The sequence below is a fragment of the Halorubrum hochsteinianum genome, from assembly GCF_023702125.1.
Taxonomy (GTDB): domain Archaea; phylum Halobacteriota; class Halobacteria; order Halobacteriales; family Haloferacaceae; genus Halorubrum; species Halorubrum hochsteinianum.
The window spans coordinates 1-52,957 of record NZ_CP098415.1; the positions used below are offsets into that span (position 1 = coordinate 1).

General features: G+C 70.7%; 60 protein-coding genes. 33 read left to right on the forward strand and 27 right to left on the reverse strand.

Going from position 1 to position 52,957, the window contains the following annotated elements; all coding sequences use genetic code 11:
• Positions 1–81: 81 nt before the first annotated feature.
• Positions 82–1,482: an ATP-binding protein gene (locus NAF06_RS00005; protein WP_008586306.1), complete on the forward strand. Its 1,401-nt coding sequence runs from the start codon at positions 82–84 to the stop codon at positions 1,480–1,482.
• 60 nt (positions 1,483–1,542) lie between these two features.
• Here NAF06_RS00005 and NAF06_RS00010 read toward each other — a convergent pair whose 3' ends face one another.
• Entirely contained in the window at positions 1,543–2,118 is a 576-nt protein-coding gene (locus tag NAF06_RS00010; RefSeq protein WP_008586304.1) for a class I SAM-dependent methyltransferase, read from the reverse strand.
• Between the two features lie 72 nt (positions 2,119–2,190).
• Between NAF06_RS00010 and NAF06_RS00015 the strand changes: the two genes are divergently transcribed.
• Positions 2,191–2,793 (forward strand): GNAT family N-acetyltransferase, encoded by a 603-nt coding sequence (locus tag NAF06_RS00015; RefSeq protein WP_008586302.1) that lies wholly within the window; start codon positions 2,191–2,193, stop codon positions 2,791–2,793.
• A gap of 20 nt (positions 2,794–2,813) precedes the next feature.
• Here the strand turns inward: NAF06_RS00015 and NAF06_RS00020 are convergent, their stop codons facing one another.
• Both NAF06_RS00020 and NAF06_RS00025 read right to left on the reverse strand, forming a co-directional pair.
• A complete protein-coding gene (locus NAF06_RS00020) occupies positions 2,814–3,830 on the reverse strand; it encodes an AI-2E family transporter (RefSeq protein ID WP_006628533.1) in 1,017 nt (338 codons plus the stop codon).
• A gap of 105 nt (positions 3,831–3,935) precedes the next feature.
• Positions 3,936–4,532, reverse strand: a complete 597-nt coding sequence (locus NAF06_RS00025; protein WP_008586300.1) for a DUF6149 family protein — start codon at positions 4,530–4,532, stop codon at positions 3,936–3,938.
• A gap of 204 nt (positions 4,533–4,736) precedes the next feature.
• On the opposite strand from NAF06_RS00025, the gene NAF06_RS00030 reads away from it, so the two are divergent.
• From NAF06_RS00030 to NAF06_RS00050, 5 genes are all read left to right on the forward strand, one after another.
• The gene (locus NAF06_RS00030; RefSeq protein ID WP_008586299.1) at positions 4,737–5,315 is read left to right on the forward strand and encodes a DUF1684 domain-containing protein; all 579 of its coding nucleotides are present in this window, start codon (positions 4,737–4,739) and stop codon (positions 5,313–5,315) included.
• A gap of 164 nt (positions 5,316–5,479) precedes the next feature.
• Positions 5,480–6,718: an NAD(P)/FAD-dependent oxidoreductase gene (locus tag NAF06_RS00035; protein WP_008586296.1), complete on the forward strand. Its 1,239-nt coding sequence runs from the start codon at positions 5,480–5,482 to the stop codon at positions 6,716–6,718.
• A gap of 111 nt (positions 6,719–6,829) precedes the next feature.
• A complete protein-coding gene (locus NAF06_RS00040) occupies positions 6,830–7,045 on the forward strand; it encodes a DUF7979 domain-containing protein (protein ID WP_049908854.1) in 216 nt (71 codons plus the stop codon).
• Positions 7,046–7,142: 97 nt separating this feature from the next.
• Positions 7,143–7,559, forward strand: coding sequence for a DUF7124 domain-containing protein (locus NAF06_RS00045; RefSeq protein WP_008586292.1), 417 nt, complete (start codon positions 7,143–7,145; stop codon positions 7,557–7,559).
• A 92-nt stretch (positions 7,560–7,651) separates the two neighbouring features.
• The gene (locus tag NAF06_RS00050; RefSeq protein WP_008586290.1) at positions 7,652–8,374 is read left to right on the forward strand and encodes a MogA/MoaB family molybdenum cofactor biosynthesis protein; all 723 of its coding nucleotides are present in this window, start codon (positions 7,652–7,654) and stop codon (positions 8,372–8,374) included.
• 12 nt (positions 8,375–8,386) lie between these two features.
• Here the strand turns inward: NAF06_RS00050 and trpG are convergent, their stop codons facing one another.
• The 6 genes from trpG to NAF06_RS00080 all read right to left on the reverse strand — a co-directional run bounded on the left by trpG (position 8,387) and on the right by NAF06_RS00080 (position 14,633).
• Positions 8,387–8,980, reverse strand: a complete 594-nt coding sequence (gene trpG, locus NAF06_RS00055; RefSeq protein ID WP_008586288.1) for an anthranilate synthase component II — start codon at positions 8,978–8,980, stop codon at positions 8,387–8,389.
• Positions 8,977–10,680 (reverse strand): anthranilate synthase component I, encoded by a 1,704-nt coding sequence (gene trpE, locus NAF06_RS00060; RefSeq protein ID WP_008586286.1) that lies wholly within the window; start codon positions 10,678–10,680, stop codon positions 8,977–8,979. The genes trpG and trpE overlap by 4 nt, the downstream gene beginning before the upstream one ends.
• A complete protein-coding gene (locus NAF06_RS00065; RefSeq protein WP_008586282.1) occupies positions 10,677–11,321 on the reverse strand; it encodes a phosphoribosylanthranilate isomerase in 645 nt (214 codons plus the stop codon). The genes trpE and NAF06_RS00065 overlap by 4 nt, the downstream gene beginning before the upstream one ends.
• The gene (trpD, locus tag NAF06_RS00070) at positions 11,321–12,370 is read right to left on the reverse strand and encodes an anthranilate phosphoribosyltransferase (RefSeq protein ID WP_008586280.1); all 1,050 of its coding nucleotides are present in this window, start codon (positions 12,368–12,370) and stop codon (positions 11,321–11,323) included. Before trpD ends, NAF06_RS00065 begins: the two co-directional genes overlap by 1 nt.
• A 168-nt stretch (positions 12,371–12,538) precedes the next feature.
• Positions 12,539–13,243, reverse strand: a complete 705-nt coding sequence (locus NAF06_RS00075) for a universal stress protein (RefSeq protein WP_008586278.1) — start codon at positions 13,241–13,243, stop codon at positions 12,539–12,541.
• Between the two features lie 100 nt (positions 13,244–13,343).
• Positions 13,344–14,633 carry a tRNA pseudouridine(54/55) synthase Pus10 gene (locus NAF06_RS00080; RefSeq protein WP_008586276.1) on the reverse strand — a complete coding sequence of 430 codons (1,290 nt, stop codon included), beginning with the start codon at positions 14,631–14,633 and terminating at the stop codon, positions 13,344–13,346.
• Positions 14,634–14,779: 146 nt separating this feature from the next.
• Here NAF06_RS00080 and nth point away from each other — a divergent pair, with 146 nt between their 5' ends.
• Both nth and NAF06_RS00090 read left to right on the forward strand, forming a co-directional pair.
• A complete protein-coding gene (nth, locus tag NAF06_RS00085; RefSeq protein ID WP_008586273.1) occupies positions 14,780–15,463 on the forward strand; it encodes an endonuclease III in 684 nt (227 codons plus the stop codon).
• A 141-nt stretch (positions 15,464–15,604) separates the two neighbouring features.
• Positions 15,605–16,159, forward strand: a complete 555-nt coding sequence (locus NAF06_RS00090) for a DoxX family protein (RefSeq protein ID WP_008586271.1) — start codon at positions 15,605–15,607, stop codon at positions 16,157–16,159.
• Between the two features lie 141 nt (positions 16,160–16,300).
• On the opposite strand, the gene NAF06_RS00095 is transcribed toward NAF06_RS00090, so the two are convergent.
• Positions 16,301–16,738: a universal stress protein gene (locus tag NAF06_RS00095; protein ID WP_008586269.1), complete on the reverse strand. Its 438-nt coding sequence runs from the start codon at positions 16,736–16,738 to the stop codon at positions 16,301–16,303.
• A gap of 26 nt (positions 16,739–16,764) precedes the next feature.
• Positions 16,765–17,868, reverse strand: coding sequence for a sulfite exporter TauE/SafE family protein (locus NAF06_RS00100; protein WP_008586267.1), 1,104 nt, complete (start codon positions 17,866–17,868; stop codon positions 16,765–16,767).
• A gap of 398 nt (positions 17,869–18,266) precedes the next feature.
• On the opposite strand from NAF06_RS00100, the gene NAF06_RS00105 reads away from it, so the two are divergent.
• The 4 genes from NAF06_RS00105 to NAF06_RS00120 all read left to right on the forward strand — a co-directional run bounded on the left by NAF06_RS00105 (position 18,267) and on the right by NAF06_RS00120 (position 21,042).
• Positions 18,267–19,346, forward strand: a complete 1,080-nt coding sequence (locus NAF06_RS00105) for a glutamate--cysteine ligase (protein WP_008586265.1) — start codon at positions 18,267–18,269, stop codon at positions 19,344–19,346.
• Positions 19,347–19,414: 68 nt separating this feature from the next.
• Positions 19,415–19,984 (forward strand): winged helix-turn-helix domain-containing protein, encoded by a 570-nt coding sequence (locus NAF06_RS00110; protein WP_008586263.1) that lies wholly within the window; start codon positions 19,415–19,417, stop codon positions 19,982–19,984.
• An 81-nt stretch (positions 19,985–20,065) separates the two neighbouring features.
• The gene (locus NAF06_RS00115; protein ID WP_008586261.1) at positions 20,066–20,560 is read left to right on the forward strand and encodes a phosphopantetheine adenylyltransferase; all 495 of its coding nucleotides are present in this window, start codon (positions 20,066–20,068) and stop codon (positions 20,558–20,560) included.
• Positions 20,557–21,042 (forward strand): hypothetical protein, encoded by a 486-nt coding sequence (locus NAF06_RS00120; RefSeq protein WP_008586259.1) that lies wholly within the window; start codon positions 20,557–20,559, stop codon positions 21,040–21,042. Before NAF06_RS00115 ends, NAF06_RS00120 begins: the two co-directional genes overlap by 4 nt.
• Before the next feature lie 25 nt (positions 21,043–21,067).
• Here NAF06_RS00120 and NAF06_RS00125 read toward each other — a convergent pair whose 3' ends face one another.
• From NAF06_RS00125 to NAF06_RS00145, 5 genes are all read right to left on the reverse strand, one after another.
• Entirely contained in the window at positions 21,068–22,519 is a 1,452-nt protein-coding gene (locus NAF06_RS00125; protein ID WP_008586256.1) for an FAD-dependent oxidoreductase, read from the reverse strand.
• A gap of 70 nt (positions 22,520–22,589) precedes the next feature.
• Positions 22,590–23,033 carry an RNA-binding protein gene (locus NAF06_RS00130; RefSeq protein WP_008586254.1) on the reverse strand — a complete coding sequence of 148 codons (444 nt, stop codon included), beginning with the start codon at positions 23,031–23,033 and terminating at the stop codon, positions 22,590–22,592.
• Positions 23,034–23,054: 21 nt separating this feature from the next.
• On the reverse strand, positions 23,055–23,243 hold the full coding sequence (locus NAF06_RS00135; RefSeq protein WP_006113388.1) for a hypothetical protein: 189 nt from the start codon (positions 23,241–23,243) through the stop codon (positions 23,055–23,057).
• Between the two features lie 80 nt (positions 23,244–23,323).
• A complete protein-coding gene (locus NAF06_RS00140) occupies positions 23,324–23,905 on the reverse strand; it encodes a DUF7524 family protein (RefSeq protein ID WP_192813816.1) in 582 nt (193 codons plus the stop codon).
• A 105-nt stretch (positions 23,906–24,010) separates the two neighbouring features.
• The gene (locus tag NAF06_RS00145) at positions 24,011–24,205 is read right to left on the reverse strand and encodes a methytransferase partner Trm112 (RefSeq protein ID WP_008586250.1); all 195 of its coding nucleotides are present in this window, start codon (positions 24,203–24,205) and stop codon (positions 24,011–24,013) included.
• Positions 24,206–24,328: 123 nt separating this feature from the next.
• Here NAF06_RS00145 and NAF06_RS00150 point away from each other — a divergent pair, with 123 nt between their 5' ends.
• Positions 24,329–24,613 (forward strand): ribonuclease P protein component 4, encoded by a 285-nt coding sequence (locus tag NAF06_RS00150; RefSeq protein WP_008586248.1) that lies wholly within the window; start codon positions 24,329–24,331, stop codon positions 24,611–24,613.
• Positions 24,614–24,631: 18 nt separating this feature from the next.
• Here NAF06_RS00150 and NAF06_RS00155 read toward each other — a convergent pair whose 3' ends face one another.
• The 4 genes from NAF06_RS00155 to glpK all read right to left on the reverse strand — a co-directional run bounded on the left by NAF06_RS00155 (position 24,632) and on the right by glpK (position 29,465).
• Complete coding sequence (locus NAF06_RS00155; RefSeq protein ID WP_008586246.1) at positions 24,632–25,315, reverse strand: HAD-IIB family hydrolase; 684 nt, start codon at positions 25,313–25,315, stop codon at positions 24,632–24,634.
• A gap of 106 nt (positions 25,316–25,421) precedes the next feature.
• On the reverse strand, positions 25,422–26,594 hold the full coding sequence (locus tag NAF06_RS00160; protein ID WP_008586244.1) for a Cdc6/Cdc18 family protein: 1,173 nt from the start codon (positions 26,592–26,594) through the stop codon (positions 25,422–25,424).
• Between the two features lie 243 nt (positions 26,595–26,837).
• Positions 26,838–27,926, reverse strand: coding sequence for a DUF7973 family transport facilitator (locus NAF06_RS00165; protein ID WP_008586242.1), 1,089 nt, complete (start codon positions 27,924–27,926; stop codon positions 26,838–26,840).
• Entirely contained in the window at positions 27,927–29,465 is a 1,539-nt protein-coding gene (gene glpK / locus NAF06_RS00170) for a glycerol kinase GlpK (RefSeq protein WP_008586239.1), read from the reverse strand.
• A 380-nt stretch (positions 29,466–29,845) separates the two neighbouring features.
• Here glpK and glpA point away from each other — a divergent pair, with 380 nt between their 5' ends.
• The 14 genes from glpA to NAF06_RS00240 all read left to right on the forward strand — a co-directional run bounded on the left by glpA (position 29,846) and on the right by NAF06_RS00240 (position 43,389).
• Positions 29,846–31,642, forward strand: a complete 1,797-nt coding sequence (glpA, locus tag NAF06_RS00175; RefSeq protein ID WP_049908852.1) for an anaerobic glycerol-3-phosphate dehydrogenase subunit GlpA — start codon at positions 29,846–29,848, stop codon at positions 31,640–31,642.
• On the forward strand, positions 31,642–33,021 hold the full coding sequence (gene glpB / locus NAF06_RS00180) for a glycerol-3-phosphate dehydrogenase subunit GlpB (RefSeq protein ID WP_008586234.1): 1,380 nt from the start codon (positions 31,642–31,644) through the stop codon (positions 33,019–33,021). Before glpA ends, glpB begins: the two co-directional genes overlap by 1 nt.
• Positions 33,018–34,565 carry an anaerobic glycerol-3-phosphate dehydrogenase subunit C gene (locus NAF06_RS00185; protein WP_008586232.1) on the forward strand — a complete coding sequence of 516 codons (1,548 nt, stop codon included), beginning with the start codon at positions 33,018–33,020 and terminating at the stop codon, positions 34,563–34,565. The genes glpB and NAF06_RS00185 overlap by 4 nt, the downstream gene beginning before the upstream one ends.
• A gap of 108 nt (positions 34,566–34,673) precedes the next feature.
• The gene (locus tag NAF06_RS00190) at positions 34,674–35,657 is read left to right on the forward strand and encodes a hypothetical protein (protein WP_008586230.1); all 984 of its coding nucleotides are present in this window, start codon (positions 34,674–34,676) and stop codon (positions 35,655–35,657) included.
• Positions 35,658–35,738: 81 nt separating this feature from the next.
• The gene (locus NAF06_RS00195) at positions 35,739–37,145 is read left to right on the forward strand and encodes a CRTAC1 family protein (protein WP_008586228.1); all 1,407 of its coding nucleotides are present in this window, start codon (positions 35,739–35,741) and stop codon (positions 37,143–37,145) included.
• A 114-nt stretch (positions 37,146–37,259) separates the two neighbouring features.
• The gene (locus NAF06_RS00200; protein ID WP_008586225.1) at positions 37,260–37,460 is read left to right on the forward strand and encodes a DUF7576 family protein; all 201 of its coding nucleotides are present in this window, start codon (positions 37,260–37,262) and stop codon (positions 37,458–37,460) included.
• Positions 37,461–37,555: 95 nt separating this feature from the next.
• Positions 37,556–38,281 (forward strand): ribosome assembly factor SBDS, encoded by a 726-nt coding sequence (locus NAF06_RS00205; RefSeq protein WP_008586223.1) that lies wholly within the window; start codon positions 37,556–37,558, stop codon positions 38,279–38,281.
• A 101-nt stretch (positions 38,282–38,382) separates the two neighbouring features.
• Positions 38,383–38,874 (forward strand): YbaK/EbsC family protein, encoded by a 492-nt coding sequence (locus NAF06_RS00210; protein ID WP_008586221.1) that lies wholly within the window; start codon positions 38,383–38,385, stop codon positions 38,872–38,874.
• 122 nt (positions 38,875–38,996) lie between these two features.
• Positions 38,997–40,028: a metal ABC transporter substrate-binding protein gene (locus NAF06_RS00215; protein WP_049908851.1), complete on the forward strand. Its 1,032-nt coding sequence runs from the start codon at positions 38,997–38,999 to the stop codon at positions 40,026–40,028.
• 100 nt (positions 40,029–40,128) lie between these two features.
• Entirely contained in the window at positions 40,129–40,869 is a 741-nt protein-coding gene (locus NAF06_RS00220) for a metal ABC transporter ATP-binding protein (protein ID WP_008586217.1), read from the forward strand.
• Complete coding sequence (locus NAF06_RS00225) at positions 40,869–41,927, forward strand: metal ABC transporter permease (RefSeq protein ID WP_008586215.1); 1,059 nt, start codon at positions 40,869–40,871, stop codon at positions 41,925–41,927. Before NAF06_RS00220 ends, NAF06_RS00225 begins: the two co-directional genes overlap by 1 nt.
• A 92-nt stretch (positions 41,928–42,019) precedes the next feature.
• Positions 42,020–42,304 (forward strand): DUF7545 family protein, encoded by a 285-nt coding sequence (locus NAF06_RS00230; RefSeq protein WP_008586213.1) that lies wholly within the window; start codon positions 42,020–42,022, stop codon positions 42,302–42,304.
• Positions 42,305–42,383: 79 nt separating this feature from the next.
• Positions 42,384–42,827, forward strand: coding sequence for a thiol-disulfide oxidoreductase DCC family protein (locus NAF06_RS00235; RefSeq protein WP_008586210.1), 444 nt, complete (start codon positions 42,384–42,386; stop codon positions 42,825–42,827).
• A 52-nt stretch (positions 42,828–42,879) separates the two neighbouring features.
• On the forward strand, positions 42,880–43,389 hold the full coding sequence (locus NAF06_RS00240) for a GIY-YIG nuclease family protein (protein ID WP_008586208.1): 510 nt from the start codon (positions 42,880–42,882) through the stop codon (positions 43,387–43,389).
• Positions 43,390–43,408: 19 nt separating this feature from the next.
• Here NAF06_RS00240 and NAF06_RS00245 read toward each other — a convergent pair whose 3' ends face one another.
• From NAF06_RS00245 to NAF06_RS00255, 3 genes are all read right to left on the reverse strand, one after another.
• Positions 43,409–43,891 (reverse strand): acyl-CoA thioesterase, encoded by a 483-nt coding sequence (locus tag NAF06_RS00245; protein ID WP_008586206.1) that lies wholly within the window; start codon positions 43,889–43,891, stop codon positions 43,409–43,411.
• A gap of 86 nt (positions 43,892–43,977) precedes the next feature.
• Positions 43,978–44,436, reverse strand: a complete 459-nt coding sequence (locus NAF06_RS00250) for a bifunctional nuclease family protein (protein WP_006628578.1) — start codon at positions 44,434–44,436, stop codon at positions 43,978–43,980.
• 62 nt (positions 44,437–44,498) lie between these two features.
• Entirely contained in the window at positions 44,499–45,203 is a 705-nt protein-coding gene (locus NAF06_RS00255) for an ArsR/SmtB family transcription factor (protein WP_008586203.1), read from the reverse strand.
• 195 nt (positions 45,204–45,398) lie between these two features.
• Between NAF06_RS00255 and NAF06_RS00260 the strand changes: the two genes are divergently transcribed.
• The 3 genes from NAF06_RS00260 (at position 45,399) to purM (ending at position 49,028) form a co-directional block, all read left to right on the forward strand.
• Positions 45,399–47,177 (forward strand): TraB/GumN family protein, encoded by a 1,779-nt coding sequence (locus tag NAF06_RS00260; RefSeq protein ID WP_008586201.1) that lies wholly within the window; start codon positions 45,399–45,401, stop codon positions 47,175–47,177.
• On the forward strand, positions 47,174–47,848 hold the full coding sequence (locus NAF06_RS00265; RefSeq protein WP_008586199.1) for a metalloprotease: 675 nt from the start codon (positions 47,174–47,176) through the stop codon (positions 47,846–47,848). The genes NAF06_RS00260 and NAF06_RS00265 overlap by 4 nt, the downstream gene beginning before the upstream one ends.
• Before the next feature lie 133 nt (positions 47,849–47,981).
• Positions 47,982–49,028: a phosphoribosylformylglycinamidine cyclo-ligase gene (purM, locus tag NAF06_RS00270; RefSeq protein WP_008586197.1), complete on the forward strand. Its 1,047-nt coding sequence runs from the start codon at positions 47,982–47,984 to the stop codon at positions 49,026–49,028.
• 35 nt (positions 49,029–49,063) lie between these two features.
• Here the strand turns inward: purM and NAF06_RS00275 are convergent, their stop codons facing one another.
• The 4 genes from NAF06_RS00275 to NAF06_RS00290 form a co-directional block, all read right to left on the reverse strand.
• Positions 49,064–49,648 (reverse strand): response regulator, encoded by a 585-nt coding sequence (locus tag NAF06_RS00275; RefSeq protein WP_049908850.1) that lies wholly within the window; start codon positions 49,646–49,648, stop codon positions 49,064–49,066.
• A 126-nt stretch (positions 49,649–49,774) separates the two neighbouring features.
• The gene (locus NAF06_RS00280; RefSeq protein ID WP_008586193.1) at positions 49,775–50,080 is read right to left on the reverse strand and encodes a DUF6360 family protein; all 306 of its coding nucleotides are present in this window, start codon (positions 50,078–50,080) and stop codon (positions 49,775–49,777) included.
• 28 nt (positions 50,081–50,108) lie between these two features.
• Positions 50,109–51,887, reverse strand: a complete 1,779-nt coding sequence (locus tag NAF06_RS00285; RefSeq protein ID WP_008586191.1) for a nitrite/sulfite reductase — start codon at positions 51,885–51,887, stop codon at positions 50,109–50,111.
• An 80-nt stretch (positions 51,888–51,967) separates the two neighbouring features.
• Complete coding sequence (locus NAF06_RS00290) at positions 51,968–52,285, reverse strand: DUF8134 family protein (protein ID WP_008586188.1); 318 nt, start codon at positions 52,283–52,285, stop codon at positions 51,968–51,970.
• A gap of 216 nt (positions 52,286–52,501) precedes the next feature.
• Here NAF06_RS00290 and NAF06_RS15440 point away from each other — a divergent pair, with 216 nt between their 5' ends.
• Positions 52,502–52,630: a hypothetical protein gene (locus NAF06_RS15440; RefSeq protein WP_256470646.1), complete on the forward strand. Its 129-nt coding sequence runs from the start codon at positions 52,502–52,504 to the stop codon at positions 52,628–52,630.
• Positions 52,627–52,836 carry a hypothetical protein gene (locus NAF06_RS00295; RefSeq protein WP_008586184.1) on the forward strand — a complete coding sequence of 70 codons (210 nt, stop codon included), beginning with the start codon at positions 52,627–52,629 and terminating at the stop codon, positions 52,834–52,836. The genes NAF06_RS15440 and NAF06_RS00295 overlap by 4 nt, the downstream gene beginning before the upstream one ends.
• The last annotated feature ends 121 nt before the right edge of the window (positions 52,837–52,957 follow it).

The following is a 52,957-nucleotide window of genomic DNA, read 5'->3' on the forward strand; positions in this document are numbered from 1 at the left end:
CCCGCGCGCGGCTCGCTCTCACGCCGCCGAACCGACGGCGCTTCGACGCTCTTAACCGCGTCCCGGCGCTACTTCGCGCGGATGAGTAACCCGGCGCTCGACGTCGTCGAGTTCGTGTTGACGACGCACTTCTACACGCAGGACCGCGACCTCGACGAGAACGACCTGCCGCCCCGCTTCCGGCAGGTGTTCTGGTCGGCCGACGCCGCAGAGGACGCCCCCGGCGGCGTGGAGCGGCCGCTGAAGGCGACCGACGAGACCACCCGCACCGCGACGGGGGTCGACCGACCGTGGGAGGCGGTCTCAGACCTCCTCTTCACCCAACGCACGGAGTTCTCCGGCGAGATCTCGCTGACGCAGCCGAAGATGGGGCTGGAGTGGTACCGCGACCGCGCGGACGACGACCGGATCGCCGGGAACCCGACGATCGTCGCCGCGCTGGAGGCCGCCGAGGACCTCGACGCGCCGGTGGGCCACGAGGAGGCTCGGGCCGACGTGCGGCCGATCCAGGCCGACCGCGTCTGGATCGACGCGCTCCTCGGCGAGTACTTCGACGAGGACGAGGACGCGGAGATGCTCGATCTCGTCAACGTCCGCGCGCCGGAGGAGATCGAGACGACGCTGGCCGACCTCGTCCTGACCGGCGATCAGGAGGGCGAGATCCAGAAGATCGTCAAGGCGATCGAACACCGCGAGTACCTCGCGGAGATCGGCCTCCGCGAGATCGGGAAGCTGCTGTTCGTCGGCCCGCCGGGAACCGGGAAGACGACCGTCTCTCGCGCGCTCGCCCACGAGCTCGGGCTCCCGTTCGTCGAAGTGAAGCTCTCGATGATCACGAGCCAGTACCTCGGCGAGACGTCGAAGAACGTCGAGAAGAGCTTCGAGGTCGCCAAGCGGCTCTCGCCGTGTATCCTCTTCATCGACGAGTTCGACTCGGTGGCGAAGACCCGCCGCTCGGACGAACACGCCGCCCTCAAGCGCGCGGTCAACACCCTGCTGAAGTCGATCGACGAGGTGTCCTTGGTCCGCGACGAGGTGCTCCTCATCGGCGCGACGAACCACCCGGACCAGCTCGACGCGGCCGCGTGGCGGCGCTTCGACGAGATCGTCAACTTCCCCAAGCCGGACCGCGACATGCGCGCGGACATCCTCCGCGTGGTGACCAAGGAGATGAAGATCGCCGACTTCGACCCCGAGGAGGTCGCCGACCGGACCAGCGGCCTCACCGGCTCCGACCTCCGGATGGTGCTCCGGGAGGCCGTCCTCGGCGCGCTCACCGAAGACCGGATGACGATCACACAGGACGACGTGATGGAGGCCGTCGAGGACTTCGAGGAGCGCGACAACCTCAAGAACATGGACATGATCGACGGGGAGGGCGCGGAGGTGCTCGGCGAGACGGGGTCGAACGACGCCCACGATCACGGCGAGCACGATCACGACCACGACCACGGCGATCAGCAGAAAACGCAGCCGCGCTGACGAGCGCTCGGACTGACGCGTGGATCTTCTCAACCGCCCTCGCTCTCCAGAGAGCGTGGGTCAGCGCCGAACGCCGACGACCGTGTAGCCGAAGCCGCGGTCGACGATCCGCGGATCGAGGTCGACGTCGTCCATCGCGGCGGCGAGGTCGTCCGGGGTCAGGAACCGCGAGTCCATGCCGATGGCGTGTTCGCCGGCGACGAGGAGCCGCCCCAGCGGGTGGTCCGGATCGAACTCGCGGACGACGAGCGCGCCGCCGGGCGCGAGGACGCGGGCCGCCTCCGCGAGCGCGGCGTCGTGGTCCGGGAGGTGGTGGAACGCGTCGACGACCGTCACCGCGTCGGCGCTCGCGTCCCGGAACGGCAGTCGCCCCGCGTCGGCGGCGAGCCCCGCAAGGCCGCGGGCGCGGCGGCCGCGCGAGAGCATCTCGACCGACGCGTCGACGACCGTGATCTCCGGGCCGGTCAGCGCGGCCGCCGCGCGCCCCGATCCCCCGCCGACGTCGAGCAGGCGTTCTATCGGGCGCGTCGCGTGATCGAGGCCGGCGGCCAGCGCCGCGCCGTCCGCGGGCGGCATCGCGAGGTCGTACAGCGGGGCCGCGTGGTCGAAGAACCCCACGTCGCCGAGTCCGTACATGGACGGGTGAACTCCCGCGACGGACAAAGAGCCACCGACCCCGTTTAGGGGATCGCACCCGTACGACGCCGCATGGAGTACGCGCTCGTGTGTCGACCGGGCGAGGGAGCGACCCTGCGGCTCGACTACCGGGCGTTCGCGTACGCCGGGAAGTTCGTCGTCGGCGCGCCGGGCAAGTCGGTGATCCGGACGCCGGACGGTGGCCCGGCCGCGCCCGACTGGACGCCGGACGAGCCGCTGCCGGAGACGGTCGACCCCGACGCGTTCGACGAGGACGTGATCGCGGCCGTCTCCTTCTCGCCAGACCGGACCGACCCGGACTGCTGCCGGCTGCGGTACGTCACCGTCCACGCCGCGCGCCGCGGCGAGGGGATCGGACCGCGGCTGATCGACGGGACCGTCGCGGACCTGGCCGACGCCGGCTTCGACCGGGTGAAGATCGCCGTGAACAACCCGTTCGCCTACGAGGCGTGCCACAAGTGCGGCTTCGCGTACACCGGGGAGCGCACGGGACTGGCGGAGTTGGAACTCGAACGCCCTGCCGCGACGCCCGCCCGCGCGGACCCCGAGCGGTACCGCGAGGGAATGACTGCGTTCCGCGAGACCGACGGCGAACTGAGCCGCGCCGAGCGCCGGTTCGTCGCCGAGCGAGCGGAGCGCGGGCCGCCGGGCTGACGCTCGCGGGGCGTCGGCCCTTAGATCGCGTCGTAGTCCTCGCGGAACGTCTCCAGCGTCGCGGCGAGGACGCCGATCACGATGGGACCGACGAACAGCCCGGTGAACCCGACCGAGTAGATGCCCCCGAACACGCCGAGCAGGATGATCGCGGGGTTGAGATGCGCCTGCTGGTCGATGACGAGCGGGCGGGCGTAGTTGTCGACCATCGCGATCACCGCGACGCCGTACACCGCGAGGAACACGCCGGCCGTCACCTGGTCGACGACCACGAGGTACGCGGCCGCCGGTCCCCAGACGAAGAACGCACCGATGAGCGGGAGCAGCGCCAGCACGGCCATCACGAACGTCCAGAACACCACGTTCGGGATCCCGGCGACCCACAGGCCGAGCCCGGCGACCAGCGCCTGAAGCAGCGCGACGACGATGTGTCCGATGACGACGCCCCGGGTCATCACGTTGACGCGGTCGACGAGGTCGGCGGTGACCGCCGACGGCAGCGGGCTCGTCGCGCGGATCCACTTGACGAACGCCGGGCCGTCGATGAGCGTGTAGTACACCAAAAAGAGCGCGAGCGACAGTCCGACCGAGGCGCGGATCGCCGTCGTGAGGACGCCGCTGAAGCCGCCGAACAGCGTCTGGACGAGCTGCTGTCCGATCGTCTGGAGGATGTCGCCGATCTCCGGGTTCTGTCCCGTCAGCGCGGCGATCTCCGCTTCGATCGCCGCCACGTCGATGGCGGTGTCGCCGGCGGCGATGGCCGTGAGGTCGCGGACGAACACCCACGAGATGTACGCGAACGGGAGGATGACGGCGACGATGGACGAGAGGATGAGGGTCAGCGCCGAGAGCATCTCGCCGAACCGCTCCGAGACGCGGCGTCGGAGCCGGCGGGTGAGCCGCCGGTGGAACGGGTAGAGGACGAACGCGAGTATCGCCGAGGCGATGACGTACTCGGCGAACGGAAGGATGACGAAGAGGGTCAGGAGCGCGACCACGCCCATGAGGAGCAGGAGGAACGATTGCCCGCGGTTCATGGGCGTCCGTGTCCCCGGCGGGTTATAAACGTCACCGGGAGAGACTCGATCGGTCCCGGACGGTGAGCGCCGAGAAAGGAGGGAAACGGCCGGCAGTCGGCCGGGTCAGGCGCTCGCCTCGTCCTCGTCGAGTCCGGGCGCGGCGGCGGCGTCGACCTCGTCCGGCTCGTCGGTGTCGCCGCCGACGACCGTCTCGCCCTCGTCGGTCTGGACGTACACGTCGTCCGCGAAGCCGGCCAGCGCGTTCTCGTACTCGGGTTCCTCGAGTCGAGCGGGCGTCTCGGGTGCCTCGACGACGCCCCCGGCCGGGCGGAACTCGCCCAGCGGGTCGTCGATCGTGATCCCGTGGTCGGAGAAGAACCCCTCGTACCGGCGGTAGTGGGTCTCCAGCTCGTCGCCCGGGATCTCCATCATCTCCGTCCAGCCGTGGTTGAAGAAGTCGAAGTTCGCCTGGACGTGGGTGATCTCGCGGGCCTCGGCCTCCGGGAACCCGGCCTCCAGCGCGGCGACGTACGTGTCCATCGTCGCGTCGAAGAAGCTGTCGAGGTGGTCGCGGCGCTCCTCGCGGCGCTGCTCGTCCGCCTTGTTGAGGAAGATGCTCGTGTGGAGGTCGACGAGCTTGTCGTTCGCGACGTCGCCGACGACCGGCGTGGTCAACGCCTTCTTCGCGGCCCAGTGACGGATGTTCTGCCGGATTTTCATACGCTCGATTGGGACGGGACGCTCTTGAATCTGTGGCGTCGGAACCGATCCCCCCGACCCGCTCCCGCCGCGAGCGGGCGGCGGGCGGATTCGTGTGTCGACTGCGTGCGCGGAGTCGCGCCTCGGTCCGCGCGGGGGATCGTGTGTGCGATCGGCCCCGCCGCGGAACTGTTATTGCGCTCAGCGAACAATATTGCGGTAGACATGGCAACGAGCGAGGGCGGCGACGACTGGGCGGCGCAGGTGGAGGCACAGCGACGAGCGAAGATCCAACAGTTCCGCGACTCGGCGCGGTCGCCGCTGCCGGTCTCGATGCGCGGCGACGCGTTCCCCGGGCTCGACTACTTCGAGCCGGACCCGGCGTACCGGTTCGAACTTCCGCTCCACGAGCACGACGAGACGGAGACGGTGACCGTCGAGACGACGGCGGACGGCGAGCAGACGTACCGCCGCTGGGGCGAGTTCCGCTTCGAGGTCGACGGCGAGCCGGTGACGCTTCAGGCGTACCGCCCGGCGGGCGGCGAGGACCGGCTCTGGGTGCCGTTCCGCGACGCGACCAGCGGCGACGAGACGTACGGGGCGGGCCGGTACCTCGACCTGGAGCCCGACCGCGACCGCGTCGACGGCGAGTGGGTGGTGGACTTCAACGTCGCGTACAACCCCACGTGCGCGTACAACCACGCCTACGAGTGCCCGCTCGTGCCGGGCGAGAACTGGCTCGACGTCCCGATCCGGGCCGGCGAGAGGGACTTCCCCGGGGAGCCGGCCGGCGCGGACCACTGATCGGCGGCGACGGCGACTGACCGCCGGCGGGAGTCATCGACGGCTGACTCGGGTCCGGCGGGAGAGCGGTGCCAGTACGCGTTTCTCGGCTGTCGTGCGCCTCGTTCGCACGGGGGCGGACGCGGATGACAACCCACATTAGGCACGAATCCGAACGCCGAGACATGAGCGATTCGTACGTGATCATCGGTGACGGTATCGCGGGCGCGTCCGCGGCCGAGACGCTCCGCGAGGAAGCGCCGGACGCCGATATCACGGTTCTCACGGACGAGGGTGAGTCCCTCTACAACCGGATTCTGATCAAGGAGTACGCGAAGGGGAAACTCCCCGAGGCCCCGATCTCGATCCACCAGGAGGACTGGTACGACGACCACGACGTCGACCTCCGGCTCAACACGGTCGTCGTCGACATCGACGTCGACGCGGACGCGGTCCACACCCACGAGGGCGAGACGTTCGAGTACGACAGCCTCCTGCTCGCGATCGGCGGCACGCCCCAGCAGCTCCCGGTCGAGAACGCCGACGCCGACGGGATCCACCACTTCTGGACGTTCCAGGACGCCCGGCGGATCAAAGAGAGCGTCGAGGACGCCGAGAAGGCCGTCATCGTCGGCGCGGGCCTGCTCGGCATCGACTTCGCGGCCATCTGCGGCGCGCAGGACGTGGAGGCGAAGTACCTCATGCGCGGCGACAACTGGTGGCGCTACGCGCTCTCCGAGGAGGGCGCGGAGATCATGCACGAGGCGATGCGCGAGCGCGGCGTCGAGCCCGTCTTCGGCTCGGGCGTCGACCGCTTCGAGGTCAACGACGACGGCCACGTCGAGGCCGCGGTCGACCCGAACGGCGAGCGCTACGAGTGCGACTTCGCGGGCGTCGCCATCGGGCTGAATTTCAACACCGAACTGGTCGAGGACACGCCGCTGGAGACGGACGACGGCATCGTCGTCGACGAGTTCATGCGGACCAACGTCGACAACGTGTACGCCGCGGGCGACATCACCACGTTCAACGACCTCATCCTCGGCGAGCGGGCGAAGAACGGCTCGTGGGGGTCGGCCAAAGAGCAGGGGACCGTCGCCGCGCGCAACATGATCGACTACGGCAGCGAGGAGTTCAAGTGGGTCTCCTCGTACTCGATCACGCACTTCGACTTCCCGTTCCTCTCCTTTGGTCACCCGACGCTCGGCGACGACTCGGTGGAGGCGACCACCGCCGACGGCGAGTGGCGGCGCGTCGCGCTGAAGGACGGCAAGGTGGTCGGCGGCGTGCTCATCGGCGACCTCTCGCCGCAGTCCGCGTTCAAACAGCTGATGCGCGAGGGCCGCGACGTCAGCGACCACACGGACCTCCTCATGGAACCCGGCTTCGCCGTCGACGACCTTCCGGCCTCGGCCGAGCAGTAACGACCGCCGCGGGAGCGCGGTAGGACCGCCGTTTTCTCCTCGCTCACGGACTGACCGTCATAATTACAGCGCAACGAAACATTTATGATCGATGATGACATACGTTACCACATGTCAATTCGCGAGTCGAACCGACGGCTCCGACTGCGACGCACCGGCCGCATGCCGTCCGACGCGCGCGTCCGGCACTTCGACGAGCTGAGCGACGACGAGAAACAGCTCGTCGCCGAGCTCGCCGGGGAGCCGCGGACAGCCCCCGAGACGAGCAATCTGGAGGACGGCGACGTGGTGAAGTTCACGGACTACTACCTCGTCCGCTCGCGGTGAGCGCGGGTGCCGGCGAGCGTTCGGATTCCGGGAGGAGCCGGCCGGTCGTCCGCGCGGAAGCGAAGTTGTTTTCGCCGCCGGGGAGAAACTGGAAGGCATGGACAGCGGCGGATCCACCGACATGACGCTGGCGTTCGAGCTGGAAGCGCTGAAGGCGCTCGCGGACCCCAACGCGGTGTTCAGCAACGCCCGACAGTGGACCGAGTACGTCGGCGTCGTCAGCGAGAAGCCCACCTACGTCGTCACGAACTTCACGCGGAAACACCGCGTGCGACAGGACTTCTTCTCCGGGCCGCGCGGCGTCGAGGAGAGCTTGGAGAACATCAGCGGCCAGTTCGACACGGACCGGCACGTCTTCGTCGGCGTCGACGAGGAGGATGAGGCCGTCGCCGAGGCGACCGGCTGGGAGTTCCTCCACGTCGAGGACGCCGCCGAGGCGGCCGGCTGGACGCTCACGACCGGCGAACCCGAGGACGAGGCGGCCGAGGAGCAGACCCGCGACGACTGGCCCTGAGCGGCGGCGGCGCGGTCGCGTGAGGGGTTCGGGGCCCGGACGCCGCGCCGGCGACCGGGAGGTGTTTTGCGGAGGGCGACGAACGCGGAGTCATGACTGACCGCGGCGAGCAGCACGACCACGGCGGCGACGACGGACAGGGGAACGACCACAGCGACGGCCACGACCACGGCGACCACGGCGACCACGGCGACGGTCACGACCACGGCGACCACGGCGACGGTCACGACCACCACCACCACGACGTCGACTCCGTCGCGGTGGCGGTCGTCACCGTGTCGTCGTCGCGGAGCGCGGACGAGGACCCGGCGGGCGACTACGTCGCGGCCGCCTTCGAGGAGGCGGGCCACGAGGTCGCCGTCCGCGAGCTGATACCGGACGACTACGACAGCGTCCAGGGGACGGTCGACAGGCTGGCCCGACGCAAGGACACGGACGCGGTGGTCACCACCGGCGGCACGGGCGTCACGCCCGACGACGTGACGCCGGAGGCGGTCCGCGGGCTGTTCGCGAAGCGGCTCCCCGGGTTCGGCGAGCTGTTCCGCCGGCTCTCTCACGAGGAGATCGGGACGCGGACGATCGGGTCGCGCGCGACCGCCGGGGTCGTCACCACGACTCCGGTGTTCTGTCTCCCCGGCTCCGAGAACGCGGCCCGACTCGGCGTCGACGAGGTGATCCTGCCCGAGATCGGCCACCTCGTCGGCCTCGCCGGTCGAGGGGTCGACGAACCCGGCGAGGAAGAAGTGGAAGCCGAGGGAGAGAGGGAGGCTGGAGAGGGGAAAGCGGAAGCGGACGAGACCGGCGACGCCGCCTGACGCGTCCGCCCGTCAGACCCCGGTGAGGAAGTTCCGGATGAGGTCGTGGCCGGAGCCGGTCAGGACGCTCTCCGGGTGGAACTGGACTGCCTCGATCGGGTGCTCGCGGTGGCGGATCCCCATCACGATCGGCTCGCCGTCGTGGTCGGTCGTGGCCGAGACCGCGAACGCGTCGGGGACCTCGGTCGCCGCCAGCGAGTGGTAGCGGCCGGCGCGGAACCCCTGATCTAACCCGCGGAACACGCCCTCGCCGTCGTGGTCGACGGCGAACGCCTTCCCGTGGACCGGCTCGGGGGCGTGGCCGACGGTCCCGCCGTACTCGTGGACCGCGGCCTCCAGCCCGAGACAGACGCCGAGCGTCGGGACCCGGGGCGAGAGGTCGCGCAGCACCGGCATCGTCACGCCCACGTCGCGGTCGTTCTTCGGGTGGCCTGGTCCCGGGCTGATGATCACCGCGTCGGGGTCGGCCGCCTCGATCGCGTCGAGCGACGCGGTGTTTTTGAACACCTCGACGCCCACCGGCTCGCCGTCGATCCGCTGGTCGGAGACGTACTCCACGAGGTTGTAGGTGAACGAGTCGAAGTTGTCGACGACGACGACCCTCATCGCTCGCCCTCCGGGCCGGTGGCGAGCGGGTCGGCCGCGTCGCCGTCGGTGGTGTCGCTGGCGGTGTCGCCCGCGTCCTCGCGGATCCGGTCGATCGCGGTCAACACGCCGTCCATCTTCTGTTCGGTCTCCTCGTACTCGGCGGCCGGGTCGGAGTCGGCGACGAGCCCGGCACCGGCCCGCACGCCGACGACCGACTCCTCGCCCGACTCGTCGAGCGTCGCGGTCCGGATCACGATCGCGAAGTCGGCGTCGCCGGTCCACGCGTAGTAGCCGACGCCGCCGCCGTACGCCTCCCGCGGGGCGGTTTCGAGGTCGTCGATGATCTCCATCGCCCGCACCTTCGGCGCGCCGGTGAGCGTCCCCGCGGGGAACGTCGCGCGCGTCGCGTCGAACGCGTCGGCGTCGCCCGCGAGCGTCCCCGTGACGGTCGACTCGATGTGCTGGACGTGGCTGTATTTCAGGACGTTCATGAACTCCTCGACGCGGACCGACCCCGGCTCGGAGACCCGCCGCACGTCGTTGCGCGCGAGGTCGACGAGCATCGTGTGCTCGGCGCGCTCCTTGCCGTCGGCGAGCATCTCGCCCGCGAGCCGGCGGTCCTCGACGGGGCTCGTCCCGCGCGGACAGGTCCCCGCGATGGGGTTCGAGACGATCCGGTCGCCCTTCACCGACACGAGCGTCTCCGGGCTGGCACCGACGACGGTCCGGTCGTCGTGGCGCAGGACGTACATGTACGGCGAGGGGTTCACGTCGCGGAGCGCCGCGTACAGCCCGAGCGGGTCCGCCTCGCCGCGCAGTTCGCGGCTCCGCGAGATCACGCCCTGATAGATCTCGCCGTCGAGGACGTGCCGCTTCGCGGTCCGGACGGCCTCCTCGTACTCCTCGCGGGGGTCCGCGGTCTCCTCGCGCACCCGGACGCCGTCCGGGTCCGGTGACGCGGCCTCGCGCAGTTCGGTCGCGACGCGCTCGGCCTCGTCGACTAGGTCGTCGTACACCGCCGCCGGGTCGTCGTCGACGCCGATCACCGGCGTGAACACGAGTTCGGCGCTGTCCTCCTTCTCGTCGAAGACGACGGTCCGGGTGGTCAGGGCGAACTCCGCGTCCGGGAACTCGGTCTCCGGGCGGTCGACGCCCACCTCCTCCAGCCAGATGTCGTAGACGGCCTCGTACGCGAGGAACCCGACGAAGCCGCCCGAGAGGATCTGGCGGTCGGTGTCGGGGAACCCGCGCAGGCTCACGTCCGGGAAGGCGGCCCGGATCCGGTCGACCGCGTCGCCGGCGTCGGGACCGAGGCCCGGTGCCGACGCCGCGTCGTCCCCGGCGTCCGGGTCGCCGACGAACTCGGCGGCCGGACCGAGTTCCGTCACCTCCGTGCGGTCCGGGTGGACCGAGACGACCGCCTCCGGGTCGTAGCCGACGAACGAGTAGCGGGCGTGTCGGTCCGCTTTCCCGCCGGAAGTGAACGCGCCGTCGGGGTCGCTGGAGGCGACCTTCTCGCCGGACTCCAAGAGGAACCCGTACGGGCCGTCGCCGACGAGGGTCGCGTACGCCGCGAGCGGCGTCACGTCGGCGTCGATCGAGACCGAGGCGCGGACCACGACCGGCTTCTCGGCGTCCGCGGCGAGGTCGACGAACTCGGCCTTCGAGCGGTCCAGCGAGGGGGCGGAACCGTCGGGATCCGCGTCGGGGTCGCTCATGCCAGCTCCATCTCCCGGCCCGCGTTGGCGACGAAGCGGGCCACCGCGTTGTGGTCCTTCCGACCCCCCTCTATCTCGACGCCCGAGGCGACGTCGACCGCGAAGGGGTCGGCGACGCGCACCGCCTCCGCGACCGTGTCGGCCGTGAGGCCGCCCGCCAGCACGACGGGCGTGGTGAGCCGGGCGGCGAGCTCGCCGGTCGCGCGCCAGTCGTGCGTCTCGCCCGTGCCGCCCGCGCCCGAGTCGTCGGTGGAGTCGACCACCAGCGCGTCGACCGCGCCGTCGAACTCCTCCGCGCGGGCCGGGTCGTCGGCGTCGACCGTGAGCAGCACCTTTCGCTCCGTCTCGGCGCGGACGTACCGCAGTTCGTCGACGGTCCACTCGCCGTGGAGCTGGATCGCGTCCGGCGCGACCGTCCGGGCCAGCTCGACCGCGCGCTCGGCCGATTCGGGCATCGTCACGAGCGTCGCCGTGACGAACGCCGGGACGTCGGCGAGCAGCTCGGCGGCCGTCGCCGGGTCGACCTCGCGCGGCGAGTCGACCGGGGTCTCCGTTATCACGCCGACCGCGTCCGCCCCGGCCTCGACCGCGGCGCGGAGGTCTGCCTCGTTGGTTATCCCGCAGATCTTCACCCGCGCCATCAGTCGTCGTCCTCCGCGGTCACGCCGGATCCCCCCTCGACCGGTTCGCCGTCGCCGCACAGCGCCGCGAACTTCTCGCCGGCCGCGCCGGAGTCGATCGCCTCGGCGGCGCGCTCGACCCCCGCCGCGAGCGACTCGGCCTCGCCGGCGACGTAGATGGCCGCGCCCGCGTTCGCCAAGATCAGGTCCCGCTTCGGTCCCGTGACGGAGCCGTCGACGATCCCGCGCAGGTCGTCGGCGTTCTCCTCGGGAGTCCCGCCCGCGACCGCCTCGATGGGCGCGCGGTCGAGTCCGAGGTCCTCCGGCGCGATCGTGAACTCGGTGACCTCCTCGCCGTCGACCTCGGCGGCGACCGTGTCGTCGTGGATCCCGATCTCGTCCATCCCCGCGCCGTGGACGACCAGCGCGCGCTCGACCGGCATGTGCGCGAGCGACCGCGCGATCACCGGCACGAGGTCCGGGTCGTACACGCCGAGCACCTGCGCGTCGGCCCCGGCGGGGTTGGTGAGCGGCCCGAGGACGTTGAAGATCGTTCGTATCCCCAGTTCCTTTCGCGGGCCGATGACGGCCTTCATCGCCGGGTGGAACACGGGCGCGAGCATGAACCCGATCCCGTCCGACTCGATCGCCGCCTCGACGGCCGGGGGCTCGGCCTCGACGTCGGCCCCCGCGACCTCCAGCACGTCGGCGCTCCCGGAGGAGGAGGAGACCGAGTAATTGCCGTGTTTGGCGATCGGCACGCCCGCGCCCGCCGCGACGATCGCGGCGGTCGTCGACACGTTGATCGTGTCGTAGTCGTCGCCGCCGGTCCCGCAGGTGTCGACGAGCGGCTCTCGGTCCGGCTCGATCGTTCGGGCGGCGTCCCGCATCCCCTGCGCGAACCCGGCGATCTCCGCCTCGGTCTCGCCCTTCGTGCGGAGCGCGGCGAGCAGCGCGCCGATCTGCGCCTCCGTGGCGTCCTCGAAGACGAGCCGCGCGGCCTCGCGCGCCTCCTCGACAGTCAGATCCGCCCCGTCCGTCACGCGCTCGACCGTGTCGTTGAGATTCATTGTGTCCACCGATGTAGTATTCCGCGTTGTGATGTACAAGTATGTACACCAATTTAACGCTGTCGTCGACGCGGGAACAGATGTCACGGGGCGGGGAGCGGGGGAGAAGCGAGCGCGATCGAGCGGGGAGACCGAACGCGTGAACTGCCGGAAAGCGCCGTCGCGCCGCTACTCAGCGTCGAGCGCGGTCGACCCGTCGGCCTCGACGACGACGACCGGGACCTCGGCGTCGCCGACGACCGTGTCGGTCGTGGAGCCGAAGACGAACCGGCCGACCGTCCCGGTCGTGGGCGCGCCGACGACGACCAGGTCGTAGTAGGGGGACTGCTCGACGATCGCGCCCGCCGCGGTCCGGTCCTCGACGAGCCACCGGTCGGCGCGGTCGAAGCCGCCGAGGCGCGACTCGGCCGCGTCGAGGAGTCGCTCGCCGGCCGCGGCGTAGTCGGTGTCGCTCGCGTCGTCCGGGGCGACGGCGGTTCCGGTCGCGTCGTCGCTCGGGCCGGCGTCGGCGAGCGCCGCGTCGGAGGGGACGACGTGAAACAGTTCGAGCCACGCGCCCGTCGCGGCCGCGATCTTTCTCGCGGCGTCGACGGTGGCTCCGGAGTGGGGCCCGGGACCGACGGCGACGAGGACCGAGGAGACGCGGTCGGGCCGCTCCGCCCGCTCCGCGCCGTTCAGCGTCACGTCGGCCGCGGCCGGGACGTCGCTCGCGTCGTCGACCGCGGGTCCGATCACTGAGTCGCCGACCGCGAGCGGATCGGCGGCAGCGGCGGACCCGCCGCTCGCCGTCGAGTCGCTCGATCCGCCGCGAGCACCGCCGTTCGGGGTTCCGCCCTTCCGGGCGCTCCCGCCGTCGGCGTCGCTCCCGTTCATACGCGAACGTCTGACGCTCGTCAGATAAATCCCGTTGGTTCCGCGCGCGTCCCGGGCGAGCGTCGGCTCCTCGCGGCCCGGATCCGAGGGGGTTCGAGCGTTACTCCCGGAAGAACTCCTCGCGCTCGAACGGCTCCGCTTCCCCTTCGACCGCGAGCACGTCGAGCGCGGTCACCTCGGCACCGACGCCGAGCAGGCCCGCGAGGCTCGGCTCCGTCCGGCCCTCGTCGCCCGAGATCAGCTCCTTGATGTAGAGGCCGCCCTCCCCGCGGATCTCGACAGTGGCGCGGCGAGGGTCGCCGTCCTCCGGCTCCGCGGTCGCCTCGTACACGTCGCGCTCGCGCGTCATGCTCGCGCGCCGGTGGTCCACCCGGTTCGGCGTGTACTGCTCGACGGTCGCCCCCTCCAGTTCGGCGACCGTGTCGGCGAGGGCGTCCGGGTCGACGTCGGCGTCGAAGCTCACCTGCGCGCGGTAGCGCTTGCCGGCGTCGTGCTCTTTCACGCGCTCGACCATGTCGTAGGTCGCGAGCCGGAGGCCCTCGACCTCGACCGCGCCGTCGGCGAACGCGTTGATGTCGGCCTGGAGGCGGTCGGTGTCGACGCGCCGCCGGCGCGGCTCCTCGATCTCGACCACGAACGGTCGTCCGGTGCCGAGCATGAGCGCGTCCACGTCCTCGCGGCCCGCGCCGTGGAACGTCGCCTCCGTCCCGTCCATCACGTCCTCGACGACCGGCGCGGTGTACTCCTCGACGCTGTCGTCGTAGAGGTAGCCGGAGCCGCCGCAGTGGTCGCAGGGGTCCGCGCCCTGTCGCCCCGACCCCTTACACTCCCGGCAGGGCCACTCCGTCTGCGGGATGTCGCGCTCCATCTTCCGGTACCGGCCGTAGACGAACGTCGAGTTCACCTTCGCGTCGACCTCGTCTTCCGCGAGGTCGATCGTGAACTGGACATCCGGGCGGTCGAACGAGACCTCGGCGTCGGTGAGCCGACCGACCCGCTTGCCGACCTCGCGGTTGAACTCCGACTTGAACGGCTCGCCCGCGTCCTCGTCGAGGCCGGCGTCGGCACGGAGCAGCGCCTCGTTCTCCTCGATCAGCGGCGGCGGCCGCGTGCCGACGTTGTACGTGGCGAACTCGACGCCCTCGACCGCCTCGGCGGCGCGTTCGGCCCACTCGTCGAACTCTGTACAGCGGCCCTCGCACACCCAGCAGTCCGCCGTCTCGACCGGCTCGTGGTCCTCGTCGTCGCGCAGCGCGAGCGACACGCGGAGCGCCGAGCCGCGCTCGGCGTTCGACAGCCCGAAGCTCCGGTCCGCGACGAGTCGGCCGAGGCAGGCGTCGCACACCGGGCCGGTGTCGGTCGCGCGCGCCGCGACGTCGAGTACGTCCATACGCCCACCAGCGCGGCGCGTGGTAACTGTCTTACTACTCGGCGGGGGCGCGGCTTTCGATCCGGGAAGCGGACGCGCGGCTTTCGATCCGGGAAGCGGACGCGCGCAGTCGGATCGTTCAATGTCGCCCGGACGGAGGTGTTCGTATGGGAACGCCGCTCGATCCGAGAGAGGAGCAGGTCGCCGAGGTCTTGGACCGGCTCTACGAGGAGTACCCCGACTCGACCATCTCGCTCAACTACTCGAACCGGCTGGAGCTGCTGATCGCCGTGATCCTCTCCGCGCAGTGCACCGACGAGCGCGTGAACGCGGTGTGCGCCGACCTGTTCGAGACGTACGAGACGCCCGAGGAGTACGCGAACGCGCCTCAAGAGGAGCTGGCGGAGGCGATCAACTCGATCACCTACTACAACAACAAGGCGAAGTACATCCGCTCGGCGTGCGCGGACATCGCGGAGGAACACGACGGCGAGGTGCCGGACACGATGTCGGAGCTGACGGATCTGGCGGGCGTGGGCCGCAAGACCGCAAACGTCGTCCTCCAGCACGGCCACGACGTCGTCGAGGGCATCGTCGTCGACACCCACGTCCAGCGGCTCACGCGTCGGCTGGGAATCACCGAGGAGGAGCGACCGGAGGCGATCGAACGGGACCTGCTTGATATCGTCCCCGAGAGCGACTGGCAGCAGTTCACGCACCTCATGATCGACCACGGCCGCGCGACGTGCACCGCGATCAACCCCGACTGCGCGGACTGCGTCCTCGCCGACCTGTGCCCCTCCGAGAAGGGCGACGGCGACGTGGACTTAGCGAGCGGCGAGGCGTGGTAGGCGAGGGGGACCGATAGCGTTCGGCGGCAGTACTTAAAGGGCCCTCGGATGGTGGGAACCGGTCGAATCCGTCTCGCGGAGGGGAACCCGCTTCTCGGTTTATATACTGAACCGGCGTATCCGTAAGTGAGGAGAGACACTATGTCCACCAAAAACACAAACGAGTTCGGCGGGGAGTTCGGCGGCGTCACGCTGTTGGGGAAGGCGCACTCGCTGTCGGCGCTGTTCATCGTCCTGCTCCGGGCGACAATCGGCGGGATGATCCTGTTCGCCGGCCTCGGGAAGGTCTCCGAGTGGCCGTTCGACGCCGCGGGCTACCTCGCGAACATCGACCCCGCGAGCCCGGTCAGCGGGCTGTACGCCGCGATGGCGTCGAACGCGGCGCTGATGGAGATAGTCAACGTCGTGGTCCCGGTCACGCAGCTGCTCATCGGGGCCGCGCTCATCGCCGGGGCGTTCGTCCGGCTGGCCGCGCTCGGCGGCGCGATGCAGATGCTGCTGTTCTACCTCGGCGGGTGGAGCGGCGAGGCGCTCGCGCTGTTCGACTCGACGCTCGTCTACGCGGTCGTGTTCCTCACGGTCGCCGCGTTCGGCGCGGGCCGCGTCCTCGGACTGGACGCCTACATCGAGCGGATCGAGGTCGGCGGGCAGGCGCTCGTCGAGAAGTTCCCCCGGCTCCGCTACGTCCTCGGCTGAACGAGGGGAAGGCGGCGTGAAAAGCGTCGGTGCGACGACGTGCGGCCGCGTGCCGCCGGCTCGTTTTCCTACCGGATCAAGTGGGATCGTGTCCGCGTGTCTCGTCTGAGCTACCGAAGGTTGCGACCGCGGCGGCGGGTCTCACTCGTCGGCGATGCGGACCGTCAGAACGGGGATCGGTGACTGCCGGACGACCCGCTCCGCGATGGAGCCGATCAGGTAGCGGTCGATCCCCGTTCTGCCGTGGGTCCCCATCACGATGACGTCGACGGCGGCCGCGTCCGCGTAGTCGAGGATCTCGGCGTGAGGGACGCCCGACTCGACGTGGCGCTCGACGGCGACGTCGTCCGGCAGGGCGTCGGCGGCGGCGTCGACCGCCCGCTCGGCGCGCTCGCGCTCGGCGTCCTCCCAGGTCTCGGTTCCTAGGCCCATGGTCGGGCCCTCGAATCGGTTCCGCGTGTCGACGACCGACAGCGCGTGGACCGTCGCGTCGTACCGCCGGGCGAGCGAGCCGACGTGCTCGGCGACCGTCGACGTGCCGTCGCTTCCGTCGGTCGGCAAGAGCAGGTGGTCGTACATGTGTGTGGATTGTGTGTCCGCCCGTATCAGATCCCGGCCCCGCCCGCCATCAGGAACAGCGCGACCGAGATGGTGGCGAAGAGGGCGGCGACGCCCTTCTGGATGGTTCCGGCGTCGAGCGCGTTCGAAACGTACGGAGCGATCTGTCCGCCGGTGACCGTCGCGGGGACCGTGAACACCACCATGTTCCACGGCGTCGAGGCGAGGCTCAGCGAGTGGACCCCGCCGACGCCGAACGCGCCGAGTATCGTCCCGCCGAAGACGTGGACGAGCGAGGCGAGAATCGCCGTCGTCGCGACGATGATGTGGTTGGTTCCGATCGCGACTCGGGTGGGGACCCCGGTCCGGAGCTGGGAGATGATCCCGAGTTCGCCGCTTCCGAAGCCGGCCAACCCCTGAAACGTCCCGCCGACGCTGTAGTTGGCGAACCGTTCGAGGTATCCCGACCAGGAGTACTCGTACGTGTCGCCCTCGCGGTCGACCCGGGTGACTTTACCTCCCTCGGTCGCGTCAACGCCCGCGGGACCGAGCTTCCCATCGTCGTCCGGGAGCTCCGCCGCCGGACCGCCGTCGGTCGCGACGGCGTCGTCGGTCTCGTCCGGCTCACCGTGACCGATGTCGGCCTTGAGCATCAGGTAGCCCGCGACGAGCAGCGCCGCGCCGAGCGCCGCGTGGAACAGCGGCTCCGGAATAAAAAAGGAGAGCAGGGCCCCGGCAATGACGAACGGGACGCTTCCGGCGACGATCGTCAGGGCGAGCCGTCGGTCGACCAGTCCGTACTGGATGAACGCGATCGACGACGCCGAGAGACCGAACGACTCGCTGATCAGTCCCACCTTCACGAGCGTCTCCGGAGTGAGCGTCTCCCCCGCCAGAAGCGGGAAGATGAAGATCAGGAACGGCACGAAAAGCGCCGATCCGCTGATCCCGACCGTGTTGACGGTCGTCGCTCCCAGCAGAAAGAAGGGGAACAGCCACCAGTACTCCAGCCAGTAGCCCGTCCCGCTGCCCCCACCGGTGGGCGCGGCGAACAGGACCAAGGCCACGAACACCGCCGGCGCCGCGAAGACGAATATGTGCTGATACTTCAGGAACGACTTCTGGAGTCGTTGCGATCGGGTTGCGCTCATCGGGAAGTGTGTGTCAAATGGGTGTTGTGCGGGCGAAGGCGGTCAACGGCGAGCGGTGGAAGGTCGCGAGCAACCGGCGAGCGAGTCGGGATCCGAGCGAACCGCTGCGTCCGGAGTGAATCCCCGGGAGTCCGTCGCGGAACTGGTCCGATCGTAGGTCACGTGTCGACCCGCCTGTCACGGGTCCGCGCGTAAAGCATCTCCGCTTCGGAGAATTCATAAGTAATGATCCAAATATTCCGAAGAATACGCTGCAGTTCTTTCGATCCCCGCGTTTCGGACGGAATCCGTCCCTGTTTTCCGGACCCGCCTCGCCGCGTGCCCGGCGGACTCGCAACACCGGCGCTCCGTTTCGGGTTCCAATCCTTATAAGACCGCGCGACCGGTACGGGGCGGTAATGGAACTGGGCTCGCGAGAGGCGTTCACCCGGATGGGGACGCTCGGCATCGAGGAGGAGTTCTACATCGTCGATGCCGAGGGCCGCCCGACCTCCGGGACCGACGACCTCGTCTACGGTCGCGACCCGCCCGCGGCGGTGCCGGAGGGGTTCGACCACGAGCTGTTCGAGTGTACCATCGAGGCGCAGACGGAACTGATCGAGGACCCGGCGAACGCCGAGGACGCGCTCGCGGCGGTCCGCGAGGCGCTCGTCGACCACGCCGCGGCCGACGGGTATCAGATCGCGGCCGCGGGCCTCCACCCGGCCGCGAAGTGGCGCGAACTCGACCACGTACAAAAGCCCCGGTATCAGGCCCAGTTGGACCGGATCCAGTACCCCCAACACCGGAACACGACCGCCGGGCTCCACGTCCACGTCGGCGTCGACGACGCGGACAAGGCGGTGTGGATCGCGAACCGCCTCCGGTGGCACTCTCCGATTCTGCTCGCCTTGTCTGCCAACTCCCCGTTCTGGAACGGGTTCGACACCGGGCTCGCCTCGGCCCGCGCGAAGGTGTTCGAGAACCTCCCGAACACCGGAATTCCGTCGTCTTTCGACGATTTCGACGCGTTCCAGCGGTACGAGCGCCGAATGGTCGAGACGGACTCGATCGCGGACCGCGGCGAACTGTGGTTCGACGTGCGCCCGCACACCGGCCACGGCACCGTGGAGGTGCGCGCGCCCGACGCGCAGCGCGACCCCGAGGTGACCCTCGCCTTGGTCGAGTACGTCCGCGCCCTCGTCGTCGACTACGCCGAGCGGTACGAGGACGGTGAGTCGCCGCCGGCGCTGCGCCGCGAACTCCTCGACGAGAACAAGTGGCGCGCGATCCGCCGCGGCCACGACGCCTCGTTCGTCGACCGCGACGGGGAGGGGACCACCCCGCTCGGCGAGGTCGTCGACGCGGAGTGCGACCGCCTCGGGATCGACGGGATCCGCGAGGTGTACGAGTCGGAGAGCGGGGCCGCGCGCCAGCGCCGGATCCGGGAGGCGTCGAGCGTCGACGCGCTGTGTGCGGACCTCCTAGTTCGGCCCTGACGGCGGCGTGTTTCGTCGGAACGAAAGCGACGAGAAACCCTTTTGCCCGCGTGGCCCCACCTTCCGCCATGACCACGGACGATTCGCCCATCGATTCGGAGGACGACGTCGAGGAGTCGCCGACGGAACGGACCCGTGAGGAGCTGCGGAAGACGAAAGAGCGGCTCGGCGAGGGGGCCGACAGGGCGGTGAAGGGGTTCGACGACAACGTCGTCGACCTGCTCGCGTGGGTCCTCGACACGGAGACCCGAGCGCGCATCTACGTCTACCTGCGGGACAACCCGAAGAGCACGAGCGACGAGGTCGCGGACGGGACCGGGCTCTACCCCAGCACCGTCCGCGAGGCGCTCGCAGAACTCCACGACGAAGGCACCGTCGAGCGCGGCAAGCGGAAGGCCGAGGGCGCGGGCAACAACCCCTACGAGTACGAGGCCATCGCGCCGAGCGACCTCGTCCGCGGCGTCGTCGGCGACGTTCAGGCGGAGCTGAACGCCGTCTTCAACCTCGACCGGCGACTCGGCGGCGAGTCGCCCGACGGCGACGCCGAGCCGGTCCAGATCTCCATCGACGGCGAGGGCGGCGATAACGGCACGGACGCCGACGAGGGCGACAAACCGGGCGACGACGACGAGAACTGAGACGGATCCCGTCGGCTCGGTCTCGCGTCCTCCCGGCGGCGGTTCGGGACGTTTTAAGTTCGACCCCCGCAACGGAGAGACATGAACGTCGCGCTGGGTGGTACGTTCGACCCCGTTCACGACGGCCACCGCAAGCTGTTCGAACGGGCGTTCGAGCTGGGTGACGTCACCGTCGGACTCACCGCCGACGACCTCGCGCCGGACACCCGACACGTCGAGCGGTACGTGCGGCCCTACGAGCAGCGCGAGCGCGACTTGGAGGCGGAGCTGGCCCCGCGTGCGGAGGAGCACGGGCGGGAGTACGAGATCCGGAAGCTGACCGAGCCGACCGGCATCGCGGTCGAGCCGGAGTTCGACGCGCTCGTCGTCTCGCCCGAGACGCGCGAGGGCGGCAAGCGGATCAACGAGATCCGCGGCGAGCGCGGGCACGACCCCCTCGAACTGGTGATCGTCGACCACGTCGCGGCCGAGGACGGCGAGCGCATCTCCTCTACCCGGATCGTCGCGGGCGAGATCGACGAACACGGCAACCTCACCCCCGACCGCGAGGGGCGGGCCGCGACGCGACCGGAATGACGGGCGGCGAGACGGCGAACGGCGAGGGCGCGGACGGCACGACCGGGAACCGGAGCGGCGCGACCGGGTCCGGATCCGGGTCGCTGCGGCCGATCCTCCTCGGCGAGACCGGGTTCGAGCGCGCGACTGTGTGGAGCGCGGTCGGATTGGCGCTGTCGTACGTCGCCTTCGACGCGACCGCCGCGGCGGGCGTCGGCGCGCCCGCGACCGCCGGCGTCCTCGCCGCGGTGACGGCGCTCGGCGCGCTCGCGTTCGCCGCGACCGGCGGCGGCGTCCTCCCGACGGTCCTGCTCGCCTACGGTCCCCTGGCGGGCACCCTGCTCCGGGCGGCCGGACCGACGCCGTACGCCTCGCCGCTCGGGGCCGACGGCCCCACCCTCCTCGCGGTCGCCGAACCGCTCGGCGTCGCGGTCGCCGCCGCGCTCGCGATCGGCGTCGCGGCCGCGGTGGTCGGCTACGCGGTCGGTCGGTCGTCCGACTGACCCGGCCGCGCCGGACCCGCTTCGCTCAGTCGTCGAGCGCTCCGTTCAACACCTTCGCGGCGACGAGTATCGGGTCCCACACCGGGCTGAACGGCGGCGCGTACGCGAGGTCCAACCGCTCGACCTCGGCGACGGTCATGTCCGCCTCGATCGCGGTCGCCAGCGTGTCGATCCGGATCGCCGCCCGGTCGGTCCCGACGATGCTCCCGCCCAGCAGCCGCCCCGTGTCGCGGTCGGCGACGAGCGTCACGTCGGTCTCGGCCGCGCCGGGATAGTAGCCGGAGCGCGAGCCGGCGGTCACCGTCTCGGTGACCGGGTCGAACCCGGCCTCCGCCGCCGCCTCGGGGTCGAGCAGGCCGACGCGGGCGGCCTCCGTGTCGAACGCCTTCACCGCCGCGGTGCCGGCGATGTCGCCGACGGGCGTCGGGTCGCCCGCGACCGTCGCGCCGATGGCGCGGCCGGCGCGGTTCGCGGTGAGTCCGAGCGGGGTCCAGTCGGGTTCGCCCGTCACCGCGTGGCGCGCGGTCGCGCAGTCGCCGGCGGCGTACACGTCCGGGAGGCTCGTCCGGCCGCGGTCGTCGACCCGGATCGCCTCGCCCGGCCCGAGGTCGACGCCGGTGCCGTCGAGGAGGTCCGTGTTCGGCCGGATGCCGACGCCGACGACGGCCATGTCGACCGGAACCGTCTCGCCGCCGACCGCCGCGTCGGTCGACTCAGCGATCTCGATCGCCTCGATCCGGTCGTCGCCGACGAGCGACTCGACCGGGGCGTCGGTGTGGACCGCGACGCCCTCCGCTTCGAGCGCCGCCTCGACGCGGGTCCCGACCGCCTCACCGAACGGGGAGAGGAGGTGCCCGGAGCGATGGAAGACGTGAACGTCGAGGCCGCGCTCCGCGAGCGCCTCCGCGACCTCGACGCCGACGTACCCGCCGCCTACGACCGCCGCGGTCTCCGGCGCGGGCATCGCCGCGTTGCGGTCGACGCGCTCGCGGTCGACCGCGCTCACGTCGGCGCGGTCGGGGTCGTACCCGTCGGGCTCGGCCACGTACGCGTCGATGGCGGCCGCCGCGTCCATGTCGTGGAGGGTGAACGCGCCGTCGACGCCGCGCACGTCGAAGGGGCCGGGGTCCGCCCGCGCGCCGGTGGCGACGAGCAGGTCGTCGTACGCCTGCTCGCGGCGGTCGCCCGCGGCGGTCTCGACGGTGACGCGCTTCGCGTCGGGGTCGACGGCGACGACCTCGGTCTCCCGGCGGAGGTCGACGCCGCGCTCGTCGACCTCGCCCGGCGACAGCGACAGGAGATCCGACATGCGGTCGACGTAGCCGGCGACGAAGTACGGCATCCCGCAGTAGGCGTACGAGATCCACCGCCCCTTCTCGAAGACGACGACCTCGCGGTCGGGGGCCTCGCGGCGGAACTTGCTTGCCGCGCTCAACCCCGCCGCGTCGGCACCGACGACCACGAACGGATCGGTCATGACTGGACATCGGCGGGCCGGGTGAAAAAGTCACGCCGCGGGTGCGGTCCGAGCGCGCCGCCGTCGGCGGTCAGTCGCCGTCGCCGTCGGCCAGCCGCGAGAGCGTCTCGCGGGCGTTCGCGACGGCCTTCTCCTTTTTCGCCGGGTACGCCTCGACCTTCGTGCGGACGGTGAGCCCGGGGCCGAGCCGGACGTCCCCGCGGAACGCCGCCTGCTTGTCGAGGCGGAGGAAGAGCGCGCAGTTGTCGTCGACCCGCTCGTCGAGCTCGTCGAGGACGCGGTCGAGGTCCTCCAGCTCGGAGAGCCGGTCGAGCACGTGTCGCATCTCGTCGGCCCGCTCGACGCGCGCCGAGAGCACGACGATCCGGTCCCCGTGATGGCCCACGTTCTCGGCGCGTTCGAGCTCGATGTCCTCAGGGAGGAGGGTGTACAGCGCCTGCTCGACGCGCTTCACGTCCTCGGTGGCGTACGAGAACGCCCGGAGGTCGACGTAGTGGAAGGGGACTTTCGGCATGCGAAAACGAGTGGGGCGGCGTTACTCCTCGCTCTCGACGGCGTCGAGTGCGTCCTCGGGGACGCCCGTCTCCTGGCCGTCCTCGAAGCTGACCGTGTACGTCGCGTCGCCGAACATCGTCTCCATCACCTGCGTGATCGTGCCCGACTCGCCGTCGTACTCGCTGTGTTTGTCGTGGAGCACGACCTCGTCTTCCTTCTCGAAGCTCATGGCGTCTCGTTCCGCCGGGACGGTTAAAAGCGCCCGGATCCGCGCCGACGATCCCGGAGCGCGGCGGTGGGGAGACCGGCTCACGCCACCGCGAGCAGCGCCGCGCCGAACGCCACCATCAGCGCCAGCCCCACCGCGAGCCAGACGACGACGCTGTCGACGGCGAGCGCGAGCGCGACGCCCGCGGCGACCGCGAGGAACCCGAGGACCGCGCCGGCGACGCCGCCGCGTCGGACGAGGCGGTCGAGCGCGTTCACGGCGCGCTGCGCAGGCGGGGGATCCGGGCTGCGCTCCGGGGGCGCGGAGAGGGTCTCGTCGACGGCGACCGGCTCGTCGGGAGTTTCGTCCGACGGCTCGATCCTGACGTCGACGTAGCGCGTGTTCGACCCGTAGCCGGTGACGATCTTCAGTTTCCCGCGGACCGGCTCGTCGACGTCGGCGATCGAGACGTGAACGTGGCGGGTCCCCTCGTCGGCGACGAAGTGGTTGACCTCGTCGACCGCGGTCACCCGGTCGAGTTCGTCGTCGAAGTGGAGGTGGACGTGCGTCGAGCGCCCGGCGTTGTCGAGCACGACCGGAAACGGCCCGTCCGTCGCGAACGCGTCCGGCGCGTCGATGTCGTGGACCGCCTCCCCGTTCAGTTCGACGTCGAGTGTCGGCACGGTGGAGACCACGACCCCGTATTAGAAAAAGATTCACACGGGCGAGGGGTTCGCCGCCGGCGTCTCGACCGGGGGCGTCCCGGCGGCGACCGCCCGAACCGGACGCTACGCCGCCGCCTCCTCGCGCATGTCCGGCGGGAGGAGGTTCGGGATCCCGTCTTCGATCGGATAGGTCTCGCCGCACTCCGTACAGGTGAGCGTGCCGGCGAGGACCTCGTCGTCGTCCTCGTCGTCGACGTCGAGGTCGAGGGCCGCCTTGTCGAGCGGGCAGCAGATCACGTCCATCAGGGATTCCTTCATACCGCTCGATTGGATCGGACCGATAAAAAAGCGTGCGGGTCGCGGTCGCGGAAGGGAACGGGAGCGGCGCGCGACGGACCGCGGATAGCAACGTCTTTTGGGGCGCGCCTCGGCTCACGTCACATGGGAATCCCCGCGGAGCGGATCGAGCGGCTGTTCGCGCTCGCCCGCGAGGCGGTCGTCGACGACGAGTACGACCGCGCCCGCCGGTACGTCGCCCGCGCCCGCCGGATCGCCGAGCGGAACCGCTGCGGCGTGCCGTCGGAGCTCTCTCGACGCGCCTGCGACGACTGCGCCGTCTACCTCCGACCCGGGAAGACGAGCCGCGTACGGACGCGGTCCGGCCGCGTGGTCGTCCGGTGTCTGGAGTGCGGGTCGACGGCGCGGTATCCGTACGACGGGGAGTGAGCGGGCCCGGCGACGAAGTTACTCGCCGCGCTCTCGCAGTTCCGTGAGGACGGAGACCGTCCCGTCCATGAACCCCTCGTCGAGGACCGTCCCGGCCGCCTCGCGGGCCGCGGCGTCCGCGTTGGCGACCGCGTACGACTCGCCGGCGACGCCGAACGTCGAGACGTCGTTCTCGCTGTCGCCGACCGCGACGAAGGCGGCGGGGTCGAGCCCGAGGGCGTCGGCGACGACTTCGAGCGCCCGGCCCTTGCTCACGCCGACCGACTTGACGTGGTAGGCGTAGCCGGTGTCGACGACCTCCACGTCGCCGCCCGCGGCCGCCGCGACCTCGCGTAAGAGCGACTCGTCGGCGTCCGGCGACAGCGCGACCTCCGTCTCGCGCCACCGGTTCACCGTGTCGCCGTCGCCCCAGCCGACCTCGCCGCCGCGCTCGCGGAACGCCTCGACGACGGCCCGCGCCGCGTCCGGGTCGCCCACCGTCGTCGTCTCGCCGTCGACGTACGCGACGCCGCCGTTCTCCGCGATCACCGTCTCCTCGCGGCCGAGGAAGTGCGCCAGCGCGACCGGGTACGGGAACGCCTTCCCGGTGGCGAACACGACCGGGGCCTCCCACCCGGGCAACAGCTCGAAGACTCGCGGGTCGATCCGACCGGTCGGCGTCGTCAGCGTGCCGTCGATGTCGAGCGCGAGGGGCGGAACCATACCGGGAGTCGGCGCTTCGTCGGCAACTGTCTTCCGTTCGATAGAAGGGTGAGCCGCTCCGCCGCGAGTCCCGACGAGCGCGTCTGGTCGGCCGGTCCGGACCGACCTATCCGGTCCGGGTGCGCCGGTCGAACAGCTCCCGGAAGACGACGGTCGGGAACAGCGGCACGAGCCGGCTCGGGGGGCGTCCCTTGCCGTCGCTCCGGTGGACGGTGACGCGTTCGAGCAGGCCGGCGTCGGCCAGCTCGTAGAGGACGCGGCGCACCGTCGACGCCGAGAGGTCGACGCCGGGACGCGCGGCGATCGCCTCCGTGGCCACGCCGACCGTCGACCGCTCCTCCTGCGAGAGGCCGGCGAGCTCGTAGAGGAGCCGCTGGCGGCTCTCGGGGAGCGCGAGGACGCGGCCAAGCGCGACGCAGGGGCGCGGCACGCCCTCGATCCCGGCGTCGACGTCGGCCGATCGGACCGTCGACGCGCCCGCTCGCTCCGCGCTGACCGCCGCCCCCATCACGGCCGCGAGCGCGTCGTGGGCGTCCCCCGCGGCCCACTCGACGATGTCGCGTATCTGGTCGTGCGAGAGCGCGTCGCGGCCGAGACCGGTCGAACACCGGCTCGTCAACAGCTCGACGAGGACGTGCCGGCGGTACTTCCCGAACTCGACCGTCGTCTCCGGCTCCCAGTCGATCGCGTCCGGCGGGTCGCGACCGATACACGCCGGCACGAGCCGCTCACCGACCGCTTCGAGCCAGTCGATGAGCGTCGTCGCCGGCGGCGTCTCGACCTCGTCGGTGTGGTCGACGGCGACGACGAGGTCCGGCCCGGTTCGCATCGCGTCGCGCAGCGACTCGGCCAGTTCCTCGGTGCCGATCCCGTGGTCCGGGACCGGCTCGTCGCTCATCGCGGCCAGCATCGCGTGGTAGAGTCGGAACTGAGTCGAGGCGCGGCGGGCGTCGACGTAGACGAATCCGGGGATCGTCGGCTCGACCGCCCGCGTCGTCGTCTGGATGGCCTGCCGAGGGCCGCTGTGGGTCGCGAGGCGGTCGAACAGCGCCGAGACGACCGCCGACTTCCCGCTCCCCTTCGGCCCGTACACGTAGACGCTCGGCGGGAGCGACCCGGAGAACGCGGGTTCGAACACGTCGAGCAGGCGCTCTATCGCCGGCCCGCGGCCGACCGGAGACTCGGTGTGCGCGACGGGCGAGACGGCCTCGAAGTCCGCGAGGACGCTCAGGCCCGTGTCGTAGCCGAGCCGTCGCTCGATCCGGTCGTCGATGTTCACGGCTGATCCTCCGGGATAGCCGAACAAAACTGGCACGGAGCGGAGCCGGTTCGGTGCGGGTCGCCGTCGGTGACGCGCGCGGCGGCACCCCGGCGACGGCTGTCGCTCGAAGCGCGAGCGCGGCGTCGGTCGCGTGTCCGGTCTGGTCTCATTGGATCCGGCGGCTTGGTCGGAGGGTGGTTTCGCGTGAGAAGCGCCTCGAACGCGACGGGGCCGACGCGGCGTCGGCTCCCGCGCGCGGGCTTAGAGGTACCCGGCGTTCGGCAGGACGCCGAGGATGGCGAGGACGCCCACGCCGAGCATCATGATCGCGATGGCCATCGCCGGCGGGTCCACGTGGGTCCCGGAGTGCGAGTAGAACAGGCGCTGGGTGACCTCACCGATGAGGCCGCTGAGCGCGCCGAACGCGCCGGCCGCGAGCAGCGCGACGACGCTGCCCGCGACGGGCGCGACGACGACCGCGCCCGTCGCGCCGAGCAGCGTGATGTGGTGGGTCACCGGGATCTTCTCGACGCCGAGGTTCAAGAACAGCAGGCTCATCGCCGAGATGCCGTACCCGAGGAAGATGCTCCCCGTCTGGAGCCAGATGTACCCCCCGAGGATCCCGCCAACGAGACCGATCGTCGTCACGCCCGCCCACTCGTACTGGTGCGGGAGCCACGGCTCGGTCGCCGGCCGGCCGGCGTGTTCGCCGTCCGCGTCGGCCTGTGGGTGGTCCTCGCCGCGCTCGAACGGCGACATGTCGAGGAAGCCGTCGCCCGCGGGCTTCCCGACGATCGGGTAGCCGAAGACGGGCCGCGCGAGGAACGCCGTCGCGAACACGGACACCGCGATGAAGTCGGTTGGCGGCGTTATCTCCAGCACGTTGAGGAAGAGCCCGTTGGCGAGTTGGGTGAACAGCATCCCGATGACGCCGAATATCGCGCCGACCGCGAGGATGTCCGTCTTCGTCCCGAACGCGTACGTGATGTCCTTCCCGAAGTGGTACCCGCCGTCCGCGGGGTTCATTTCGGGGTACTTCTTGCCGGCGTACGCCGAGGCGGCCACGCCGCCCGCGAACGCGATGTGCGGGCCGGTGATCGCCCCGAAGCCGATGACGCCGGTGATCCCGACGGCGAGTTCGCCGGCGGGCACCGCGTCGAGCTGGCCGATCTGGCTCTGGAGGATGTTCAGTCCCTCGCCGAGGAACACGACGAAGCCGGTGAAGATGAACGACGGCAGCGCGCCGAGCGCGGCACCGAACGCCCCGCCCGCCAGCGCGGTGATCAGGAGCAGCAGGAACTGCTCGACCTCCATCCCGATCACCGGGACCTGCAGCAGGAGGCCGCTCATCTACTCGTCCTCCTCGTCGACCGCCCAGTCTTTCGACCGCTCGACGGCGTCGTCCCAGCGGCTGTACAGCTTGTCGACCTCGGCCTGGTCCTTCTCGGGGGTGAACTCGCGGTCGACCTGCCAGTTGTCGCGGAGCTCGTCGACGTTGTCCCAGTAGCCGACGGCGAGGCCGGCGGCGTAGGCACTACCGAGCGCGGTGGTCTCGTCGACCTCCGGCCGCGCGATGTCCGTCTGGATGATGTCGGACTGGAGCTGACAGAGGAAGTTGTTCTTGACCGCGCCGCCGTCGACGCGGAGCGTCGTCGTCTCCACGCCGGAGTCGGCCTCCATGGCCTCGGCGATGTCGCGGGTCTGGTACGCAATCGATTCGAGCGTCGCGCGGACGATGTGCTCCTTGCTCGTGCCCCGGGTCATCCCGACGATGGTCCCGCGGGCGCGGCCGTCCCAGTGCGGCGCGCCGAGCCCGGTGAACGCCGGGACCATGTAGACGCCGTCGGTCGAGTCGACCGACCGCGCCAGCTCCGCGGTCTGGGCCGCGTTGTTGATCAGGTCGACGTCTTCGAGCCACTCGATGGCGGCCCCGGTGATGAAGATGGAGCCCTCCAGCGCGTACTGGACCGGCTCGCCGGACATCTGGAACCCGACCGTCGTCAGCAGCCCGTGGTCGGACTTGACGGCCTCGTTGCCCGTGTTCATCAGGTAGAACGAACCGGTGCCGTAGGTGTTCTTCGCGTCGCCCTCGTCGAAGCAGGTCTGCCCGAACAGGGCGGCCTGCTGGTCGCCGAGCGCGCCCGCGACCGGGATCTCCTCGCCGAGGAAGCCGTCGGCGTCCGTGTGGCCGTAGTACTCCTCGTCGGAGGAGGGGCGCACCTCGGGCACCATCTCCCTCGGAACGTCGAACTCGTCCAAGAGCTCGTCGTCCCACTCCATCTCCCGGATGTTGTACAGCATCGTCCGGGAGGCGTTGGTCACGTCCGTGATGTGGTTGCCCGTCAGGTTATAGATGAGCCACGCGTCGATGGTGCCCATCACGAGTTCGCCCGCGCGGGCCCGGTCGCGGAGGTCGCCGCCGCGAGAGCTCTGCATCTTGAGCGGCTCGGCGTTGTCGAGGATCCACTCGGTCTTGGTCGCGGAGAAGTACGCGTCGGCCTCGAGGCCGGTCTTCTCGCGGATCTCCTCGACTTTGTCGGCCTCCTGAAGCTCCTCGACGCGGTCGGTCGTCCGGCGGTCCTGCCACACCAAGGCGTTGTGGACGGGACGGCCGGAGTCTTTGTCCCAGACGATCGTCGTCTCGCGCTGGTTGGTGATCCCGATCGCTTCGAGCTGATCGGCGTCGAGCCCCGCGTCGGCGAGCCCGTCGAGGACCACCTGCTGGGTGTTCTCCCAGATCTCCATCGGGTCGTGCTCGACCCAGCCCGGGTTCGGGTAGATCTGTTCGTGCTGTTCGTAGGCGTTCGCGACGACCTGGCCCTCGTGGTCGAACACCATGAATCGGGTGCCGGTCGTCCCCTGGTCTATCGCACCGACGTACTGTGTCATGTTGTGGATCCCTCCTGTGGCGCTGGTCCGCGCGCGGCGGTGACCGGGTCGCGCTCGCCGTCGAGGGCGACCCCGGTGTCGCGTTCGCTGCCGCGCCGCGCGCCCGCCGAGTCAGGCCCGTCCGGAGCCGACTCGAGGCGGCCGCGAGGCGTTTCGAACCCGCCGCGACATATCTTCACGGAAGCTACCACGCCGGTCGTGAACATAATGTACTACCATAATAATGTTCCTGTTAAAATCCGAACCTCGGCCCGAGTGAAAAAGATTGATATATAAACGCACCGGCAGAGACAGCGATTACACTACTTGAATGTCCCTGATAGTTATGGGTGGGACGCCTCGGGAGGTAAAGTAAAGTGGTCGTGGTCCAAGGGCCTCCCATGGACAGACAAGTGGACGTCGTCGTCGTCGGTGGGGGGTCGACGGGGTGCGGCGTCGTCAGGGACCTGGCGCGACGGGGACTCGACACGGTTCTCGTCGAGAAGGGGAACCTGACGCACGGAACGACCGGCCGAATGCACGGCCTCCTCCACAGCGGGGGTCGGTACGCGGTCTCGGACCAGAAGAGCGCGGAGGAGTGTATCGAGGAGAACATGGTCCTCCGGGACATCGCGGCCCACTGCGTCGAGGAGACCGGCGGGCTGTTCGTCAAGCGGCCCGAGGACTCGGAGGAGTACTTCCAGGAGAAGCTGGAGGGGTGTCGAGCCTGCGACATCCCCGTCGAAGTGATCGACGGCGAGGAGGCGCGGCGGCGCGAGCCGTACCTCGCGCGCGACATCGAGAAGGCGATCGCCTTACCCGACGGCGCGGTCGACCCCTTCCGGCTCTGCGTCTCGAACGCCGCGGACGCCCGCGAACACGGCGCGCGGGTCGAGACCCACGCACCGGTGACGGACGTGCTCGTCGAGGACGGCGAGGTCGTCGGCGTCGAGATCGAACACGAGACCGGGCCGGGCAAGCGGGTCCACCGCGAGCCGGGCACCACCGAGGAGATCCGCGCGCGCCACGTCGTCAACGCGACCGGCGCGTGGGCCGGCAACGTCGGCGAGATGGCCGGCGTCGACGTGGAGGTCCGCCCCTCGAAGGGCGTGATGACGGTGATGAACACCCGGCAGGTCGACACCGTGATCAACCGCTGCCGGCCGAAGGGCGACGCCGACATCATCGTCCCGCACGAGACTGCCTGTATCCTCGGCACCACCGACGAGGAGGTCGACGACCCCGAGGACTACCCCGAGGAGGACTGGGAGGTCGACCTGATGATCGAGACGCTCTCGGAGCTGGTCCCGGCGCTCGAAGACGCCCGGACGCTCCGCTCCTTCTGGGGCGTGCGGCCCCTCTACGAGCCGCCGGGGACGGGCACCGAGGACCCGACGGACATCACGCGGGACTACTTCCTCCTCGATCACGGCGACCGCGACGACCTGCCGGGGATGACGACCATCGTCGGCGGGAAGCTCACCACCTACCGGATGATGGCCGAGTCCATCTCCGACCACGTCTGCGAGGCGCTCGGCCACGAGGCGACCTGCGACACGGCCGACGCGCCGCTCCCGGGGTCGGAGAGCCCGGCGCGGATGGAGGAGCTGATGGACGAGTTCGGCCTCCGGTCGCCGGTCGCCCGCCGCTCCGGTCAGCGGCTCGGCTCCCGGGCGGACGACGTGCTCGGCGAGTCCGACCCGAACCCGATCGTCTGTAACTGCGAGAGCGTCACCCGCGCGGAGGTTCAGGACGCAGTCGACGAGGCGGGCTCCGACCTCAACGCGGTCCGCCTGCGGACCCGCGCCTCGATGGGGAACTGTCAGGGCGGCTTCTGTACGCACCGGATCGCGTCGGAGCTGGCGCAGGAGTACCCCGAGCCGGTGGTCCGCGACGCGGAGGACGAGCTGTACCAGGAGCGCTGGAAGGGTCAGCGGCACGCGCTGTGGGGCGAACAGCTCTCGCAGGCGATGCTGAACCACATGCTCCACGCGACCACGATGAACCGCGACGGCGACCCGGCGAACCTCGACGAGGCGGTCGACTTCGGCGCGTTCGACGGCGGGAAGGGGTCGCCGGATACCGGGACCGGGAGCGACGCCGGAGCCGCGGCCACCGACGGGGGTCGCGCAAACGACGACGCGGCCACCGACGGGGGTCGCGCAAACGACGACGCGAGCGCCGACGGGGGACGCTGATGGCCATAAACAGCGACGTCCTCGTGGTCGGCGGCGGGCTCGCCGCGGTGACCGCGGCGGTCTCGGCCGCCCGCGAGGGCTCTGACGTGCGGCTCGTCTCCCACAAGGCCAGCACCCTGCGGCAGGCCTCCGGGCTGATCGACGCGCTCGGCTACGTGCCGGCGACGGAGCCGGCGAAGCCGCTCCGCGACGGGCCGCCGACCGCGGGCCGGGAGCTGGACCGCGACGAGTGGCCGGACCCGGAGGGACCGCTCGCGGACCCGTTCGAGGGGATCGGCCGGCTGCCCGAGTCGCACCCGTACCGGATCGCGGGGAGCGACGCGCTCCGCGACGGGCTCGACCTGTTCGACGACCTGACCGGCGACGCGTACCGGGGCGGCCACACCGACCGCAACGCCCTCGTGCCGACGTTCGGCGGCGCGGTGAAGCCGACGGCGCGGTACCCGGCGGCCGCCGAGGCCGGCCTCGCGAGCGACGACCGGCCCGCGCTGATCGTCGGGTTCCGGTCGCTGACGGAGTACGACGCGCGGGCCTTCGCGGGACGCTTGGAGGCCGCGGGCGTGCCGTTCGACGTGGCGGGGGCCGAGGTCGAGTTCGCGGAGGCGTTCCGCGCCGACGCGAAGATCACCCGCGTCGCGAAGGCCCTCGACCACGACGAGGAAATCGACGGCGTCCCCGCCCGCGAGGCGCTCGCGAAGGCGGTCGCGCCCCACCTCCACGACGTGGTCGACGGGTCGGGCGGCGTCGACCGCGTCGAGCGCGTCGGCTTCCCGGCGTTCCTCGGCGACGACCGCGGCGGCGAGGTCCGCGCCGAACTCGCGGAGCGGCTCGGCGCGGACGTGTTCGAGATCCCGATGGGGCCGCCGAGCCTTCCCGGACTCCGCTTGGAAGACCGGCTCTTCGACGCGCTCGACGCCGAGGGCGTCCGGTTCGAGACCGGCAATCCCGTGGTCGGCGTCGAGTCCGCCACCGACGGCCGCGTCGAGACCGTCGCGGTCGACCGGAAGGGCCGGACCGCACCGTACGGTGCCGACGCGTTCGTGCTGGCGACCGGCGGGCTCGTCGGGAAGGGGCTCGACTCCGACCGCGAGGGGGTCCGCGAGCCGGTGTTCGACTGCCACGTCGACCAGCCGGCGGACCGGTACGAGTGGTTCGTCGACGACGCGTTCGGCGATCAGCCGTACGCGCGGTTCGGGGTGCGGCCCGACGAGCGGATGCGGCCCGTGGACGGCGGCGGGGCGGTACAGTACGAGAACGTGTTCGCGGCCGGCGGCGTCGTCGGCGGCGCGGACGCGGCGAGAGAGAAGTCCGCGAGCGGGGTGTCGCTCGCGACCGGCATCGTGGCCGGGCGGCAGGCGGCGACGGAGGCGACCCAATGACACGACACACGGACGACGACGGGAGTGCGGAGGAGTCGAGCGAGGACGACCGCGGCGACGGACGCGACCGCGGCGAGCCGACGCCGGGCGTGCCGGAGGCCGGCCGAGACGAGCAGCCGTCGATATTCGTCCCCGACGACGGGGAGATACCGGAAGACGACGCGATCGGGGCGCGGGACTCGGAGGCCGCCGCGGGCGCGGACGACGCCGCGACGCGCGCCGCCACCGACGGCGGCGTCGAGAGCGCGACCGGCGGGACCGACTCGACCGACCTCGACCCGGACGCGTACGACCCAGTCGACGTGTTCCCCGGCGGCGACCTCGACCTCCGCGAGGGGGCCGACTCCTGTTACAAGTGCACGAGTTGCGACACCTCCTGTCCGGTCGCGGAGGTCGACGACGAGTTCCCCGGCCCGAAGTTCCAGGGGCCGGAGCAGTGGCGGCTCAAGCGGAAGGGGGACCACGACATCGACGAGTCGATCACCTCCTGTTCGAACTGTATGCGGTGTGACGACGCCTGTCCGTCCTCCGTGCCGCTCTCGCAGATGCACAACGAGGCGCGCGGGCAGTTCGTCGAGCGCCAGATGGAGAAGCTCTCGGTCGAGTACGTCCGGAACCGCCTGCTGGCGAACTACCGCACGTCGGCGCGGCTCGCGAGCATGTTCCCGCGGACGGCCTCGTTCGCGATGAACTTCGGGCCGGCGCGGTGGGCGATGGAGAAGGTGATGGGGATCCCCAAGGAGCGCGACTTCCCCGAGTTCGCCACGGAGACGTTCCGCGAGTGGTGGAAGGCGCGCGGCGGCGCGAAGGTGGAGAACCCGGACAAGCGCGTGGCGTACTTCCACGGCTGCTACTCCAACTACAACACCCCCGAGGTCGGCAAGGCGATGGTCCGCGTCTACGAGCACTTCGGCTACGAGGTGATGGTGCCCCCGCAGAAGTGCTCGGGGACGCCGATGTTCGCGAACGGCATGCTGGACGACGCTCGGCGACACGCCGAGACGAACGTCGAGAACCTCGTCGAGGCCATCGGCGAGGGCGCGGACGTGATCGCCTCCTGTACCTCCTGTTCGATGTCGCTGCGGCAGGAGTACCCCGAACTGTTCGACCTCCACGGGATCGATGACCTGGCGGAACACACCTTCGAGGCGATGGAGTACCTCCGCATCCACGAGGACCTCGAAGGCGAACTCGACGCGGCCGGCGGGCCCGACGAGGAGCGCGAACTCGCGTACCACGCGCCGTGTCACGCCCGGAATCAGGGGCTCGCGCGGCAGGCCGTCGAGACGTTCCGCGACGTCGACGGCGTCACCGTGGAGGACGTCGGCGACTCCTGTTCGGGGATCTCCGGCACGTACGGCTGGAAGGAGGAGAAGTACGAGAAGTCGATGGAGATCGGCGAGGAGATGTTCGAGCACATGGAGGACGCCGAAGGCGACGTGGGGATGACCGAGTGTCCGACCTGCGCGATGCAGATGGAACACGGCACTGGCTACGAGATCGAACACCCACTCCAGCTGCTGGAGGACTCGCTGGGCGCGTAGGCGCGTCCGACCGACCGGTTCGGACGGGTCGTCGCCGGGAGAACTCGTTCTCAGGCGCGATAACTGCGCGGGAATCCTTATGCGTCGAGCTCGTTCAGTACGGTTTACGTGACTCTCGAACAGTTTCTCGATCGCTTCGACGGGCCCGAGCGCTCCGTGGTCGTCGTCAACCGAACCGACCCGGACCCAGTGTTGAACATGCTCGTGGACACCTTCGGCGACGATGTAATGCGAGTGGTCGACGGCCGCGTGACCGACGGCGCGGGCGACGGCCGCGTAACCGACGGGACCGGACCCGTCGACGCGAGCCGGAACGTCGGCCTGACGCCCGAGGAGCTGACCGGCTACGCCGGTGTCGACGGGGACGACGAGGTCGTTCCCTCGCTCGACGTGGAGGTGCTCCGCCGGCGCGACGACATCCCCTTCGACGGCGGTACCCCGGACGACATCGAGAACCTCGTCCTGCTGATGGAGAACGAGGAGGTGGTCGCCGGCTCGACGCTCAGCGAACTGGGCGACGCGGTGCTGTTCGTCAACTCCGACCTGTACACCACGGGGAGCCGGTCGCTGGACGACGTGGACCTCCCTTCGGTGATAAGCGGCCTCAACGACGCGACGTTCACGCTCCGCGGGTATCCGGAGTCCAACCGCCAGAAGCTCCTCCTCATCACCATCTCTCGGTTCATCGAGCGGGCGGCGTGGACCGCCGGCGACGGCACGCTCCGCTCGTCGTTCCAGCGGCTCTCGCGCATCGACGACGAGGTCGGCACGCGGGCCGTCTACGAGCGCATCGCCGACACCGGCGTCGACACGCACCTCTACGGGGTCCCGGACGACCTCCCGGAAGACCTCGACGCGGTGATCCACGCCGGCGAGGACCCGGACTTCACCGACAGCTGGTTCGTCGTGTACCGACCGCCGGAGGGGCCGCACACGGCCGAGAGCGACCCGAAAAGCGACCTCAAACGGGGAATCGAGGGCGGCGTCGGACTCCTCGCGGTCGAGGCGGAGCCCCGGGTCTGGCGCGGCCTCTGGACGTTCGACGCGGACCGGGTCTCCCGTGTGAACCGGTACATCGAACGGAACCTCTAGCTCGGCCGTCACTTTCGTCCCGGTCGGACTTCGCCGTATCCAACCCGTGCGTTCATATCCTCGGAGCGGTGACGGGCGGCCATGTTCACGGAGCGGTCCGCCCTCGTCGACGACGGACGCCCGATGCGCGGGTACGGCGTCGCGGTGACCCCCGGCCGCGACGGACCGCTCGTCTTCGTCGCCGGCTACGGCGAGCCGAACCGGCTGTACGCCCGCGAGGGCGACCGCTTCGCCGACACCGCCTGCGGCATCGTCGCCGACGGGACGCGCCACGGGATGGGCGTGTGCGCGGCCGACCTCGACGCCGACGGCTGCGAGGAGGTGTACGTCCACAACTGCGCGCGCGGCGTCGACGGCGGCGACCCCGACCTCCTCCTCAGCCGGCTAGAGTCAGACCGGTACCGCTGGACCGACGTGTTCGCCCGCGAGGTGAACGCCGACCGCCTCGACGTGCGCGCCGGGCGCTCGGTCGCCGCGCTCGACCGCCTTGGCACGGGCCGGTACGGGGTCGCCGTCTCCGGGTACGCCGCGCCGCTCGCGTTCTACGAGCTCGGCGACGACGGCGAGGTCACCGACATGGCCGAGGCGGTCGGGCTGGAGGTGGCGGGCGGCTGTCGGTCGCTGCTCGCGGTCCCGTACCGCTCCCGCGAGGGGGACCTGTTCGCCGGCGTCGAAGGGGGACCGAACCGGCTGTTCAGCAACCGCGACGGCCACTACGACCGGACCGACGGCGGCCCGGTGCTCTCGGACCCTGGCGGAGACACGCGTGGGGCGGCGATCGTCGACGAAGGCGGGACGTTCGCGCTCGCGGTCGGCAACGAGTCGGCCCCGAGCCGGCTCCTGCGCTGCGCGCCCGACGGCGGGTACGAGGACGTGGCCCCGCCCGCGCTCCGCGACGCCGGCGCGGTCCGAACCGTCGTCGCCGCGGACTTCGACAACGACGGGCGCGAGGAGCTGTTCTTCAACGTCTGCGGTGGCGAGAACCGGCTGTTCGAGCGGGTCGACGGCCTCGACGGGCGCTCTCGCTGGGAGTCCGTCGACCTCGGTGCGGCCGCGGAGCCGGACGGGTTCGGCACCGGCGCGGTGGCCGCCGACCTCGACGGCGACGGCGCGCTCGAACTCCTCGTCGTTCACGGCGAGGTCGCCGCGCAGCCGGTGACGGCCTACGGCGATCCGGACGCACCGGACGCCGGGTGGCTCCGCGTGCGGCCGACGACCCGTCACGGCGCGCCGGCGCGCGGGGCCGTCGTCACGCTGGAGACCGCCGAGGGAGTCCAACGCCGGACCGTCGACGCGGGCGGCGGCTGCCTCTGCCAGACGGAGCCGGTCGCCCACTTCGGCCTCGCACACGCTGAGCCGCTGCGCGTGGACGTGCGGTGGCCGGACGGGCGCGAGCGGACCGTCGTCGGACCCAGCGCGGACCGGGAGATCACGGTCAAACACCCGTCGCGGAAGGCGACCGACCGCGACGCTCGGACGACGCGGTAGCGGGCGACTGCCGGCCGCGACGCTCGGACGGTCCCGGCCGAGGGGACCGCTCCGGCCGTGGCCAGAACTGCCGGCCTTCGCGGGTTCAAGTGTCCGGGGGGCACACGAGACGGTATGGTGGACCCGACCTCGGAGCTCGAGGAGGACGTCGACGAGGAGTCCGCGCCGCGCTGCGCGGCGTGCGGCGAGCCGGCGCTGGGCGTCGGTCGACGAACGGTGACGTGGGTCGAGGACGGCGACGCCGTCCATCGACGGTTCTGCTCGGAGGCGTGCCGCGCGGCGTGGGAGGACGAGCGCCCGTCGGCGGGCACGTAACCGGCCGGGGCGCGGCCGCGACGACCGCACGCCGGGGTTCCGACGGCGGGTCGACGGCGGGAGGCTTTTTGCCCGCGGGGGTGGTACCGTCCGGTATGATATCGCTCGACGAGGCCGTGACGGCCCGACTGGAGTCACACGGGGAGCGCTTCGAGGTCCTGATCGACCCCGACGCCGCGCTCGCGATCAAACGCGGGGAGTTCGAGGGCGACCTGGAGGAGGTGATCGCCGCGGAGGACGTCTTCGAGAACGCCTCTCGGGGTGACCGACCGGCCGAGGAGGACTTGGAGACCGTCTTCGGCACCACGGAGCCGCTGGAGATCATTCCGGAGGTCGTCGAGCGCGGGGAGATCCAGATCACCGCCGAGCAGCGCGCGGAGATGCAAGAGCGCAAGCACAACCAGCTCGTTACCACCATCACGCGAAACGCGGTGAACCCGCAGATGGACGATTCGCCGCACCCGCCGGAGCGGATCGAGCGCGCCCTGGAGGAGGCCGGGTTCCAGATCGACCCGATGGAGCCGGTGGAGAACCAGGTCGACGACGCGCTCGACGCGCTGCGCCCGGTGATCCCGATCCGGTTCGAGGAGGTGACGATGGCGGTCCAGCTCCCGGCCGACTACGCGGGGTCCGGGCAGGCGCAGATCCGGGAGTTCGGCGACCTCGAACGCGAGGAGTGGCAGAACGACGGCTCGTGGGTCGGCGTGCTCACCTTCCCCGCGGGGCTCCAGAACGAGCTCTACGACCTCGTCAACGAGGTCACCTCCGGGGAGGGCGACGCCCGCGTGATCAAGGACAAAGACGAGCTTCGGACTCGGTAGCGCCGTCCGACGGGCTGTTTCTGCCGCCGAATTCGACCGCGAGCCGCCGCAGTTTCACCGCCTCCGGGAGCTTGATACCGGCGGGACGCGGCTCGGGTAGCATGCACCCACGCGCGGCGGAGTTCGCGGAACGGGCGCGGGAACGGTACGGGGTCGACCTCGACGTGCTGGAGTACGACGCGGGGACGGAGACGGCGGCCGCGGCGGCCGACGCCGTCGGCTGCGAGACGGGCGCGATCGCCTCAACCATCGTCGTGTCGCTCTGCGGCGGTAATCGGGACCCGCCGAACGACCTCGTGGCCGCGATCACGAGCGGCGCGAACCGGTTGGACCTCGACGCCGTCGCCGACCACTTCGGGGCCGACGCCGCCGCGATGGGCGATCCCGACCGGATCCGCGAGACGGTCGGCTGGAGCATCGGCGGGGTCCCGCCGCTCTGTCACGACGCCGCGCTGCCGACCGTCTTCGACCCGACGCTCACGGAGTACGACACCGTCTACGGCGCGGCGGGGACGCCGAGCGCGGTGTTCGCGATGGACCCGGCGACGCTCGCCGACCTCGCCGACGCAGCGGTCGTCGACCTCGCGGAGTGAGAGACGGCCGCGCCCGCGCGCTCGCCGCGGGTTGTTAATCGGGAGCGCTCTCGCCCGCCCGATTATTAAACAGAATTTATCAAATAATAACCTTTTTCTGTTAATCCGGGCTACGGATCGGTATGACTCACTCACGGCGGTCGGTGCTGCGGCGCGGTGCGGGACTCGCGGTCGCGGGGACGGCGGCGTCGCTCGCGGGGTGTTCCGGCGGCGGCGCTGACGGCGACGCCGGGGGGTTCGACGCCGGCTACGCCGCCTTCTTCACCCTCAACGACTGGGCGAACGAGGTCGCGGGCGACGCCGCGACCTTCGAGGACCCGGTCGACGTGGGGCGGCTCGGCCACGGCTGGACGCCGGACGGGACGCTCGCCGCGGACGTCGCCGCGACGGACGCGTTCGTCTACCTCGACAGCCCGGAGTTCTCGTGGGCGCAGGACCTCGCCGCGACGCTGGAGGCCGACTACGACTCCGTCGCCGTGATCGACGCGCTCGACGGGGTGGAAGACGACCTGCTCGACTGGGACCACTCGCACGGGGACGAGGGCGGCGAGGACCACGAGGACGGACATGACGACGGCGACCACGACGGCGAAGGGGATGGCGGTCACGACGAGCAGCGGTACGACCCGCACGTCTGGGTCGACCCGGTCCTCGCGGCCGAGATGGTCGACGCGATCGCGGCGGGACTCGGCGAGGCGGACCCGGGGAACGCGGACGCCTACGCCGACAACGCCGCCGCGTACGCCGACGGACTCGACGGGGTCGACGCCGCCTTCGAGTCGATCGCCGAGGACGCCGCGCGCGACGTGGCCGTGCTCGCCGGCCATAACTCCTTCCAGTACTTGGAGGCGCGATACGGGTTCCGGCTCCACTCGTCGGTCGGCGTCTCGCCGCAGAACGAGCCGACGCAGACGGAGATCGCCGACACGATCGACCTCGTCGACTCCGAGGGGATCGACGTGGTCCTGTACGACCAGTTCCAGTCGCCGCGGCTCGCCGAGTCGATAGTCGAGAACAGCGACGCGACGGAGGCGGTCCCCGTCACGCCCGCCGGCGGGACGACCCGCGAGTGGAACGAGGCCGGCTACGGCTACCTCGAACAGATGACCGAGATCAACGTCCCCGCCTTCGAGCGGGCGTTCGGCGCGCAGTGAGCGGGACGAACGACGGGCCGCCGGCGAGTGCGCCGACGCGACGGCGCGGAGACGGACGAAAGGAGCTAAAGGTCCGGCCGACCCAGATCGAGGACACACAGTGAGCGAAATCGTCGATATCGACGGCGTATCGTTCTCCTACGGCGACACCGTCGCCGTGAGCGACGTCTCTCTGGCGGTCGAGGAGGGAGACTTCCTCGGGTTGGTCGGACCGAACGGCTCCGGGAAGACGACCCTGCTCCACCTCATGCTCGGCCTCCACGAGCCGGACGAGGGGTCCGTCCGGCTGTTCGGCCGCCCGGTCGGGGAGTTCGACGACGGCGGTCGGATCGGCTACGTCTCGCAGAAGGCGACGAGCCGCGGCGGCGCGATGCCGGTCACCGTCCGGGAGTGCGTCACCATGGGCCGGTTCGCGCACGCCGGCCGCGGGCGGCTCTCGGCGGCCGACCGCGACGCCGTCGCCGACGCCATCGAGACGGTCGGTATCGGCGACCTCGCCGACCGGCTCGTCTCTGAGCTGTCGGGCGGCCAGAAGCAGCGGGCGTACATCGCTCGCGCGCTCGCCAGCGACGCGGACCTCCTCGCGCTCGACGAGCCGACCGTCGGCGTCGACGCCGAGTCGCGCGACGCGTTCTACGCCCTCCTCGACGAGCTCAACGACGAGGGGATCACCATCATTCTCATCGAACACGACATCGGGGTCGTCACCGACCGCGCGAACCGCATCGCCTGCGTCAACACCGAGCTGTACCACCACGGAGACACGGAGTCGTTCGTGGAGAGCGACGCCCTCGCGGAGGCGTACGGCACGACGGGGCAGGTCGTCCACCACCACCACTGATGAGCGAGGGATCAGCCGCCGCCGAACGCGGTACCTCCCGCCCCGACCGCGGGCTCCGCCGGACCGCTGAGCTCGTCGGCATCGGCGTCACCGCGCTCGTCGCCGCCGTCATGCTCGGGTTCGTCCTGCTGTACTGGGCCAGGGACCTCCCCGTGGCGAGCGACCTGTACGCCGCGTTCCGGTCGCTCGGACGGGGGATGGACGCCGGGTTCGGGACGAACGTGTTCCGCCACCCGATCATGTGGCAGTCGATGGCGGTCGGCGTGCTCGTGGGGGTCGTCGCCCCGCTCGTCGGCTCCTTCCTCGTTCACCGCGAGATGGCGCTGATCGGCGAGACGCTCGCGCACACCGCCTTCGCCGGGGTGGCGGTCGGCATCCTCCTCACCGCCTCGACCGGGTGGAGCGGGTCGCTGTTGCTCGTCGCGCTCGTCGTCGGCATCCTCGGCGCGCTCGCCGTCCAGTGGCTCACCGAGCGCACCGACGCCTACGGCGACGTGCCCATCGCGATCATGCTCAGCGGGAGCTTCGCGGTCGGCACCCTGATCATCAGCTACGGCGACGGGCTCACCGGCGTCAACATCCAGGGGTACCTGTTCGGGAACCTCGCGGTCGTCACGCCGGAGGGGGCGCGCCTCATGGGGGCGCTCTCGCTGATCGTCGTCGCGGGCGTGGCGCTGACGTACAAACAGCTCCTCTTCATCACCTTCGACGAGCAGGCCGCGCGGGTCGCGCAGCTGAACGTCACGGGCTACAACACGCTGCTCGTGGTGTTGACCGCGGTCGTCGTCGTGGGCGCGATGCAGGTGCTCGGCGTCATCCTCGTCGCCGCGATGTTGGTCGTCCCCGTCGCGGCCGCCTCGCAGGTCGCCCGGAGCTTCCGCGAGACGATGTACCTCGCGGTGATATTCGGGCAGGTGTCGGTGGCCGGCGGCTTCGCGGTCTCGATCGGTCTCGGACTCCCCTCCGGCGGATCGATCGTGGTCACGGCCATCGCGGTGTACCTCGCCACCGTCGTCGGCTCCGGCTCCTCGGTGCGGGCCATCTCGTCGCACGGGTGACGGCGACGCCCTCGCGCCGCGGGCGGGAGACGACCGCGTTCGCCCCCGTCCGGTTTCCACAGACCCTTATGTCGCGGCCGCGACCCGCACGTATGGGAGACACCGAGACCTACACGGTCACCGGTCCCGACGGTGACGAAGAGTCGTTCGAACTGCCCGCCGGCCTCGTCGACGTGCTCAGCGAACAGGGCGAGCCGTCGACCGCGGTCGTCTCGGACGTGGTCGTCCAGGCGATGGCCCAGCAGGCGCACGTCATCGTCCACCACAGCGAGGGGGACGTGCCCGAGGACATCGCGGAGATGGAGGAGACGGCCGCGGAGCTGTTCGAGGAGCGCTTCGGACAGCCCCTCGAAGAGGCGCTCGGCCACTCGCACTGAGCGGGTCCGACGCCGCGTTCCACCCGAACCAGTTCGCCCCGACCGGCCGCTTAAGCCGGTCGAGACCCTATCTCCTCACATGACTATGGACCCGGACGGCGCGGACGCTCCGGTGTTGATCTTCGACGGCGACTGCCCGTACTGCTCGGTCGCGGCGGTCGCGCTCCGCCGGCTCGACGGGGTCGTCGCGGTCCCGTGGGAGGCCGACCCGGTCGGGCCGTTCCTCGACGCGCAGTTCGGCTCCCGCCCGTTCGCGATGGTGTTCGTCGACCCCGTCGAGCGCCGCGTGTACGCCGGCCGGTCGGCCGCGGAGGAACTGGCGGAGCGGGCCGGGACCCCCGAGATCGTCGGGGGGCTCGTCCGCGACAACTACGACGCCATCGCTGGCGTCGTCGGCGCGCTGTCGGGACGCGACCGCGACCCCGACGATTTCCACGACACCTATTCGCTCAACGACGACGCCGGCGAGCTGATCGGGTCGCTCCGGGCGGCCGCGGACGAGGCCCCAACCGCGCTGCCGTGACGGCGGCGACGGCGGGTCCGTCCGCGGGGGACGCTTCGGGGGTGATCGACCGATGAGCGACGCCGCCGGCGGCAGCTACACGCTCGTCGTCGACCTCGCGGCGGACGCGACGCTGTCCGCGGGCGCGCTCGGCGACCATCGCCTTCCGGGCGGCGCGTACGCCTACACCGGGAGCGCGCTCGGGTCCGGCGGCTTCTCCCGGGTCGACAGACACCGGCGGACCGCGCGCGGCGACCACGACGTGCGCCACTGGCACGTCGACTACCTGCTCGGGCACCCGGCGGCGCGAATCGACCGCGTCGTCCGGAGCCGCGGCGTCGACGTCGAGTGCGCGGTCGCGCGTCGGCTTCCGGACGGACCGATCGACGGGTTCGGGGCCTCCGACTGCGGCTGCCCGAGTCACCTGGCCGGGAGCGGTGCGGGGGGTTCGGGGTCGGACTCGGACCGGGCCGACGCCCTCGACGCCCTCGCCGAGCGCGCGCTGGCGGCGCACGGGGCGGCGGTCGCGGAGACCGACGACCCGGACGCGACCGTCGAGGTCGTCGCCGGTTCCGAGGAGTGAGCTTCGGGCCGGAACCCTCTCAGAGGTCGTACCGATCGACGACCTGTCGGAGCTGTTCCTCGCGGCCCTCTAGGGCGTCGTCGCGGAGGACGCGCTCGTCCTCGGACGGGCACTCCAGGTCCGGTACCGGGGTCGGGCGTCCCTCCTCGTCGAGCGCGACGAAGGTGAAGTAGGAGGTGGTCGTCCGGCGCGTCTCGTCCGTGCGGGGGTTCTCGGCGCGAACGTCGACCTTCACGTCGACGCTTGTCCGGCCGGTGTTGAACACGTACCCCTCGATGATGGCGACCTCGCCCATCTCGATGGGCGCGATGAAGTCGACGTGGTCCATCGAGGCGGTGACCACCTGCCGGTTCGCGAACCGCATACCGGCGATGGCACCGCAGATGTCCATCCAGTGTAACACCGTCCCACCGAGCGCGCGGCCGAGGTTGTTCGTGTCGTTCGGCAGCAGCATCTCCGTCATCTCGGTGTGGGAGGAGCCGAGGGTGGCCGTCTCGTCCATGCGCTCCGTGGGAGGGCCGGCGACTTGAACGGCGGGCTTCGCGTTTCGGGATCGTCGGCGTCCGAGGGCAACCCGGTCCCGAGGTCTCAGCGTTCCTCGGATGGGTCGCCGTCGCCGCTGAAGCGTATCGAGTCCGGCGGACGGCCCGCCTCGTCTATCACCGCGTCGGTGACGACGATGGGGCAGTCGACGCGGACGGCCAGCGCGAGGGCGTCGGAGGGGCGGGCGTCGAAGACGAACCGCTCCGGCTCGCCGTCGTCGTACCGCTCGGCGTCGACCTTCGCGTAGAAGGTGCCGTCGCGGAGGTCGTCGACGCGGACGCGGTCGATAGCGCCGCCGAACTCCGTGAGGATCTCGACGAGCAGGTCGTGGGTGAGCGGTCGGTCGAACGGTTCGCCTTCGAGCGCCATCCCGATCGACTGCGCCTGGTCGCCGCTGACGAATATCGGGACGTACTCGCCGCGCGCCGAGAGGATCACCGCCGGGACGTCGCCGCTCGGCGCTGAGCCCGCACCGACCCCGACGACCTCGGCCTCGTGTTCCATATCGGAACGTGGTGGCGGCGGCTTGAATAGCTGTCCCACGCCCGCCGCTCGGCGCGGCGGCGCTACGCCGACGAGCGGTACCAGTGCGCCCACGCGAGCGTGAACACGAGCGCGGCACCGAGGAAGAAGACGACCCCGGGTTCGACGAGCGAGACCGCGTACTCCGCCAGCGGGTCGCCGGCGAGTTCGATCGCGCCGTCGGTCGCGTCCGCCGCCGTCTCCGGCTCCGGCGCGCTCTCTATCGTCGGCCCGTCGGCCGCGGCCCCGTCCGCGCCGTCGGCGGCGGCTCCGGCGTCGTCGCCCCCGGAGACGCCCGCGCTGGCGAGCGAGCCGACGGCAAGGAGCCGCTGGGCCGCGACCGCCGCGAGGCCGATCAGCCCGTAGCCGCCGAGCAGGCGCATGAGGGCGGTCTTGATCCCGGCCGACTCCTCGGAGCCGCCGGAGAACAGCACGAGCGGCTCGTCCGCGGCGGCGTACACGTCCATCTCGCGGCCCTTCTCGGAGTAGGCGGTGTCGACGACGTCGACGAGGTCGGCGTCGTCAAGCCGCGAGAGGTGGTACTGGACGTTCTGGAGGGAGGTGTCGACCTCGTCGGCGAGCTCGGACTTCGTCGCCGGGCGGTCGTGGAGCGTCGAGAGGATCGTCCTAGCGGTCTCGGAGCCGAGGGCGGCGATGAGGTCGTCGGCCTCGTCGTCGTCGACGCCGACGACCCGGGGTTCGCGCTCCTCGGGCGTCGCGTCCGGCAGGGAGGGCAGCAGCCGGGACATGTGCTGCCGTGAGGCGCGTGAGGATACAAACTTGTTGGATCAGCGGGGACGCTCGATGCCGTTGGATCTGCGGGGACGCCCGCCGAGGCGGCGGGAGGGACGGCCGGATCGGCGGGAGCGCCTCCCGCGAGCCGCGGCGCGGGGTTCCGAGACCGACTCACAAACCCTAAACGCGGTGACCGAGTACGACGGGTGATGACAGAGACGTCACGGGGGAGCGAGGAGGAACCCCCGTCGACCGACGGGTCCCCGCGGACCGACGGTTCCGGCCTCGACGGGGCGGCGAACCGCGGTCCCGACGGCGAGGACGGGACAGTCACGGTCGTCGGGACCGCGCACGTCTCCGAGCGCTCCGTCGACGAGGTCGAGGAGACGATCGAGCGGGAGCGGCCCGACGTCGTCGCCGTGGAACTCGACGAGGGGCGGTACCGCCAGCTCAACGGCGAGACGCCGGACGACCTCGACGCGGGCGACCTGCTCAAGGGGAACACCGTGTTCCAGTTCCTCGCGTACTGGATGCTCTCGTACGTCCAGACCCAGCTCGGCGAGCGGTTCGACATCGAGCCGGGTGCCGACATGAAGGCCGCCGTCGACGTCGCCGAGTCGCTCGGGATCGACGTCGCCTTGGTCGACCGGGACATCCAGACCACGATCCAGCGGTTCTGGGCGCGCATGACGCTCACCGAGAAGCTCCGGCTCGTGGGCGGGCTCGCGTTCGGCGTCAGCGACCCGCGGGTCGCCGGCGTGATCGGCGGGCTGATAGTCGGGATCGTCGCCGGGCCGGCGATCGGCCTGTTCGGCGGCGCGGTCGGGATCACGAACGCCGTACTGACGAGCGTCGCCGCGGGGATCCTCGTCGCCGTCGCCGTCGGAATCGCCGTCGATCAGATCGGCTCGCTCGCGCTCTCGCCGGACCAGCGGCTCTACGCCGCGGTCGGCTCGGGGCTCGCCCTCGGCGTCGCCGCCGGGGTGACCGGCGTCGCAGACGGGCTCGTCTCGACGTACCTCGGCGGCTTCGCGGTGACCGCGATCGGCGGGTTCGGGATCGGCATCGGTCTCGGGCTGGTCGTCGGCGCGGTCCTCGCGCTGGCCGTGGGGTCGTTCGCCGGCGGCGGAGGCGACGTCGAGGCCGGCGGCATCGAGGAGCTAGACGCCGCCGACCTCACCGACACGGACGTGGTGACGATGATGATGGAGGAGTTCCGCCAGTTCTCCCCGGGCGGCGCGGAGGCGCTCATCGACGAGCGCGACGCGTTCATCGCCCACCGGCTCGTCGCGCTCCGCGAGGCCGGCCACGACGTGGTCGCCGTCGTCGGGGCCGGACATCAGTCGGGGATCGAGCGCTACCTCGCCGACCCCGCGACGCTCCCGCCGATGTCGGACCTGGTCGGCGAGGAGTCCGGCCGGGGGCTCCCGTGGAAGAAGGCGATCGGCTACGCGATCACAGTCGGCTTCGTCGGCTTCTTCGTCCTGCTTGCGCTGGGCGGGGCCGGGAACGCGTTCCTGATCCGGCTGTTCGGCGCGTGGTTCCTGATCAACGGCGCGTTCGCGTTCGCGTTCGCGAAGGTCGCCGGCGCGCGCTGGCTCTCGGCGGGCGTCGGCGGCGCGGTCGCGTGGATGACCTCGATCAACCCGCTGCTCGCGCCCGGCTGGTTCACCGGCTACGTCGAGCTCAGGAGCCTGACGGTGAACGTCGCCGACATCGGGGCGCTCAACGAGCTGCTCGGCGACGAGAGCCGGTCGATGACGGACCTGCTCTCCGCGATGCTGGACGTGCCGCTGTTCCGGCTCATCGTGGTCGTCGCGATGACGAACGTCGGGAGCATCGTCGCGAGCTTCCTCTTCGCGGCGTACGTCATCCCGGCGATGTTCGGAGCCGAGGTGGGCGGCGTCGAGGACGTCGGTCGCCTGCTCGTCGACGGCGCGGTCAACGGGGCCGATCTCGTCCGCGGTGCCGTCGGGGGGCTGGCATGAGCGCCGGCTCGACCCTCTCGGGGCGGCGGATCGCGGGGCTGTACTTCAGCGGCACCGAGATCCGGGACCTCCTCGTCGCGTGGCTCGCGCTCGGCGTGGCGTTCGCCCTGTTCTTCGTCGGCGGCTGGAACGGGATCACTCGGATCCTCGCCGCGGGCGTGCTCCCGCCGCTGTTCGTCGCGCTCGCGACCGCCGGGGTCGCCTTCCTCCTCCACGAGGTCGCCCACAAGGTCGTCGCGGTCCGCTACGACCAGGTCGCGGAGTTCCGCGCGGACAACAGCATGCTGTTTATCGCCGTGATGAGCTCGCTTTTGGGCTTCATCTTCGCCGCGCCGGGCGCGGTCCATCACCGCGGGCGGCTCACCCCGCGCGAACACGGGCACATCGCGCTCGCCGGCCCGGCCGTGAACCTCGGGCTGATGGTCGCGTTCGCCCCGATTTTTGCCCTCGGCGGCGTCCTCGGGAGCGACCTCGTGACCGTCCTCGGCTCCCGCGGGATCGCGATCAACGCGTTCCTCGCGGCGTTCAACCTGGTCCCGTACGGGCCCCTCGACGGGAAGACCGTGATGGCGTGGAGCAAGCCGGTGTGGGCGGCCGTCTTCGTGCCCTCGGCGCTGCTCGCGGTCGGGTTGGTGTTCGGCCTCGGACTCGGGTTCGGCGGACCGTACTGAACGGGAGCGAACGTCGCCCGCTCGGGTGACGACGACCGCCGGCAGTCGGGACGATGACGACCGGCGACACCCGGACCGGCGACCGGACGCGGCGAACGGTGCGTTTTTGCTCCGCGGGCGTGGCTCCACACACATGTCCGAGGGCGGCGGGGACGACGACGTGGAATCGGCCGGGGAGACCGACGGCGACGAGCTCACCTACGCGGACGCGGGCGTCGACATCGACGCGAGCGAGGCCGCGACCGCGGCGCTGATCGGCGCGGTCGGGTCCGACCCGGACGCGGGCGACTCGGCGAGCGACTACGCCGGAATGCTCGACATCGGCGACCGCTACCTCGCGCTCGCGACCGACGGGGTGGGGACGAAGCTGCTCGTCGCGGAGGCGCTCGGCGACTACTCGACGGTCGGGATCGACTGTATCGCGATGAACGTCAACGACCTCGTCGCTGCCGGCGTCCGGCCGGTCGCGTTCGTCGACTACCTCGCGGTCGACGAGCCGGACGAGCGGTTCGCCGAGCAGGTCGGCGAGGGGCTTTCGCGGGGGGCGGAGCTGGCCGACATCGAACTCGTCGGCGGCGAGACCGCGGTGATGCCCGACGTGATTCAGGGACTTGACCTCGCGGGTGCCTGCGTCGGCCTCGCCGCGAAGGACGGGGTGTTCGACGGCCGAGCGGAGCCGGGCGACGCCCTGGTCGGCTGGCGCTCCGCCGGGATCCACTCGAACGGGCTCACGCTGGCGCGGGAGGCCGTCACGCGCGACCACGACTACGCCGACGCGTGCCCGTTCGACGGGTACGAGACACTCGGCGAGGCGCTGCTCGAACCGACCGCGATATACACCGACCTGCTCGACCCGATGCGCGAGCACGGCGTGCGCGGCGCGGCCCACGTCACCGGCGGCGGCTGGACGAACCTCGAACGGCTCGGTGAGAACCGGTACGTGATCGACGACGCGTTCGACCCGCAGCCGGTCTTCGAGTTCGTCCAGCGCGAGGGGAGTGTCCCCGACGAGGAGATGTACCGCACGTTCAACATGGGGACCGGGTTCGTGGCCGCGCTGGACCCCGATGCGGCCGAGGAGCTGGCGGCGGAGACGGACGGGCGCGTGATCGGGCGCGTGGAGGAGCGAGGCGAGGGGGGCGACGGGGGATCCGTCGCGATCCGCGGGCTGACGTTGTAGGGTCCACCGGTACGCAGACGCGGCCGAGCCGGCGATCAGCCCAGTAGGCTCCGGAGCTTCTCGTCGGTGAACTCGACGTACGTGTCTCGCTCCGCGTCGCGGGCCTCGACCTCGGCCCGCAGTCTGTCGAACTCCGCCCCGAGGGCCGCGTACGTCTGACTGGACTCGAGGTCGGCGAGGCTCATCTTGGACTCGACGGTCGCCATCTTCGACGCGGTCGCGAACAGCTCCTGAAGCGTGTCGTCACACCCGTTGCGGACGTACATCTGCGAGACCGCGTCGCGGAGCCGGTCCGGCGAGACCGGTTTGACGAGGTAGTCGTCGAACGGCAGTTCGAGGACGTCGAGATCGGGATCGGCCGCCGTGACCATCACGACCCGGCACCCGAGGTCCCGCTCCCGGATCGATCGCAGCACGTCGTCACCGGTCATCGTCGGCATCCGGCGGTCGAGCAGGACGACATCTACCGTGTCGTCGAGGATTTCCAGCGCCTCGGCACCGGAGTAGGCGGTCGAAACCGCGTACCCGTCGGGGAACTCCGCGTAGAGGTCCGCCGTTTTCCTGTCGTCGTCGACGACCAGCACGGTCGCCCCGGTGGTCGTTGCTCTCTGTTCACTCATATTATCCTTACAGGCCGAGGCAGTATAACCGTTCCCACGATCGCGACCGGTCGACGATCCGCGTATCGCTCGGGATGGACCGACTTCGGAAGCGGTGTGCGCGGAGTCCGGTATCGGTGCCCGCCGTCAGTCGGCGTCGCCGTCGGCGGAGTCCGCGCGCGCCGCCTCGACGCGGTCCGCGGTGTCGTTGAGCGCGTCCGCGAGCTCCCGAGCCTGCGCCGGCGAGAGGTCGAACTCCTCGGCGTGCGCGGGGAGGTCGTCGACGGCGGTCCCGTCGAGTTCGACCTGTAGGCTGACGTGCTCGGGGTCCTCGCGCGGCGCGGTGACGTTCACGACGCCGGGCGCTTCCGTCTCGAACTCGTGGGCGCGGACCCGGCCGTCGACGAAGTCGAGCGTGGTGTACGCGTTGACGCGCAGCAGTCGGTTGCTCATGTCGAACGTGGTACGCCGCGGGCCGACTTCAGTCGTCCGACGGCGCGGGCGGGGCGTCCTCCATGGCGTCGTTCTCGGCGTACGGGTACCACGTGCGCTTCGTGTTGTGTAGCATCGGGTCCTCGTAGTCCGTCTCCTCGGGCTCGACGAGCGCGTCCAGCTCCTCGTCGTCGTGGCGCGCGACGAACGCGCGGAACGACTCGTCCTCGTTCCGCTCGGCCGCGAAGCCCTCGACCAGGTTCGCGATCGCGCCGGGCACCTCGTCCGCGGGCACGCGCTGGGTGACCCACCGGGCGAACCCCGGCTCCTCGCCGAGTCCGCCCCCGAGGCCGACGTCGAGCGCCTCGACCGGATCGCCGTCCTTGCGGGTCTTCATCCCGCGCAGGCTCACGTCGGCGATCTGCGGCTGCGCGCACGAGGCCGTACACCCGGAGAGGTGAACGTGGAACTCGTCGACGCCGTCGGGGAGCTCGACGTTTTCCTTCAGCCAGCGCGCGAACCGCACCTGCCGGTTCTTCGTCTCGACGATGGACAGCGAGCAGAACTCGGTGCCCGTACACGCGACCGAGCCGCGCATGAACGGCGACGGGGACGGCGAGTAGTGTTCCAAGAGCGGTTCCTCGCGGAAGTCGTCGAGCGCGTCGTCCGGCACGTCGGTGACGGTGACGTTCTGGCGCTGCGAGAGCCGGACCTCGCCGGAGCCGTACTCGTCGGCCAGGTCGGCCAGTTCGAGGACGTCTTCGGCACCCATCCGCCCGACGAGGACGTTGAGGCCGACGAAGTTGCGGCCGTCCTTCTGGTCGTGAACGCCGATCAGGTCGTTGCGCTCGCCCGATCCCGTGTTGTACGTGTACTCTTCGCGGACGTCCCGTCCCGCGGTCTTCAGCTCGAAGTCGACGTACTCGTCCTGTAGGGTCTCCCGGACCCTCTCCGGCCCCCACTCGTCGACGAGGAACTTGATCCGGGCGTTGTAGCGGTCCTCGCGGTCGCCGTTGTCGCGGAACAGCGCGGAGAGCCCGCCGGCGACGTCCGGGACCTTCTCCGGCGGGACCCACACGTCGATGTCGCGGGCCAGACGCGGCTCGTTGCGCGAGAGGCCGCCGCCGACCCGCACGTTGAAGCCGACGGCGTCCTCGCTTCCGTCGTCGTCGACCCCGCTCTCACCGCCGCCGATCTCCTTGTACGCCGGCTCGAACGCGAGGTCGTTGATGTCGCCCTGCCCGGAGCCGTCGGCGGAGCCGGTCACGGACACCTTCCACTTCCGCGGGAGGTTGGCGTGGTCGTCGTTGCCCTTGAACGTCTCGTTGAGCTCGCGGATGACCGGCCACGCGTCGATCACCTCCTGCCCGTCCTTGCCCGCGACGGGGTTGCCGACGATGTTGCGCCAGGAGTCGCCGCAGGCCTGCTGGGTCGAGAGGCCGTTCGCCTCCAGCTTCTCGAATATCGCGGGCACGTCGGAGAGCTCGATCCAGTGGAGCTGGATCGACTGCCGGGTGGTGAAGTCGGCGTAGGCGTCGCCGAAGATCGGGTTCGTCCCGGGGCCGCGGGCGTACTCGTCGGCGATCTCGCCGACGACCCGGAGCTGTCCCGGTTCGAGGACGCCGTTCGGCGTCCCGATCCGCAGCATGAAGTAGCCCTCCTGACCGTTCCGCTGGTGGTACAGCCCCCACCATTTGAAGCGCTCGAACCACGCGTCTCGCTCGTCGTCCGGGATCGAGTCGAAGCCCTCCTCGGCGAACTCGAAGAGGCGGTCTCGGACCTCGTTCCCGTAGACCTCGGATTTCCAGTTCTCTACGTCCGTTGGCATCGCCACCGGCTACACCCGGCGGGGATATAGCCGAACGCACCGTGTCAACGCTTCCCGGTGGTTCCCCGAACCGGCAAGTGTTACCCGTCTGAACTGCGAGTCGGCCGGCGGACCGCGTCGCGGTCGATTTCGACGAAGGAGCCGCCGCGAACCCGTCCGACGGGGATCCAGCCCGTGGTGCCGCTCTCGCCGCAGGCGATACACTGGCCGTACACGCGCACCTTCACGGTCGCGCCGTCGACGCCGACCGCCTGGAAGTTCTCGACGGCGAGGTCGGTGAGCGCGCACTCACAGAAATCCGGCGCGTCGAGCCGCCACAGTTCGCTGACGCGGACTTTCCGGTCGTCGTTGACGGAGATCCACGCCCCGTCGTCGAGGACGCGCAGTCGAGTGGTCACGCCTCACGTTCCCCCGCCGCGGTCCAATGGGTGACGGTGGTCGCAATCGCCGACCGTTTCGATGACGCCGCGCGATCGAGAAACCGCCGGACTACACCCTCATCACCGCTAAAATTATTCTCCGAGCTACCGGATACGAAATCCGGTATCCGTGAGTGGGGGTCCGATTTACGACCGTGGCCGTACTTATGACTCGTGGGCGCGTACCACGGTGTGATGACCGATCCGGTTCCCGACGCCACCGGCGATCGACCCGCCGGCCCGGGCGACGACGGCGAGTACCGACAGCACGCGTCCGCGGACGTAGCGCCCGAGCTCTTCGACGACGTCCCGGAGGGACGATGACCGAGTCGGCCGACCGCCACGCGAGCGGCGAGGAACGAGCGGGAGCCGATCGGGTGGACGCCGACGGACGGGAAGACGGAGAGGCCGAGCAGGATCGAGAGCCCGACGACGGGGACGAATCGAGCCACCTCGACGGCGTCGAGGACGGCGCGGGCTGCACGGAGATCTGGGAGCGGCTCTCCGAAAACCGAGAAAATACTGAATAGACGAGTTCTAAAATGTAGTTGGGTAGAAATAAACTAAGCCAATTTTCAAATATACAATTATAAGACACAGAATATTTTAGCTGCCGATACCTATTAGAACTTAAATAGTTGGAAAATGTAG

What these genes read in the sequence shown, in the direction of transcription:
- NAF06_RS00260 (WP_008586201.1), top strand. Translation starts at nt 45,399, where the DNA reads ATGACAGAGACGTCACGGGGGAGCGAGGAGGAACCCCCGTCGACCGAC.
- NAF06_RS00050 (WP_008586290.1), top strand. Translation starts at nt 7,652, where the DNA reads ATGACTGACCGCGGCGAGCAGCACGACCACGGCGGCGACGACGGACAG.
- NAF06_RS00285 (WP_008586191.1), bottom strand. Translation starts at nt 51,887, where the DNA reads ATGCCAACGGACGTAGAGAACTGGAAATCCGAGGTCTACGGGAACGAG.
- NAF06_RS00280 (WP_008586193.1), bottom strand. Translation starts at nt 50,080, where the DNA reads ATGAGCAACCGACTGCTGCGCGTCAACGCGTACACCACGCTCGACTTC.
- NAF06_RS00040 (WP_049908854.1), top strand. Translation starts at nt 6,830, where the DNA reads ATGTCAATTCGCGAGTCGAACCGACGGCTCCGACTGCGACGCACCGGC.
- nth (WP_008586273.1), top strand. Translation starts at nt 14,780, where the DNA reads ATGGGAACGCCGCTCGATCCGAGAGAGGAGCAGGTCGCCGAGGTCTTG.
- NAF06_RS00230 (WP_008586213.1), top strand. Translation starts at nt 42,020, where the DNA reads ATGGGAGACACCGAGACCTACACGGTCACCGGTCCCGACGGTGACGAA.
- NAF06_RS00025 (WP_008586300.1), bottom strand. Translation starts at nt 4,532, where the DNA reads ATGAAAATCCGGCAGAACATCCGTCACTGGGCCGCGAAGAAGGCGTTG.
- NAF06_RS00215 (WP_049908851.1), top strand. Translation starts at nt 38,997, where the DNA reads ATGACTCACTCACGGCGGTCGGTGCTGCGGCGCGGTGCGGGACTCGCG.
- trpD (WP_008586280.1), bottom strand. Translation starts at nt 12,370, where the DNA reads ATGAATCTCAACGACACGGTCGAGCGCGTGACGGACGGGGCGGATCTG.
- NAF06_RS00010 (WP_008586304.1), bottom strand. Translation starts at nt 2,118, where the DNA reads ATGTACGGACTCGGCGACGTGGGGTTCTTCGACCACGCGGCCCCGCTG.
- NAF06_RS00165 (WP_008586242.1), bottom strand. Translation starts at nt 27,926, where the DNA reads ATGAGCGGCCTCCTGCTGCAGGTCCCGGTGATCGGGATGGAGGTCGAG.
- NAF06_RS00145 (WP_008586250.1), bottom strand. Translation starts at nt 24,205, where the DNA reads ATGAAGGAATCCCTGATGGACGTGATCTGCTGCCCGCTCGACAAGGCG.
- NAF06_RS00250 (WP_006628578.1), bottom strand. Translation starts at nt 44,436, where the DNA reads ATGGAACACGAGGCCGAGGTCGTCGGGGTCGGTGCGGGCTCAGCGCCG.
- NAF06_RS00005 (WP_008586306.1), top strand. Translation starts at nt 82, where the DNA reads ATGAGTAACCCGGCGCTCGACGTCGTCGAGTTCGTGTTGACGACGCAC.
- NAF06_RS00065 (WP_008586282.1), bottom strand. Translation starts at nt 11,321, where the DNA reads ATGGCGCGGGTGAAGATCTGCGGGATAACCAACGAGGCAGACCTCCGC.
- NAF06_RS00185 (WP_008586232.1), top strand. Translation starts at nt 33,018, where the DNA reads ATGACACGACACACGGACGACGACGGGAGTGCGGAGGAGTCGAGCGAG.
- NAF06_RS00075 (WP_008586278.1), bottom strand. Translation starts at nt 13,243, where the DNA reads ATGAACGGGAGCGACGCCGACGGCGGGAGCGCCCGGAAGGGCGGAACC.
- NAF06_RS00200 (WP_008586225.1), top strand. Translation starts at nt 37,260, where the DNA reads ATGGTGGACCCGACCTCGGAGCTCGAGGAGGACGTCGACGAGGAGTCC.
- NAF06_RS00265 (WP_008586199.1), top strand. Translation starts at nt 47,174, where the DNA reads ATGAGCGCCGGCTCGACCCTCTCGGGGCGGCGGATCGCGGGGCTGTAC.
- NAF06_RS00080 (WP_008586276.1), bottom strand. Translation starts at nt 14,633, where the DNA reads ATGGACGTACTCGACGTCGCGGCGCGCGCGACCGACACCGGCCCGGTG.
- NAF06_RS00210 (WP_008586221.1), top strand. Translation starts at nt 38,383, where the DNA reads ATGCACCCACGCGCGGCGGAGTTCGCGGAACGGGCGCGGGAACGGTAC.
- NAF06_RS00245 (WP_008586206.1), bottom strand. Translation starts at nt 43,891, where the DNA reads ATGGACGAGACGGCCACCCTCGGCTCCTCCCACACCGAGATGACGGAG.
- NAF06_RS00255 (WP_008586203.1), bottom strand. Translation starts at nt 45,203, where the DNA reads ATGTCCCGGCTGCTGCCCTCCCTGCCGGACGCGACGCCCGAGGAGCGC.
- NAF06_RS00120 (WP_008586259.1), top strand. Translation starts at nt 20,557, where the DNA reads ATGACGGGCGGCGAGACGGCGAACGGCGAGGGCGCGGACGGCACGACC.
- NAF06_RS15440 (WP_256470646.1), top strand. Translation starts at nt 52,502, where the DNA reads ATGACCGATCCGGTTCCCGACGCCACCGGCGATCGACCCGCCGGCCCG.
- NAF06_RS00125 (WP_008586256.1), bottom strand. Translation starts at nt 22,519, where the DNA reads ATGACCGATCCGTTCGTGGTCGTCGGTGCCGACGCGGCGGGGTTGAGC.
- glpK (WP_008586239.1), bottom strand. Translation starts at nt 29,465, where the DNA reads ATGACACAGTACGTCGGTGCGATAGACCAGGGGACGACCGGCACCCGA.
- purM (WP_008586197.1), top strand. Translation starts at nt 47,982, where the DNA reads ATGTCCGAGGGCGGCGGGGACGACGACGTGGAATCGGCCGGGGAGACC.
- NAF06_RS00100 (WP_008586267.1), bottom strand. Translation starts at nt 17,868, where the DNA reads ATGAGCGCAACCCGATCGCAACGACTCCAGAAGTCGTTCCTGAAGTAT.
- NAF06_RS00045 (WP_008586292.1), top strand. Translation starts at nt 7,143, where the DNA reads ATGGACAGCGGCGGATCCACCGACATGACGCTGGCGTTCGAGCTGGAA.
- NAF06_RS00275 (WP_049908850.1), bottom strand. Translation starts at nt 49,648, where the DNA reads ATGAGTGAACAGAGAGCAACGACCACCGGGGCGACCGTGCTGGTCGTC.
- trpG (WP_008586288.1), bottom strand. Translation starts at nt 8,980, where the DNA reads ATGAGGGTCGTCGTCGTCGACAACTTCGACTCGTTCACCTACAACCTC.
- NAF06_RS00105 (WP_008586265.1), top strand. Translation starts at nt 18,267, where the DNA reads ATGGAACTGGGCTCGCGAGAGGCGTTCACCCGGATGGGGACGCTCGGC.
- NAF06_RS00240 (WP_008586208.1), top strand. Translation starts at nt 42,880, where the DNA reads ATGAGCGACGCCGCCGGCGGCAGCTACACGCTCGTCGTCGACCTCGCG.
- NAF06_RS00115 (WP_008586261.1), top strand. Translation starts at nt 20,066, where the DNA reads ATGAACGTCGCGCTGGGTGGTACGTTCGACCCCGTTCACGACGGCCAC.
- NAF06_RS00095 (WP_008586269.1), bottom strand. Translation starts at nt 16,738, where the DNA reads ATGTACGACCACCTGCTCTTGCCGACCGACGGAAGCGACGGCACGTCG.
- trpE (WP_008586286.1), bottom strand. Translation starts at nt 10,680, where the DNA reads ATGAGCGACCCCGACGCGGATCCCGACGGTTCCGCCCCCTCGCTGGAC.
- NAF06_RS00035 (WP_008586296.1), top strand. Translation starts at nt 5,480, where the DNA reads ATGAGCGATTCGTACGTGATCATCGGTGACGGTATCGCGGGCGCGTCC.
- NAF06_RS00195 (WP_008586228.1), top strand. Translation starts at nt 35,739, where the DNA reads ATGTTCACGGAGCGGTCCGCCCTCGTCGACGACGGACGCCCGATGCGC.
- glpA (WP_049908852.1), top strand. Translation starts at nt 29,846, where the DNA reads ATGGACAGACAAGTGGACGTCGTCGTCGTCGGTGGGGGGTCGACGGGG.
- NAF06_RS00015 (WP_008586302.1), top strand. Translation starts at nt 2,191, where the DNA reads ATGGAGTACGCGCTCGTGTGTCGACCGGGCGAGGGAGCGACCCTGCGG.
- glpB (WP_008586234.1), top strand. Translation starts at nt 31,642, where the DNA reads ATGGCCATAAACAGCGACGTCCTCGTGGTCGGCGGCGGGCTCGCCGCG.
- NAF06_RS00130 (WP_008586254.1), bottom strand. Translation starts at nt 23,033, where the DNA reads ATGCCGAAAGTCCCCTTCCACTACGTCGACCTCCGGGCGTTCTCGTAC.
- NAF06_RS00155 (WP_008586246.1), bottom strand. Translation starts at nt 25,315, where the DNA reads ATGGTTCCGCCCCTCGCGCTCGACATCGACGGCACGCTGACGACGCCG.
- NAF06_RS00205 (WP_008586223.1), top strand. Translation starts at nt 37,556, where the DNA reads ATGATATCGCTCGACGAGGCCGTGACGGCCCGACTGGAGTCACACGGG.
- NAF06_RS00225 (WP_008586215.1), top strand. Translation starts at nt 40,869, where the DNA reads ATGAGCGAGGGATCAGCCGCCGCCGAACGCGGTACCTCCCGCCCCGAC.
- NAF06_RS00020 (WP_006628533.1), bottom strand. Translation starts at nt 3,830, where the DNA reads ATGAACCGCGGGCAATCGTTCCTCCTGCTCCTCATGGGCGTGGTCGCG.
- NAF06_RS00295 (WP_008586184.1), top strand. Translation starts at nt 52,627, where the DNA reads ATGACCGAGTCGGCCGACCGCCACGCGAGCGGCGAGGAACGAGCGGGA.
- NAF06_RS00090 (WP_008586271.1), top strand. Translation starts at nt 15,605, where the DNA reads ATGTCCACCAAAAACACAAACGAGTTCGGCGGGGAGTTCGGCGGCGTC.
- NAF06_RS00135 (WP_006113388.1), bottom strand. Translation starts at nt 23,243, where the DNA reads ATGAGCTTCGAGAAGGAAGACGAGGTCGTGCTCCACGACAAACACAGC.
- NAF06_RS00150 (WP_008586248.1), top strand. Translation starts at nt 24,329, where the DNA reads ATGGGAATCCCCGCGGAGCGGATCGAGCGGCTGTTCGCGCTCGCCCGC.
- NAF06_RS00030 (WP_008586299.1), top strand. Translation starts at nt 4,737, where the DNA reads ATGGCAACGAGCGAGGGCGGCGACGACTGGGCGGCGCAGGTGGAGGCA.
- NAF06_RS00110 (WP_008586263.1), top strand. Translation starts at nt 19,415, where the DNA reads ATGACCACGGACGATTCGCCCATCGATTCGGAGGACGACGTCGAGGAG.
- NAF06_RS00235 (WP_008586210.1), top strand. Translation starts at nt 42,384, where the DNA reads ATGACTATGGACCCGGACGGCGCGGACGCTCCGGTGTTGATCTTCGAC.